We start from the raw sequence: 55969 nt of genomic DNA on the forward strand, positions 1-55969 counted from the left end.
CCGAAGCGACGGAGCCGGATCCGCCGTCGCCGCTCGCGATCGCCCTGCTCACGGGAAAACGTGACGGCGAGGGTGGGCTTTCCCCCTGACGCCCGAGGCGCCAGAAGTGGAGAAATACGCGACCGCTGACCCGCGGTGCGTTGCGCGGGCCGACGAGGAACGCCAGGAAACGCCGTCTCCATCCGGCCGCGGCCACCGCATGGACGACCGTCCGCGCAGCCCTTCCATCACGTGGTCGGCGCTCCCACCGCTCGCCTCGTCTCCTCGCCGGTCAAGGGCTCGCGCAGCGGCCTGCGGCCGGGCCTCGTGCAGGCGGAAGAATGCGTAGCGGCCAGGGAAGTCGAGTCGACCGAACTCGAACGCGGACAGACGGGCAAGCAGGTTGCCGGTGACGAGGAAGCCGTCAGCGGCGAGCTGCTTGACCTGAAGCCACCCTCGACCTGGTCCGGCAGCAGATCGTCATTGCCGAGCAAGTGGCCGCGCAGCAGCAGGCCATCCCTCGCCCACCGCCGGACTGGGTCGTGCAGCTCAGCATGGGCCCCGAGGTCAGCCGATAGCGGTACACGTTGGGAGCTGCCGCAGCGCAGGGAGACGAGGTCGTCCCCTCTCGCGGGATCAGGCGTTGCGGGCCCTCGCCGAGGCTGCGCGACAGCCGGCGCCCGGATGGCTGCCGGCCGGAGGCACGCCCCCACACGTCGGCCTACGGTCGGAGTATGCGGTCCATCTGGAAGGGCACCATCTTGTTTTCGACAGAGTGAATCAGAGTGAAGTAGGGCCAGTGGGGCGCGAGGAATAGGAGCCACTGTTCCGGCAATGGGGTCGGGGGCCACCTTGCATGACGGTGCGCGACACGCCGCGCTCGGCGTAATGGGCTGGTTGGGCTGTTCGGCCGCGTCACCCTGTGCGAGTTGATCACGGTCGGGTCAGGAGACTGTGGGTGCACAGATCGCGCGAGTGGCTGTATGAGCGGGCCCGCCGGTTCAAGCGGCTCGAGTTCGGCTACCCGAGCCTGGACAGGAAGGGCGCCAAGCTGCCGTCCCACATCCTCACCGAGCGGGAGCAACGCAAGGCGACGGCGATGGCTTCCAACGCTCCGTTCAGCGAATGGGACAAGACCTTCACCGATCCCCGGCTGTGCGCGGCGATCGCCGACCAGCTCACCTTCAAGGGAACCCTGATCCAGACCGGCACCGGCTCCTGTCGGCGGAGGGCCACCGAGAACGAATACCGGTCCACCGGGCGATCGTGATGGCGGGCGGCACGGAGGGCAAGGGAGCGAAGCGGCCGCACCGCCCTGACCTGCTGGCACGTCTGGATGACGAGCTGGGGCGGATCGACGAGCAGCTGCGCGCCCTGGCCGCCGCCAAGGACCGGATTCAGAGCCTGTTGGACGCGGTGGTGGCCATCACCCGGGAGCAGGAGTTGTCCGCGGTGTTGCACCGCATCGTGACCACCGCCATGGACCTGGTCGGCGCCCGCTACGGGGCGCTGGGAGTGCTCGACGAGTCCGGTGAGTATCTCGCCGAGTTCATGGCCGTCGGCTTGTCCGAGCAGGAACGCGCGGCCCTGGCCGAGGTGGGGTTCCCGCGCGGCCTGGGCGTGCTGGGACACCTGATCCACCACCCCGAACCCCTGCGGATCGACGACGTCTCCTCCCACCCGGCCTCGGCCGGATTTCCGCCCGGCCACCCGCGCCTGCGTACCCTGCTCGGCGTCGCCATCGGCGTCCGCGGCGAAATCTACGGCGACCTCTACCTCTCGGAGCGACGCGACGGGCGCCCCTTCGACGTGCACGACGAGAACATCGTCGTTGCCCTGGCCAGCGCCGCCGGCATCGCGATCGACAACGTCCGCCTCTTCGAACAGGTCCGTGCCGGATCCGAACTGTTCCAGCGGCGTTTGCTGCCGACGCTGCCCGACATGCGGCCCTTCGACGCCGCCGCCATCTACCGGCCCGCCGCCGCACCCCACCATGTGGGCGGCGACTGGTACGACGCCATCCTGCTTCCGGACGGCGCGGTGGCGGTCGTCATCGGCGACGTGGTCGGCCACGACCTGCATGCCGCCGCTGCCATGGCCTCCACCCGTCACATGCTGCGCGCTCTGCTGTTCGCCATGCGTACTCCGCCCAGCGCGGTCCTCGCCCAGCTCGATCGCACCTTGGAAGCCATCACCGACAACCCCGTAACCACCACCATCCTGGCGCGCATCGAACCCGCGGGGACTGCCTGGAGGCTGCGCTGGAGCACCGCTGGCCATATCCCGCCTTTGCTGATCACCCCCGACCGCCGGGCGGAATACCTGTTCACGGAGCCTGGACTACCACTGAACGTCGACAGCAGGCAGCTCCGCCCCGACCGCACCCACCCCCTGCCCCCGGACACCATCGTGGTCTTCTTCACCGACGGCCTTATCGAACATCCCGACCACCCCATCCACCAGAGCATGAACGAACTCGCCGAGCTCGCCGCCACGCACGCAGGCCTGCCCCTGCAGGACTTCGTGCAGACCCTGGCCGACCGCCACCCCAGCGACGGGCACGACGACATGGCCATCCTCGCCCTGCGCACCCCGAGCTGAGGGCGCGCAGGCCCACAGCGATACGGCTGGCGGCGGAACCAGCAGGGTGCGACACCGCCTCCGGGGCGGTCACCCGAAACAGTCCCGACAGAGCACATTGCGAAAGGTCATGCACATGAGCGGCAGTGTGATGGATCCGGCGAGGGCGGCGGACGATGGACGACTGCCCGAGACCAAGGGGACGACTTCCCGATGACTGTGGCGAACCGCGGCAGGCTCCGGCGCGGCGGCATGGTGGCTCTGCAGCTGGGTGCCGTCGCCGCGCTGTATTACGCCTCGGGCAAGCTGGGACTGCTCCAGCAACTCGTGCGCGGCCAGGTCACGCCGCTGTGGCCTCCGACCGGCATCGCCCTGGCCGGCCTTCTCCTGATCGGCCTGCGAGCCTGGCTCGGGATCGCTCTCGGTGCCTTCCTGGTCAACATCTCACTCGGGCCTTCGTTCCCCGCCGTGCTCGCGATCACGACAGGCAACACCCTCGCGCCCCTCTTTGCCTACGCGCTCCTTCGCCGCACCAGGTTCCGCACCCAGATGAACCGCTTCCAGGACGCGCTCGCGCTGGTCTTCCTCGGCGCATTCACCGGCATGCTCATCAGTGCGACGGTGGGCACCAGCACCCTGCTCCTCGCTCACGCTCTGCCCGCCGGCGGGTTCTGGCCCACATGGTGGGTCTGGTGGACCGGCGATGCGATGGGGGTTCTGGTGGTCGCGCCGGTACTGCTCGCCCTCCGCTCGGCACACCGACCCAAGGACACACCACCCTCCCGGTGGGCAGAAGCAACGCTGCTTGTGGCGGCCACCCTCGGCGTCGGCTTCCTCGAGAACGCTCCGGTCCCGCTGATCTTCCTTGCCTTCCCGCTACTGACCTGGGCCGCCTTCCGCTTCCAACTCGCCGGAGCCGCACCCTGCGCGCTAGCCGTATCCACCGGCGCAATCCTCGCCGCCCCCCGCAGAGCAGGCCCGTTCGCCGGTCACACCCTGCTCACCAACATGATCGCGCTGCAGGCGTTCAACGGCGCCGCCGCGATGACCGCGCTGCTACTCGCCGCGGCCATCACCGAGCGAAACCAGACCCAGGAGAAAATCGAACAAACCTGCAGGCAGCTCGCCGAGATGGCGGCAAGGATCGCACCGGACACCGGTGGCCCATCAGCACTTCCCGACGGCGACGAGCAGGAAGAAAACGGCGGACCGACTCGGCCGTCGTGATCAACCGACAGCACCTTGATGGACGGGCAACGCCCTATACGTCTTGCCCGGGGACCCTCGTCCGGAGCCGATACACACGGTCCCTTGGCCGGGGCTTCCACCGCGGCGCACCATGGAAGGGGCGGGAGAAGGGAGTGCTCCTGATGATCGAGATCAAGCCCATCGACAAGCCGGACGAACGGCGTGACTTCCCGCTGGGCCACCTCGAGGCTCTGCACCTGACCGGGCTGGACTTCGCGGTGGCTGTCTTCGAGCCGGGCTGGCGCTGGACGGATTCGGTGGGGCCGCTCGCCGGTACCGAGAGCTGCGAGATCCACCACAACGGCTTCATGGTCCAAGGCCGGATGCGGATCCGGATGAACGACGGCTCGGAGGCCGAGCTGGGGCCGGGCGATGTTTTCGTGGTGCCTGCCGGGCACGATGCCTGGGTGGTCGGGGACGAGCAGGCCGTGGTGTACGACTTCGCGGGCGGTATGGCTACGGAGTACGGCAGGTCGCAGGGCTGACGGACCGAGAGGCTGAAGGGCCGGGCGCCGGACGGACTCCACGGGCGGCAGGACCCATCGGACAGGCCGTCCACGGTGCGTCCCGGTCCGGCCACATGCCGTCGAGACGCACCGCGCAAGACGGCGCAGAAGGCCCGGGTCCGCCGCCCGCCCCCGCGCTGGAGATCCCGGAGGGAAGGCCCTGCGCCGCCCCCACGCCAGCGAGGCCGCGCGGAAGAACGGCGCCTGGACCTGGTTCGTGCTCGGCCCGGACGGGCGGACCGACAACTCTTCCCGGTCACATCTGTACGTGTTGCGGGAGCCTTGCCGATCCCCTTGTCCTCTCGGAGCCTTGGTGTCTCTGTGTGTCCGGGACGACCAGAGCAATCGCAAACGGCCGGCCACTCCCCAGGCACTTGCCGTCTGTGACGGTGAACCTGTCGAGAACTCTGTCTCTGTCAGCTCTTTAGGCGGGATGGATGAAATCCCCCACTGCAGTGCGCAGGTCCCGCCCCTCTCGATCGAGGTCAATCCATCCTCGAATGGACAGTAGACCTCGGGTCAAGTGCCCAGCCACGGCAATTTCCGCGTCAATCCAGATCCATCTGCCATCCGACCCTGAAGGAACTTATGGTGGTGTCGACGGTTTCCGTTCGCCGAGTGACTCGGATCAAGCCGGGTCGTAAGTTCGTCGGCCTTTCCGTGAGTGCTGGCTTGGCCTGTGCAACGCTGCTGGGAGCACCTGGTCAATCAGCCACGGCGGCATCTCACGCCATGACGGCTTGCTACAGGACGATCACCGTCACGAAGGGCGGCCTCGGCGCAGCGTCTGTCTCGTTTAAGGTGACGACAGACAACGACAAGGAGACGGGATCGGTACAAATCGGCGGGACCATCGACGTGTCGCAATTGGCCCTTGAGGACGACACGCATATGTGGCCGGACGTCCATGTGATCAACATGGCTAGCGGCAAGATTACATATGTGGATGGCCCGGCGGTAGCGTACTGCAAGGACGGCGAAAATGCACAGTATATCGCCAAGGTCCCAGCGCATGGGCACCCGTCCGTCAGCCTTAAGACTTGACGTCTATTGTTTCCTCCACCTCGGCATCGGACCAGTTCTTGTCTTGCTGCCACACGAAGTTGAAGAATAGGCCGCAGTCCCCGGCGTGGTTTCGCCGCGTCCCCCTGGCCGGTTGTGCGTACGGCGAACGCATCGTGCACAGCGTCAGCCTCGGGTCCACCCGGCAATTGCCAGGTCTTGTTCAACACGTTCCTCTCTGCTCGCAACGCGCAATGTCACAACACGCGAATTCAATAGAGAAGTGCGTGCAGGTAGTGACTCCAGAGTCGGTCAGCATCTCCAGGGCCTGTTGGTTGGTCAGGCCTTGGGAATACAGGCGCTGACCATCCAACAGATGGATTTCCGCGGGCGGGAGGCGGGGCGCGAGGTGTCGTCGTCGATCATTCGTCGGCGGGTGGAGTGTGGAGTTGCTTGAGCCACATGCGGGCTGTGACGAGGTAGGGGCCGGTGGGCGTTTCCCAATAGGGGTGCCCATGGACTTCGGCAACAAGGTCGTTGATGCATTTCCCGAGTTCGGCCTCGCGTTGCTTGTCGTCGTCCGTCCAGCCGGGTGAGAGATCTCGGCGGTGCTCGCGATCCAGTAGCCCTCGCCGGGTTTGTCGTGCCACCTGTCGACAGGCTCGGGTGAGTCGGAGTGCTCGTCGAAGAACCGTTTGACTACTCCCAAGGCCGAACAGGGGTGCGCTTTGGTGTAGGGGGGCGGTCGGAGCACAGGCGGCGCCGCTCATCGGGCGATGTGGCGTTAATACGTCTATGCGGAGGAACGCCTTCATCGATTCCACTCCGCTTCGGGGCGCTCTGATCACGACCTCGCGCGTGTCACATGTGCGCACCGACGCGGCCCGCAATCGGAAAGACAGGAAGGACCTGCCATGCAGCGCCATCTCCGCATCCTGACCGTCTCCACCACTCTCACCCTTGCTCACCTTCGGCCTGGCCGCGCCGGCACAGGCCCGGGGACTCGGGCAGTAAATCCCCGCTCGGGACTGTCGTCACCAGCGTTCCGGTCGTCGGCCACCTCTTTGACGGGCTTGACTGAGCGGCTGAGGGTGCCATCCGGCACGGTGGGTTCATCTGGCTGCTGGCGTCGGGTTGGTCGATCCAGAGTCGGTGTCCGTGGGGGCTGGCGGTGAGTCCGTGGCGTTCTGCGGGGACCTGCCCGTCCCGCAGGAGGTCGTCGCGTTCGAGTTCGACGTCGGGGCGCTGCCCGCGCTTCACCATGTAGGCGCCACAGGGGGCGAACGTGCCGGTGGCGGTGTCGTCGGAGCCGCGGTTGAGGGTGAGCGTGCCGTAGGTGGTCCACGCGGTGCTCCAGGGCGTGACGATGCGCGCTCCGGGCCGGCCTGGTGGATCCAGGCTGGTCATTGGCCGGCGGCGAGGACGGATTCCGCGACGGACGTGCGTGCGTACAGCACTGAGCGGCCGGCCCGGTGGGCGGTTACGAAGCCGGCATTGCGCAGTGCCGTGAGGTTCTGGGAGACCCCGGCCTTGGAGATCCCGGTGCGGTAGGCCAGTTCTGTCGTTGTGGCCGGACTCTCCAGTTCGGTGAGCAGGCGGGTCCGTGCACGGCCGAGCACGGCGACGATCGCCGCGGTACTGGTGACGGTGCGGCGTTCCCACAGCGTGCCGATACCGCGGGCTCGGTAGGCGAGTTGCGGCGGGTCCGGCGGAGCGACCCGGGTGGACAGGCCCGGCCCCTTGAAGGCCGAAGGAATCAGGAGCAGCCCTGCGCCCGCCGTCTCCCGGGACATGGTCCATGGCCAGCGAACCAGCCGCAGTACGTCGTCGTTCCAACTGACCTGCGGATGCAGCTCGTTGAAGAGGTGGCCGGCTCCGTACTGCGAGACCTGCCGGGCACGGTGGAAGACATCGGTTTCCAGCACCGTGCGGAGCCGCGCCCAGTAAGGAGCCAGTGCCAGCTCCCAGTAGGTCTCGATCTCCTCCGCGACCGGTGCCAGGCGGGAGTGCGGATCGGCATACAGGGACCGCAGCCGGGGGCCGATGCCGCCGTGGTGGAATCCGAGGTGGTCGAGGTCCTTGCGGATGCGGTCCGCAGGAGAGGCCACGACCGCGGCCAGCTCCTCCGCCAGCGTGGGGGCCGGTCCGGTGGGTGCCGGGTTGAGGAAGTCGGGGGCATAGCCCGAGGGCGGGATCAGTTCGGCGAGCCAAGCCTTGTCCAAGCCGGCAGCCGCGACCCGTGGCCGCACCTGCTCCAGCCAACGCCGGTGCACAGGATCCGCGGTACCCGAGGCCAGCAGCCGGAAGCTGCTCCCGACCTGCCACATCGGCGAGACGGCGAACCGCACCTGCGCCACATCGCTTGCCGAGAACGCAAGCTCCGCCAGGACGGCCACCCTCCCCAGGATTCACCTATACCTGAATCAATGGCGGCCACCATAGCGCGTGAAGATCATTCCGGCATGACCTCAGAGACGATCACCGCCGCCGCATCGGGAACCTGGAAGCTGGGAGACCTGACGGTCAACCGGATCGGCTTCGGGGCGATGCGCCTGCCACAGACCGGCAAGGCGCTCGTGCCCGACGCCGTCCCACGGGACCGCGACCAGGCCATCAGTGTGCTTCGCCGCGCCGTCGAACTCGGCGTGAACCACATCGACACCGCCGCGTTCTACTTCTCAGCGCTGCGCTCGGCCAACGAACTGATCAACCGAGCCCTGGCCCCCTACCCGGACGACCTCGTCATCGCCACCAAGGTCGGGGAATCACGCGACCCGTCGGGAGCATGGCTGCCCCACGCCAGGCCGGAGCAGTTGCGCGGACTGGTCGAGGAGAACCTGCGCCAGCTCGGCCGCGGCCACCTTGACGTGGTGAACCTCCGCATCGCCGGCACCGATTCGATCGCCGAGCGCTTCGGGGCGCTGGCCGAACTGCGCGAGGCCGGACTCATCCGCCACCTCGGCATCTCCAACGTCCACCCCCATCACCTCGCCGAGGCACAGGCCATCGCGCCCGTGGTCTGCGTGCAGAACATGTACGGCCTCGGAATGCGGCCCGACCAGGACGCGTTCGTCCGCGCCTGCGGCGAGCAAGGCGTCGCCTTCGTGCCGTTCTACGCGATTGCCGCCACCGGGCGCCAGGCCGGGGCGAGCGCCAGCGACCATCCGGAGATCCTGGCCGTCGCCCGGGCACATGGGGCCACCCCTGCCCAGGTCCGGATCGCCTGGACCCTGCACCGCGGCCCGCACGTGCTGGCCATCCCGGGCACCGGCGACCCGAGCCACCTGGCATCGAACGTGGCCGCAGGCGCCCTCCGGCTCTCCGAAGACGAAGTCGCCTTCCTCGACTCCCTGCACCGCCAGGGTCCGCCCAAGGGCGCACTGCCAATCGCCCCGTTCTCTGTGTGAGAGCTCCTTGCTCGCGCTGATGCAGCGAGCGTGAGGTTGAGCAGGTGGGCAATACCGCGCATGGCGTGGTGGACGCCATCGCCCCGGAGACGGCAGTCGCGCGGAATCTTCCAGGTCTTCATGCGGGCGAAGGCGTGCTCGACGCGGGCACGGACCTTGCGGTGGGAGGTGTTGTGCTCCTCTTTCCAAGCCTGCAGTTCGGCCTGGCCGCGTTCGCGGCGGTGCGGGACGACCAGGCCGGTGCCGCGGTAGCCGCCGTCCGCAATGACCGTGGTCTTGCCGACGGCCTCCTTCGCGCCGGACAACTGCCACGCCTTGCAGTCGTTGCGGTCGTTGCGGTTGCCAGGCACTGGCCGCCCCAACGCTACGACCTGCCGGGTGTTCGCGTCGATGACAACCTGGTGGTTCGTGGAGTACCTGTAGTTCTTCGACTTCTCAGCCACGCTGTGGTGGCGGGTGGGAACCAGCTTGCCGTCCACAATGAGCACGCTGTCCGCTGCGTGGCGCGGCGTTGCTTCATGGTGGCCAGTAGCGGTCCCGGCTCATCGACGATGCGGCCGACGGTGGACCTTGAGACGCCGAAAAGCATGGCGAGCTGCCGCATCGTCAGGTTGGTACGCCGGTAGGCAGCAACCAACAGGACCCGATCCTCCAGCGACAGGCGCCAAGGGCGCCCTGGCCGCACCGCATCCGCGCCCTCGCGCCGCAGCATGGTCACCAGTTTGCGGAGCGGCCGTGGGCTCACGCCGGTGAAGGAGCTATCCAGGACGACTCCGACGCCGAAATCACGCCACACGCGCCGAGATCATCTCGGCAGCGAGTAGCAGTTACGGCGCGCCCGAGCAAACCCGGCCGCCGTCACCCCGGTCCCCCGGTCCCCCGCTCCCGGCCACGCCCACTCGCCCCATCGCGCGTCGGGAGCGTCCGCGTCGACGGGTGACCATGGGGTAGCGAGACTTGTGCAGGGTCGGCGAGCGCGCGGTCAGAACCAGTGGAGGCAGTGCGGGGGCCGGTCGGTGCGGAAAAGGGCGTCAGCGAGGGTGGCCGCGCCCGGGCGGTGGGCCCGCATGTGTCCGGCACGCACGAGCGTGCTCGGGGCGGTGCCGCCGAGGTAGACCGAGCCCAGGTCGCTCACGTCCAGCGACAGGTCGGGCTCCCGGTCCGTCGGGACGCAGTCGGCCTTGCCCTCCCGGACGGTCAGCAGGTAGCGGCCGTGTTCGCCGAGGAACGGGTCCGCGACGTCGAGGACGAGTTCGCCGTCCATGAACCAGCCGCGCGCGGTCAGCGCACGCGGGACGTCCAGCAGCCGCACCCAGAGCCAGTCGGTGTCGCCGCTCACCTCGCCGGCGCGGAAGTCCGCGAACTGCCAGCGCAGCGGGTGCTCGGGCGGGACGTGCTTGAACACGCCCGTGGTGACCAGGTCGTGTCCGAGTACGAACCGGGCCAGGGCGGTGAAGACGGCGTTGTCGGTGGCGATGGTCTCGTCGACCGTCAGGGTGCCGGAGTCGATCGAGTAACTGGCGTACCCGTCCGGGACGCCGTCGGCGTCCCGGTGGACGGCGACGTAGCGCGGCGCCGGCGATATCGGGGGCTGCCCCGCGCGCAAGGCCCACCAGCGGTGCGGCCGGGACAGCGCGCCGGGCTGGGCGCGGCGGTACCGGTCGTAGACCTCTTCCAGGGTCTCGCCGCACTCGGCACGCCGCAGGACCGCGACCGAGCCGTTGTCCGAGCCGGTCGCTGGTGCGTCGGCCACTCCGCGCGCCCGGGGGACGGCGAGGGCGGCCTGGTGGCGCGGCACCGTCAGCCGCGCCGTGTAGGTCGCCGGTCCGTAGCCGAACCTGCCGTAGATCGGGGCCTCGGAGGCCAGCAGCACGGAGAGGAACTCCCCACGGGCCCGCAGCTCGGCGAGCTGATGCCGCATCATCGTGCTGAGCACGCCCTGGCGTCGGTGCGAGGGCAGGACGCCGACGGCGGTCACCCCTGCGGCTGGGACGGGTGTCTCACCGGGCAGGGTGAGCTCGAAGGAGTGTGCGGCGGCGGTGCCGACGGGCCGCCCGTCCGCCGTCAGGGCGAGCAGGCACCGGTCCATTTCGAGCGCCGACCACCAGAGCCCGCCGCCCTCGATCGGGGTTTCCGGGAAGCGTCCGAACGCGGCATGGACTGTGTCGACGAAGACGTCGAGATCCGTGTCGGTCGTGGGACGGATCTCCATTGCTGCCGCTGCCTCCTCGGGATACCGGCACCACGACCCGTGGTGTCCGGCCACAGTGCAGCGTTGCCCCGTGGCCCGGTCAAACGAATTACGGCTCAGGCCGCGGCCGGTCACAGCACAGCCCGGTCGCAGCCCGGCGCCCGGGGTGCGTGCGGAAAGCCACCCAGCGGTGTGCCGGACAGGGCACGGATCCCCGACGGGCCAAGTCAGGTGCCACTCCATTGCTTTTTTCGGCGAACTACAACCGAGGGCCTATACGCCGGGTATTCACCCATTGGAGAGTGGATCGGGCTCTGACCTGCTACCGAAGCCGGGCACGTCCATCTGCTGTGTGCCGACGACGGACAGCAGACGCAGTGCCGCCGCCGACGGCGAGCCGGGGGCGGCGGTGTAAATGACGAGTTGCTGGTCCCGGTCGGCGATGTCCAGGACGTCGCAGCTGACGGTGACTGGGCCTACGAGGGGGTGCTCGAAGGTCTTGCAGAGTGAGGGGCGGGCGGCCACGTCGTGGGCGGCCCAGAGCCGGTTGAACTCCTCGCTATTGGCGAGGAGTTCCTCGACCAGACCGGTCACCTCCGGGTCGTTGGGGTAGCGAGCCGCGGCGGCGCGCAGGTGCTGAGCCGAGGTCTGGGCGAACTCGTCCGCGTCCGAGACGCCGTAGAGCCGTCGACCGTGCTGGTACGGGCCGAGGAAGGCGCGTCGGATGAGGTTGCGGTCCCGGCGCGACAGGGCGGAGAAGTCCTCCAGCAGGGCGGCGGCCAGGTCGTTCCAGGCGATGACCTCGTACGTCGCCGACATCACGATCGCCGCGGCCTCCGGCAGTCGCTGCAGCAGGTCGACGATGCTCTGCCGTACCTCCCGCGAAGGCCCTGGCAGCGGTCCGGGCGGGGAACCGGCGAGGTGGTAGAGGTGATCGCGCTCGGCGTCCGACAGGCGTAGCGCGCGGGCGAGTTGGGCCAGCACCTCGCGGGAGGGGCGTGGGGCGCGGGCCTGCTCCAGTCGCGTGTAGTACTCGGTCGAGATGAATGCCAGCTGCGCCACCTCCTCACGACGCAGTCCCGGGGTGCGGCGGCGCGCCCCGGCGGGCAACCCCACGTCGGCGGGGGTGATGCGTTCACGCCTGCTGCGCAGGAAGTCACCAAGCTCTCGTCGTACTCGTCGATCCATCTCCCCAGTGTGCGCGGGCGCCGAGGCGCCCAGCCAGGTACTGCCGGTGCCTGGATGAGCGGGGCGGCCGGGCACAGGCTCGTCGGCATGAACAACACACCGATCACGTCCATCACGACCTCGGGCCTGCTCACCGGCAAGGTCGCCTTCATCACCGGTGCCGGTCGCGGCATCGGCGCCGCAGCAGCGCGGCTGTTCGCCCGGGAGGGTGCCCGGGTGCTCCTCGCGGCCCGCACGGAGGCCCAGCTCAAGGCGGTGACCGAGGAGATTCGGTCGGCCGGCGGCACCGCGGACTACGTGGTGTGCGACCTGGCCGACCCGGCAGGCGTCCGTGCCGCCGTCAACCGGTCCGTGGAGCTGTACGGCCGGCTCGACGTGGCCTTCAACAACGGCGCGACGGGTCAGCCGCCGGGCCCGATGGACCAGCTGTCGGAGGCCGATTTCGACCAGGTCTGCGCCGTCGATCTCAAGGGCCCGTGGCTGGCCATGACCGCCGAGATCGCTGCCATCCGCACCACCGCGAAGCGCGGAGCCATCGTCAACACCTCCAGCGTCGGCAGCCTGATGGGCAACCCCCAGCTGCCCGCGTACGGCGCGGCGAAACGGGCAGTCAACAGCCTCACCGCATCGGCAGCCGTCACATACGGCCCGGAGGGCATCCGCGTCAACGCCATCGCGCCCGGCACCACGCTCACCGAGATGCTGCACGAGTGGGAGGAGAGGTCACCCGGCACCATCGAACAGCTCAACGCCCAGACTCCGTTGGGCCGCGCCGCCGATCCGGACGAGATCGCCCAGGCCGCCGCCTGGCTCCTCAGCGACCGGTCCTCCTACGTCACCGGCACGGTCCTACGGGTCGACGGCGGCATGTGCGCCTGAGAGACCTCTGTCATCGGGCGGAGGATCGCGGTGCCGGGGGGGCGTGAATGCGCCCGGCACCTGGGCGAGTTGCCCCAGACCGTGGACCGAACCGATCAACGACCTCGGCATACCGACCACCGCCAGCCGGGGCCGCCGCGATCCGTCAGCAGGTCCTGGAGATGCCAGTCCTCGTCGTCGCCGACGCCCCCGGCTACCACCATGTCACCACAAGCCGCCTTGCGTCCGAGGCCGGAGGCACCTGGAGCACAGGCGGCCGTCCGCCGAGCTGGCGCCAAACGGATCGAGACGTGGTTGAAGTATTGCAAGGCCGGTGGCGCCGGCGCACTGGCCATGCGGGCGTCCGCCCCGCGCTCACCGCATCAACCGCATCGACCGCAGCATTGCCGGGGTCGCTGCAGGCGAGAACGTCCCGGTTGACGGTCTCCCATCGGCCCCACGCCGGCGCGGGATTTCGTACCGTGGTCGGCGATTCGGGACCAAAGTCCCTATGCGCTGCGGAAGATCGCCGATTGCATTGCTGCCCAAGACGTTTCCCCCGTTCCGCCCCTTTTGGATTGGGACCCTCCATGAGCCATGTCTCCAGACGGCGCGTTCTCGCCTTCGCTCCCGCAGCCGGCCTCGTCGCGGCCGTCCCCGTATCGCTCGCAACCTCAGCCGCAGCAGCGACACCCAGTCGGCTGAACGCGCCGCGCAACGCCTCGAAGCGCAAGGCAACCGTCCGCTCGCTCCAGGAGATCACGGACGAGTGGGGCAAGTGGATGGCCCGGGAGCGGTTCCCCGGCTCCAACGGATGCCGATTCACCGCCTCCACGGACTACGGCAAGCAGAGCGCGCTCGGCGACTACCACAAGTACCAGGTCAGCGCGAAGTACAGCGGCATCACCTACGACCCCAACGCCCCCTCCCCCATACCGGGTCAGGTCAGCTCCGTCACCACCAACTACCGCAACGGCTCGGCGGTCGAGCAAGTGGTCACGTACAAGCAGAGCAAGACGACCGAACAGGACCTGCGGATCTCCGTGACCGAGTCGCTGAAGATCGGCGTCTCCATGGAGGTCTCGGCCGAGATCCCGGCCGTGGCAAAGGTCAGCGAGACCACCTCGATCGAGACCAGCCTCTCCTCGACCCAGGAGTTCGCCCACAAGGAGGTCCAGAACTGGAGTGTCGACCTCCCCCTCAAGATCCCGGCCAAGTCGGTCATCGAGGCGTCCCTCGTGATCGGCACTCAGAAGTACGACATCGACTGGACGGCCACCGTCAACATGGCGGGATCCGTGGCGATCTGGTTCAACGACAAGGTCGATCTCAACCATGACGGTGACTACCACTGGCTCTGGTTCGTCCCCATCGAGGAGGTGTTCCGTGACTGCCGCACCCACGCGATCGTGGACACGACCGGTTACGAGATCACCGCAGACGGCGTGGATGCCTTCGCGAGCGGGAAGTTCGGCGGGGGCCAGGGCGTGTCCGTCAACGTGAACGTCGTCCAGAAGGATCTCAACGGCGGCCAGCAGCGCGGCGTCCCGCAGCCGATCCCGGTCCCGCTCAGCCAGGACGGCAAGAAAGTCATCCGCGCAGGCCGCTGATCGGCGCGTGCGTTGTGGGGGCTTGGCGACGTTGTCGATTGAGGTGCTGTAGGCGCCGAATACGATGAATCGCGCAGCGTCTTGACTCGACGGCGAGGGGCGAGCGGCGAGCGGCGAGCTCATCCACCGACGGCCGACGAACCGCACATCGTCGAGTGAAGCCGGCTTTGGGGCCGGCTGAGGATCACCATCACGCCGCCCGCCATCGCGGCCCGCGGCGCGACCCTGGCCAGGTCGACCCCGGAGATCTCGCCGCCGCTCATGCCTGTCTCCAGGTGGTGTGGCCGAGGTCCGGGTGCGCGACCGGTCAGGTGGGAATCCGCCGCACAGCCCTGTCGAGCCGATTGAGCGCGTTGATCGAGGCGATAGTGGAGAGAAGGTGGGGCAGTTCTCCTGCGCTGAACTGTTCGGTCGCCTCATGCCAGGTCTCGTCATCCACCTGTCCCTCGGCGATCAGCGTCATCGATTCGGTGAGAGCCAACGCGGCCCGTTCCTTGGCGGTGAAGAACGGTGCGTCCCGCCAGAGCGCCACGGCGTGCAGCCGGCGGTCGCTCTCCCCGCCCCTCCGGGCATTCGTGGTGTCGGTGTCCACATCGTGGGCACAACCGTTCAGTTGCGAGGCCCGCAGCACCACCAGCTCGGCCAGTCGCGGGTCCAGGAAGCCGATCGCCTTGTCATGCAGGGCAGCCTGCGCTCTGGAGAGCTGCGGTGCCGCCTCGTTGAGATTCAGCCGGATGTATTCACCCATGTACAGGAGGTTAGCCCGCTACGTCGAACCCAGACAGAGACCGTTCGGAACGGACGGCAGCGCCCCGCGGGGCAAAGACCGCGACCTCATGGTCGTCCCGATTGTCGGCCGATGGTCGCTCCCCGAGGGTGCGCATCCCGAAGCGCGCCTGGCCTGCGGCCAGTTCGTCGGGTCGGCTCGATACCGGGCGGGCGTCCGGTCCACGTGTCAGCGGTCGAGCTCGGCCTCACTGTGGAGCAGGAGGGGTTTCGGTTCGGCCCGCCGTGTGGCCGCCAAAGGCTGCTACCTGTTCTCCGGCACTTCTTGCCACCACCACCCGATGTGGGGAAGGGTCCGCGGATCGATGCTTCCCTCCCTCGGCGCCGACGAGAGGCCCGTACTGGCCGGGGGCCTTCCCACCTCGGTGTTGTAACGCTCCGTCGTCAGGCACCAGTTGAGGTTTCCACTCACGAATACGCCCAACTGCTCCAGTAGAGCTGTTCCTCGACGCCTGACAGCCGTCGGCGCAACTGAAGGAACAGCACCATGACGGCGTCACGCAGCGCCACGGCCTCAGCCAGCGCTCGTTGCCTGTCGCAACCGAGATGACTCATCAGACCGCTGACGAGGTTGACCTGCTCGCTTCCCTGTGCGACCTCGCGATCGAAGGAGAAAATCGCGGCGTCGGCAGAGACCAGGAAGTGCGCTGCCTGGGTGGCAACTTGGAGACACCGGGCGGTGAACAGCGCCGTGTCGGCCAGTGCGGTGCGGTTGGCGATCTCGACCAGGGAGAAGCAGATCTTGATGCCGGCGTCGCGGTGCCCCATGTTGAGGCAGTCGCCGAGCGTGAAGTGACGGCCGGCGGCACGGTAGCTGAGGCCGCTCAAAGCTCCGAGGAACCACTCCGAGTGCCCGTCGATCCACCTGCGTACCGCGACGGCCCCGGCCGCCTTGCGCAGTCACCTGGACAGATCGCGGTACGCGGCCGGGTACGGGCTGGTGGAGGTGTCGGTGGACTCAGGCGAATCCAGCGCACGCAGCACCTCCCCGATGATGGGCACGGATGCATCGGGCCGGACTCCCGTCGCATCCAGGTGGTCGTCGTCGAAGAGGAAACTGGCATAGGTCCACTCCGAGGCGAGTTCCAAGAGTTCGGGATCTCCGTCCGGGGCCAGGCGACAGCACCACGCCGCCGAATTGCTGCCGACGAGCCGCCGATGGCCCAGCTCATTGGTACCCAGTGCGAACTCTTCAGCCCATGCGAGCGCGCGACGTTCGATCTCGGCGACTCGGGGGTGGCAGGCGGAAGGAAGAGGACAGGACAGCGGCGGAATATCCATGCGCTGCTCCACTCGCTGCGCCCCTTCCCGTGGCTGGGCGACACTCGGCGCGGGCGGTGCTGGACCCAGCGTCACCGCCCTGAAGCCCCGAGATGCCAACGCCAGTAGAGCCTCCAAGAGCCCTGGCCGGGCGTCGTCCAGCAGCCGTTACCAACGCGCCGTTGCTCGAAGCTCAGTTGCTCTGCCTCTCCGGATGCTGTGGCCGACCACGTCGCGATCAATACCCGCACGCGGCTCGGGCCATGTCTGGCCGCAGAGACCTGCACTGCCCACGCGACTCTGCCCTTCTCCAGATCCGCGGCTACCACCCCGCCTACCCCGATCCGGCTCGTCCCTACCCACGCAGTTCACGGGCCGACAAGCCCCAGCGATCCGTTCAGCCACCGATGCCCAAGACCGCGTTGCGATCCCGACCAACGCGGGAACCATCCGAGAGCCCGACCCGTTCGACGGATGTCGGACGACGAATCTCAACTCGCAGATACAGCAGACGTGTTGTGGAGGAACGTGTGGTCAAGCATCTGAAGGTATCCCGCCGGTTGAAGTACGGTCCCTCCCGTTCCGAACTCCGCCCAGAAGACGTCACCGACGAAGGCAACGATGACGGCGGCCAGGCCGGAGTACGCGAACCACGATCACCGCTTCCCGACGGTCCGAGCCCGGTGGCTCTCGAACCTCCCAGAGACTGAGTGGTGGTCTTCGCCTGCAGCCGCAAGAGCGACCACGCCGCCTGCACGAGCCGGGGCGGGGGCGGCGTGATCGCCCGTCCCGCAGGGCTGCGGTCCTCTCCCGGACCGTGGCTCGGTCGCTCATTCAGCGGCGGCGACCAGGACAAGCACACATCCCTCGTCACCTCGCGCAATCCGAAGAGCGGCAGCACCGGTAAGCCGACCAAGCCCGCGACTACCTCGGCCCGGGCCGGGCCGGGCCGAGGAGCCGTAGCCCGACGCCAACCAACCGGCACGCAGCGGCACTCCGAGGGACCGGACGATCATCCGGGCCCTCACCTTACGCGGACAGGCCCCGCACGGTGCAGAGCGCCGGCGCTCTGCGCTCTGCGGAGAGTCGCTGGTCGCCAGGGTCGCACGGCTGGCGTTTCGCGCTGGTACCTGTTGGCGATCCCGGGCGCTCGGTAAGCCGAAGTCGTAGCCGGGCGAAAACCGAAGATGCCGACCAGGGCGGTTCGGCAATGACTGGCCCGATAGGGTGCTCGTATGTCCGAGCCGACCTCGCCGCGCTCGGTGTTTGCGCGGCTGATCCACGGTGTCGCGCACCGCGAGTTCACCAAGCTGCCCGAGCTGTACGCCGAAGACGCCGTCGTGGAGCACCCCTTGGCTCCCATGGACTCACCGGAGCGGTTTCTGCGCGGCCGCGACGAGCTGAGGGAACACTTCAGTCGGACCTTCACCCGCGAATTCGACTTGCGCACAGAGGACGTGCTGATCCACGAGACGGCCGACCCCGAGGTGATCATTGCTGAGTTCACCTACCGGGGCCGGGTAGTGGCGACAGATGAACCGATCAACATCGCCTGTGTCTTCGTGATGCGCGTCCGCGACGGACAGATCATCTCCTCCCGCGACTACGCTCACCGCTCCGCACCGCCCCCAGGGCGCACCTGACGCTGCGGGCGAGCGGGACCGCAGGCGAAGTCCGAGCTTGGGTGGGTCGCGTCTGAGGTTCAACTCACGGGCAGCTGAATGGTTTTACGGCGCGACAGTGGCGGGGGATCGTGAAGGTATCGGTGTCGGAGTAGGACGGCCCGAAGACCGATGTGCAAGTCAGGCAGTTTGCGCGAGCAGGTCATGCCGGGTCATCGGCAGCTTGGTCCGACGGGTCGGCGCGGGTGAGGCGTCTGGTCGGACGGCGAGCGGTGGGCCCGTCTGCGGCCGAAAGGGCGCACGTCCCTCCCGGCCGCAGAACTCTCCCGGCGACGGGCGCTGCCTACCGCCGTCTTTCACCAGCCGCTCAGCACACCGGCTCAGGGGCGGCCTGGCCGAAGGCGCCGCGGGCGGCGCGACGCCAGCGGTTGGCCGGCAGCGCGGGACGTAGTGCGGCGAAGGCACCGCAGTACTTGGTGAAGACAGCGGGTCGTATCCCATGGGCGTGCAACAGGCGGTCCGCCTCGGTGAGATGCCCGGTGGTCTTGGTCTCGACGAGCACGAGGGCGTCCGCGCACCGCACGGTGCGTCGGGTGCGCAGGTCGTCGCAGACCAGCGCCGCATCGCAGGTGATGCGCTCACCGTCCGCCACGAAGGTGGCGCGAAGGTAGTCGGTGCTCAAGGACGGTTCGAGGGCGGACGGGGCGCCGATGCCGTACGCGGTGTGCAGGGTCTCGGCCAGGAATCCTCGGCAGTCGGGGTCGAGCGGGGTACCGGCCCCGGTCAGCGGACGTCGACGTTTGACGGTGTCGCCGCGCGGCCCCTTGAGTTTGATCTCGAACTGCCGCTCCCCCGTGTCCGCATAGACCCGTTCGCGGATCTTGAAACGGAGCCGACGGCCCTGCCGGTGATCGTGAAAGGAGCGCAGGTCGGGGGTGTCGTAGTAGACGGAGTGGTATCGGAAGGCACGCCGACCGTCGATGGCCAGGGCTCGGAAGGGCCCCTGAGGCCGGCGCGGGTCAGTCAGCCGGCCAACGATGCGCAGGAAGGTGTCCGCGGGCACGAGATAGCTGTGATCGAAACGTGCCAGGAGAGCAGCCCGTTCATTGAGCTCCTCGAGCGAGACGGAACCGGCACCATGTGCGGCATCGCTGATGGCGCGGACCGCGGCGGTGTCCGGCGGCGCCGTAGCCGGTGCGGCAGAGCGGGACAGCCCGGCCGAGCAGAGCGGTCCGGTGGAAGGGACCGGTCCGGCGGAGCGGAGTGGTGCGGTGGTCATACGGCCTCCCCAGCGGGCGTGGTCCGGGCGGCGGATCCGGCAGCAGGCACAGCGGAGCGAACCAGCGTGACGGAACAGAGCGGCACGGCGGTCATACAGCCTCCCAGGCAGGCGTGGTCCGGGGGACGGATCCGGCGGCAGGCACAGCGCCCCGGTCGGCCGAGGTCGCTCCAGGCTCGCGGTAGCGGACGTCGACGACGGTGAGATCCCGCACGAAGTCGACTTCCATGACCGTCCAGTGCAAGGGCTCGCCCAGGCGACGGACGAGGTCAGCCCGCAGGGCGGCAGGGTCTTCATGGACGGTGTCGAGGGTGACGACGGCACGCCGGGTACCGGCCAGGAGGCGGGGGCTGTCGGCTGCCCAGACGATGAGGAGCAGGGTGGCGCACAGCCCGGCCGTGAGCGCGAACGGCAATCTCGGCAGCCCGCAGAGCAGCCCCAGGACCAGGGTGGTGAAGTAGTAGGCGACTTCCTCGTGCTGCACAGCATCGGAGCGAAGTCTGACGATCGACAGCACACCGAAGAGACCGAAGCCCAAGGCCGCTCCCCCGGCACCGCGCACCTCGGCGAGAGCGGTCACGACGGTGAACAGGCCGGTGTTCAGGGCCAGATACGCCGGCACCAGGTCACGCCGACGATGCCGCGGAAAGTAGATCGCGAAGGTCAGCACGCCGACGGCGGCGACATCGAGCCCGAGGTGGGCGGCAAGATGCCGAAACGACTCCATGACTGCACTCCCTATCAATACGAAGGCCGAAGATCCTGAGGAACGGGAAGCAGAGACAGACGATAGGCAAACACAAGGCGAACATGCTTCCGCTTGTGGAGAAACGATGCGCCTCCTTGATACCTCTCAACCCCAACTGACCGAAACCACACACCCCCTGACGCGTTCGCCCCCCTTGCCAACCACCCCCGGCCCCGGCACGAAAGGCCAACGGGCCGACGATCGCCCGGCGTGCGAGACCAACGCGGCGGACCTTGTCCACAAAGCCCAGGCCGGACCCAGCCACCCCCTCGGTGTATGCACCACTGCCACGCACGAATCGGACAACCCGCGAACCAACAGGCCGGCACCCGAGACCCATCAGGCACAGCCCCGCCCATCGACACGACCGAAGCAACACCACCGAACCCCATCACCAAACGACCGACCACCATCACGGCACACAAAAACCGGGAGACCCCGCCCCACAAGCGGCCGGAGCTGATGCGTCGGCGGCAGACGAGCCCGGCCAGCCATCGCGCCCCGCTGCCCCGTCCCCATGCGCGTCACGCAACCAACAACCAGTTGCCGGTTGAAAGGGACGGACGCACCGGCGATGCCTGCCGGCAATCCGCCCACAGAGCAACGACAGTGCACTTCCGGCCCACTTGAAGTGCGGACGCCGGGCAGCATGCGGCGCGTTCTGCTCCGCCCACAATGTGGCCAGTCCCAACATTGACTGCAACTGACCCAAGCGGCCGACGGCTCCTGCCACATACTCATGACAAGCGGATCCCACACCGCTGCACGGCCTCCCGGAATTCCAGGACTTCACCGCGGCAGTCATGGACAGAACCGCCGACCGGAGCCGACGGACCGAAGAGATCCTTCGAGTGACCGAAACCAACCACCACCCAACCACGCAAAGATCAGGTGGTGACCGGGCGGCGAGGTGGGCAGCACCACGTTCCGGAAGCAACACCACGGCTCGGGTGGCTCATTCTGCACTCTCCCCAGTGATCCCTACCAACAAGTACTGTGCCCCGGCACAAGGTTCACCAGTCACGGGGGCATGGAGAAAGGATCGCTGCCATGGTCTACCGGCTTGTCAGAGTCGTACTGGTAGTGCCGTTGTTCCGGTGGCTCTTACGACTGCGGGTCGAAGGGATGGAACACCTCCCGAAAACCGGCCCCGCGGTCATCGCAGGAAACCATCTGTCCTTCTGCGACCAGTTCCTGACGGTGGCCGTGACCAAGCGCAAACTCACCTACCTGTGCAAGCAGGAGTACTTCACCGGACGAGGCATCAAGGGCGCCCTCACCCGCGGCTTCTTCCGCAGCTGCGGGCAGATCCCGGTGGATCGCTCGGGGAAGGACGCAGGCCAAGCAGGAGTCGAAGCGGGCCTGAAGGTCCTGCGCTCAGGCGAGTTGCTCGGCATCTTCCCCGAAGGGACTCGTTCGCACGACGGACGGATGTACAAGGGCAAGGTCGGTGTGGCCGCAATGGCCCTGCGAGCAGGGGCACCCGTAATTCCCTGCGCCGTGATCGGCACCTTCGAAGCCCAACCGGCCGGACGGCGGCTACCCCGTCCCACACCACTGACCATCCGCTTCGGGGCACCGCTGAACTTCTCCCGGTACGCCGGGATGGAGGAATCCCGCGAGATCCTGCGGGCAGTCACGGACGAGATCATGTACGCGATCATGAAGCTGTCGGAACAGGAGTACATCGACCGGTACGCGGCCGAAGTCAAAGCCGAAGCGAAGACACAGACACCATCGGCAGGACACAACAGGCCGAATGCAACTCTCCCGAATCAACAGCCTGTCACGGTCGACGCACCCAACTGACCAGGAATCCCGTGACACCGCACCAGCCCAAATGCCTGCAGCCGCCCCGGCGCAGCACACACCCCACTCCATGCGCCACCCAATCGGCCACAACCACACTCCCCAACCGGCCCCCCCCCCCCCCCCCCCGCAGCCCGAACCCCCGCGGCAGCCGAAGCCGACACCGACACCCTCCCCACTCCCACGACGACAGTCGGGCACTCAGCGCCGGCCCCACCCACCAACACGCGGCCGGAGGCCGGCACCCACCTCCGGTCAACCACCCCCGAACACGAACGGGCCCGCGCCGTCCGCACGGTCTTCGCCTGCGACTACCTCGCCGGCCCCGGACTGCACCGCGAGATCCACTGCGGGCTCCAGGTCGTCGAGAACTGGAACAGCGCTAACACCATGCTCCAGTACGGCAAAGACGGTGCCCTGACCGGCCCGGACAAGAAGCATGCCGAGACTTCGATGCTCGCGCTGCACTGGCTCCAGTCGGCGCTCGTCCACTCAACACCCAGCTGGTGCAACAGGTCCTGACCGAACCGGCGTGAGCGAAGAGGCTGAGCGACGAGGACCGGCGCGGCCTGACCGCCCTGTTCTGGTCCAACGTAAACCCGTACGGCACACCCCGCCTGGACGGGAACAAACGCCTCGATCTGGGGCTTACAGTGCCCGCCCCGCCCCCGGCGGACGCCGCCGGGGGCGGGGGTCAGCGGCGCGCCTGCCCCTCCACCAACGAAGCGGGAAAACGCATGGCCTTCCGGGCCTGCGCTACCTCGGCGGAGCAATCCGCCGACGCTCCCAACCCCAACCACGAACAGGCGAAGCTGTTCTGAAACGGCAGGTCACAAAGTGTCCAGCCCACGGGTGCAGGGAGCGAGCACCGCTCTCACCGGCGCCGCGGGCCTGGGTCGCGTCCCGCCCACGGGTGCAGGGAGCGATCAGAGTCGCGGCATGGGAACAGGCGCAAGTCACCGTCCAGCCCACCGGTTCAGGGAGTGATCGAGCGGCCTGGGATCGCCGAGCCTTGACGAGAACGGCGGTTGCCACTCTGTCCGCCGCGTGGCGTGCGTCGTGAATGTCACCGACTGACCTCATTTGCCCGGCGCGTCGAGGGCCGAATTTGACGATATGAGGCACTCGCCCTGGATACGCTCTTCGAGTTGCTCGGCGAGGGAGGTCGCAACGCTGTCGTGGCGTGTGGCGGCTCCGTAATCGACGCGCTCTTCGTAGCAGTTCGGCCGGGTAACGATCGCCCAGTGTCTTACGAGTTGTACGAGGAGTGCAGAAATGGCTGAGGTGAAGCTCGCCGCCGGGTTGCGGACCGATTTCGGCAAGGGGGCGGCCCGCCGTCTTCGTCGGGACGGCATGGTCCCGGGTGTCGTCTACGGTCACGGAGCCGAGCCGAAGCACGTGGCGATCGACAGCCACGCGCTGATGATGGCCTTGAAGACCCCCAACGCGCTGATCCGTCTGGACATCGACGGCAAGAGCGAGCTGGTGATCCCGAAGGCGGTGCAGCGTGAGGCGATCCGCAGGTTCCTGGTGCACGTGGACTTCCTGACCGTGAAGAAGGGCGAGAAAGTCCAGGTCGAGCTGCCGATCCACACCGAGGGCGAGCTGGCCCCGGGCGGCAACCTGCTGGAGCACCTGCTGAACACGCTGCCGGTCGAGGCCGAAGCCACCAACATCCCGGAGTCCGTGACCGTTTCGATCGCGGGTCTGGAGGCCGGAAGCACCATCTACGCCCAGGGCATCGAGCTGCCGGCCGGTGTCTCACTGGCGGTCGACGAGGACACGGCGGTGCTGCAGGTCGTCGCCGCCCAGGCGGAGGCGCTGCCCGCTGAGGAAGAGGGCGAAGGCGAGGGCGGCGAAGCTGCGGAAGCATAGGTCCTCTCCGGCCATCGTTCCCCTTCCGCGTCCGCGGGCTGGTCGACTGGCTGTGGAGGCGAGAACAGCGGTCGCTTGTTGACGACTTCGGGAGTCGTCACGTGTGCCGCCGCCATGATCAATGGCGATGAGTTCGGGAGTCACTCATGGCGGTCGGACACGCCCCGCGATTTGTCATGCTTCTGCATGGACATGCAAGCCGTGGAGGACGCGCGGCGTTGGCTCGCCGAGCGAGGCGTTGTCGAGGCCGGTGACGGGTGAGCCGACGTCGAGGGGCCGGGCCGACCGCTCACTGATAACGAGATTCGGACTCGTAGGCTGGCGAGGTGTTGGCCGACGAGTCCCTGGACGTGACCGAGCAGGTGCGGCTGGCCTTCAAGCTGCTGGATCTCCTCCACGACTACTGGGTGACATGCGAGATCCGGTTCGCGGACCGAGGTCCGGAAGGTCCCCTGCCGGTCGACGTGTTGTGGGAAGGCCATCGCCGGCGGCTGGAGGCGGGGCGGGACGCCGAGGCTGTCACCTACTCACTGTGGACCGACTGGTTCGAGGATCGCGACACCGCCGCAGCGCCCCCGCCACACCCGGCACGCGCCCCGCCCCGCACCCACAAACCAGGACCACACGGCAGGAAGAGAAGAAGGAAGAAGGGATGCACTGATCCGGTCGGGAGAGCGGCGACTCGTGTCGGGAAAGCTACCGTCACGGGTCGCGAGCCGAAGGTATCCCGTGCCCTGTCGAGACCCGCCTGCATGCCCTCCCATCTCGCCCCCACCTCCCGTCGACGAGCCGTCAAACCCCTCAGCCCAGGCCAGGACCCGTCATCAAAGAAGCCGCTCATGCCGAAGCGACCGGCATGCGGCAGTCCCAGGCAAGAGGGTGCTCCCCGCCATCAACCTCCGCCCCGGCAGAAGCACATGAGCCCCTTACCGGGCGGCCGGGGCTCGCTTCACCTCCATCACACACAGCAAATCTTCGTCGTGTTCGCGGAACATGCGCAATGACCGTGGCGGGTCAGGGGTGCCGCTGTGATCTGCACCTGTAGCGGTGCCCCCGCCTCCTCGAAACCGGCGCACCGAGGCGGGACGATTCCGGGCATGGGCCTTGCTTTGACGCCTCACACCGGCCTTCTCCTCGCCGAGATCGCCGGCCTGCTGCTGGTGTTCGGCGGAATCTGGCTGGTGGGGGCGCAGACCCCAGGCTGCGGTGTCCGACTGCCCGAACAATCGTCGCCGGAATCGCGTTCTCTGCTGCTGGTGTACTGCTGATCATCGCGATGCGCTGGGGGCACTTCGGGTAGATCGCGAAGGGAGCCGGGGCTTTGCATGCGGACGCCTCGTCGAGCACCCAAGGCTCCCGCAACCCGAACTCACGGGAAGCTGCGATCAGCACCCATCAGCACCTGAATAAATGCACGCCCGCCGGGCCCCAGCCGGGCCCCGGGACGCCTCACTTCCGGCTCCCGCCCCCACCACCGCTGCAACGCCCGTGCTCCGCCGTGCCGCCGTCCCGGCTATGGGCACACTCGCCGCGGACGCCGCACACCGCGCCGGATTACTCCTGGACGACAACGAGCGGTCTGCCCGTCCCAACGTCGGCAGCGACCTCGCACGGCTCGTCGCCCTCCTGCACGCCGCACCGCTGCGGCAGCCGACCATGGGCTGCCTCGGCCTGGACGTCGCGGCATGGGGCACCTCTCCCTCGCCTACGCCTACCGCTGCCCTGTGTGCCAACACAGGGCAGCGTCCTCGTGCTGGCGACGCAGGCAAGATCAGCCTCAGCGCGGCGGCTGAGGTCCATCGAACCGCCCGACTAGCGGTGTCCCTCCCCCGCGACGACAGGGGCGCGCGCACTGCTGCGGACCAGTCGCACGCGGCCGGGGATCGGGGGGCGTCAGAGCCGTCTTCCACCTTGCCTCATGGGTGTGCCTGCTGCCCGGCAGGCGATCGCGGCAGCCCAGGCCGCGCACGGTCGCAGTCGCACCTCCGTGAGGGTTCGGCACCGCGACATGTGGCCGGGAGCGTTGGCTGAGCATGCCCCACGCAGCGCAGGGCGGAGAGGCTTTGGGCTGGAACTGACACCGGGCGATGTCACCGTGATGGCCCGCGCCGACCGGCAGAACCGTCCGGCGGCGGTGAGGATGAACGGGACAAGAGGGGGGAAGCGAAAGGATCTGATCATGTTCCGCTCGATTGCCACGGTACTGGCCGCTACCGCCGTCACGGGCCTCCTGAGCGCCGGTATAGCCAGTGCCGCGCCCGACCAATCCCAGGCCCATGCGGCCGTCACCCAGCAAGCGCAAGGCGGCGGCCACGACCACGGCTGCGGCCACGGCGTCGGGGTCGGCGTCGGCGGCATCGGCGACGGCGGCCGTGACGTCGGCGTCGGCGTCGGCGGCATCGATGCCTGCGCCACCGTCGGTGTCGGCGGCATCGGCCGCAACGGCAACGAAGGCGTCGGCGTCGGCGGCCTGTGAGTTCTCGCTGCTGTTCCCTCCCGGCACCCGCCTCGTGCGGGGGCCGGGATGTTGCGGCCGACGGCAGTCACACAGTGACTTCCCGTGGTTCCCCGCCTCACCAGGCACGTGCGGAGATCTGTCGCGCCCGCCCGGAGAGCGGTGGTGCCAGTCGATGGCCCAGCTGAGGTCGGAGCGCCCAGGGGACGTACCCCCGGGCGACCCAAGGTGAGTGCCTTGCCTGAACCGCCGGAACCTGGATTCGGGCGGCTCGAACCCGCAGGACTGAGCCCGCCCGGCCCGGGGGTTGCACCGGGCGGCGGCTGAACCGTTGTACCCGGGGGTGCTGGAGAGACGGGCCGGCGATTGCACCGGGGCCACTGCCGGAGGGCAGAGTCCGGTCGACTCCGAAAACCCCCGGGGACCGTGTCGGCTTGCGTAAGTTGATTGACTGGTGCCCATGACCTCAACTCTCTTCGAGTCTGTCGCCCCCGATGCGCATGTCTACCTCGATCGGCTCGCTGCGACCGACCTGGGCCGTTCCTATAAGGGACGCATGCTCAACGCGCTTGAAATCCGCCCGGGACAAACGGTCCTCGATCTCGGCTGCGGCCCGGGCACCGATCTCGGCAGGCTTGCCGAGGCTGTCACCGCGACAGGCAGGGTGATCGGTGTCGACCACGACCAGGCTGCGGTCGATGCTGCCGGCGAGCGCACGGCCGAGCAGCGCACCGTCACCGTTCAGCTCGGCGACATCCACGATCTGCCGCTGTCCGACCGCATGGCCGACCGTGCTCGCACCGACCGGGTTCTGCAGCACGTGGCCGATCCTGTCAGGGCGCTCTACGAGATCCGCCGCGTTCTACGGTCCGGCGGACGGGTCGTCATGGGCGAGCCCGACTGGGGCACCCTGACCGTCGATCACCCGGACGGTGACCTGTCGCGCGCCTATACCCGGTACGTCACCGACAGAGTCATCCGTAATGCTCGCATCGGCATGCAGCTTCCTCGTCTGGCAGCAGAGGCCGGATTCGCGGTGCCTACGGTCATCCCGGTGACTCCTGTGCTTCGTGACGTCCAGGAGGCTGACAAGATCCTTGGATTGGAGCGCACTACACAGCGCGCCCTGGCCGCCGGATACCTCACCGAGGAGGCGGCACACAGGTGGCTGGAGCACCTTGCCAGCGGCCCCTTCCTCGCGACGGTAACGTTCTACATCGTCGTAGCTGAGTCACAGCCCGCCACATAGGTACCGGCAGCAGGCCCGAGCTTTGGCCTCGGCGAGCACGGAGAGAGCCCAATCCCGCCTTCCCCCACCCCGAACTCGCGACGGTTGGATAAGCGACCCCACGAGTACCGCGATTCCCGCGAGTACCGTGATTCCCCGTCGCCTTTGATGATACGTCGCCGATCGAACCGGGGTGCGATTTGACGTGGCGGAGTCGACCTCGTCGAGGTCAGATGAGGGTCGGTGCCGGGTTGTCGGGTTGGCCGATCCAGTGCTGGTGTCCGTGTGGTCGGGCGGTGAGTCCGTGGCGTTCGGCCGCGGGCCGGTCGGCGTGGTCCCATTGCTGGTGGGCGGTTTCGGTTTCGTCCCAGAGGAGTCGTGGCCCGTGCTGGAGACGCGGACCTGTGCATTTCTGCCGGCCGTCGTAGTCGATGGCGGCCCATGAGGTGGCTTGGCCATCGGCGAGCCAGAGCCGTTGTGGGCTGCGTCGGTGTCGGCATCCCAGGAGTGCCAGATGTCGGGGACGCGGGGACGCGGATGCCGATGGCGAACTGGGCGTCGAAGTCGGTGGATCCAGGATGGGGGGATGGCCCGGACGGAGCAGGTAGACCGGACAGAGCAGGTCGAGATGGTCGTTCGCCCCGGTGGATTCGGGGGCGCCGACCTGGGGCACTTTTGGTCGGGCTTCGGCTGCGGGTCGGGCTGGGGCGGCGGGATCCGCTGGCGCGGTTGGGATCCGGCGTCTCCGATCGGCGATCGGTGCTTCAAGTCCACTGTGTGATCCTTGTGTTGGCGCGTCCGTGAGAGTGCCGCTATCGAAGTGCGGGCGGGAGCTGAGAAGGGAGCCCCACCCTTCATGGGTAGGGCTCAGTCTGGCTGCGGCCACCTGGGCACTGTCGGGTGACGAGGTCAAATGCCAGTACGGCGATGGACTTCTTGCTGTAGCTGATGAAGTGGAGAGCTCGCAGCCCACCGACTTCGACTTCGATCAGGCGGTTGCGGTCTCAACTTCGCCCCAGGGCTGTATGACGAGGAGAGGGTCGCGGCAGGCGTAGGCGAGGGCGAATGTGAGGGGTTCGCTGGTGGCGGGAGAGAGAAGTCGGGCACTGCCTCGACTCCAGGCTCATATGCGAGCTGCGGGGCACATACGGCAAAGGCATGTGTCATTACGGGTGTCCGTAACCGTGCAGGCCAGCGCACCGACCTCACGATCACGCGTGACCTGGATGAGCGCCTCCTCACCCTCGTGGACTGTGGTCGATGTCGACGAGCCACGCCTACCGCTACCGACCCCGCGAAAGGCACACGCCACGGTCCAGCTCCTGCAACCGCTGGACGCGGAACCAGGCAAGGGCGCCTTCGCGGCCCGGCGAACACACGGTGTGATGCCGCACGACCAACAAGGCCACGACGCCCCTGAGCCGGACTTGCCCACGTAGCACCGGCGCAGCGTTGGAGTGACATGGCCGCCTGCTGGAGGCGGTTCGGGTAGGAGGAGGGAAGGATGGCGAATGATCCTGCCGATAAGTCGCCTTGACGAGTGGAGGTCCCTCATGAAGCGCCTGACCGCTCTCGCTGCAGCAGTAGCGACCTCAGTACTGATCATCCTTGGAACTGGCACCGCCAACGCCGACGACGGCTACAGGCCCGATTCCGGATCCGCTCGGATCGGAACTGCCCCGATCACCGAAGGCCTTCAAAAAGTCTTCAGCGGCTCCTTGCTTCTGGACAGCTGAGCTTCCCCAGGAATAGATCCAGGCGGATGCAGGTACGCCGAGCGCCAGGCAAGTCGGCCGCAATCCGTGGTTCGATGCCCCGGGTCGACTCGGTGCCGTCCGCCTTCACGTAGCGGATCCGCGTCGCGGCGCCGGAGTCGATCGCCCGGAACAGAGCCGTCAGCAGACGGACATCCGGGAGAGGGCGCTACGGGCGATGGGCTCGGTAGCGGCGAACGCGGCGCGGATGATGCGTGGATCGTGGTGCGCATATGGGTCCTCACATATGGGTCCTCCTCCAAGCTCACTGATCGAGATTCAGTGAGAACGCTCGGTCGCCACTGTCACAGGACATACGCACTGTGGCTGAGCGTTGTTGTTGGCCGTTGCGCGTCGGTCGGGCCGGGGCCCTGGGCCCGGCGACACACGTGCTACACGCTGGTGGTCACGCAGGCCAGCGCTTGGGAGAAGGTGAGGGCCCCGGAGTACAGGGCGCGGCCGATGAGGGCGCCTTCGACTCCGTGCGGGGCCAGCGCGGCCACCGTACGCAGGTCGTCCAGGGTGGCGATGCCACCCGCGGCCAGCACGGCAGCGGCGGTCCGGTCGCACACGTCCCTGAAGAGGCGCAGGTTGGGGCTGTAGAGGCTGCCTTCCCTGCTGACGTCGGTGACCACGTAGCGGGTGCAGCCGGCACCGTCGAGCACGTTGAGTGCTTTCCACAGGTCTCCGGCGTCCGTGCCTCGCCCCGGCCCGGCCAGTCGCGGGCCGCGGTCGGTCACGCGGACGGGCAAGCTGATGCCGATCCGCTCGCCGTACCGGGCGACCACCTCGGCGCACCAGTGGAGGTCAGTCAGGGCGCTGCGGCCGAGATTGAAGCGAGCGCATCCGGTGGCCAACGCCCGTTCCAGGGTGGCTTCGTCGTTGACGCCGGCCCGGCACATCAGCTGGACGTCGATGCCGACGGCCTCGATGACGCGCCGGGCCTGCCCGAGATCGAGCCCCCCGTCCTCCTCTTCGGCCATCACCAGGTGCAGCCACCTGGCACCCTGCTCCTGGAAGGCCAGCGCGGCCTCGACCGGATCGCTCCGGTCGCGCTCCGGTACCTGACCGTCCCCGACCAAGTGCACCACCCTGCCATCGGCTACATGCACCGACGGAAAGAGCGCGAACCGGGCTCTGACGGCGGCCTCCTGCGCACAGACCGCATCCTGCGAAACTCGCGGCATCCCCGCCACCGTCCCTCCCATGCATACACCGACGAACCCACACGCTCGGACTGCACGGTAGAAACGCTCCACCCCAGCCGTATACAGCGCGAATCCGCCACCCCGTTACCACGGCCACTGGCCGACAGAACGCTCAGTCAGGCGGTGGAACTGAGCCTTCTCATCGGCCAGTTGAGCCCGGCGTGGCATCGGCTGACCGCTCCCGGTACGCCGAGTTCCAGGAGACGTCGAGACGGCGAACGAGGTGACAGCCCGTCAGGGCTCGGGCGCTGCTTCCAGGGCAGGGAGATAGCCCCTGAGCTGACCCCGTGCGGTGGGGTGGTACGCCACGTCTGCGGTGAGCAGCGACGGGGGATTGATCCATGAGTCGTCGGAGCAGATCCCGTGTCCGGCAAATGCCGGCCGCACGTCGGCGAAGGCGACCCCCGTATGCGCACGCGCGCGGTCAGCGATGACGTGGTCGAGGTGGTCGGCCGCCGCATTGAGCGCTGACTGTTTCCTCTGTGTCACCAGTCCGGTGAGGCAGGCACGGTCGGCATACAGATGTGGATAGCCGAGTACGACCACACGGGCACGAGGCGCCGCCTTCTGGACGCTTCGCAGGAGGACGTCGTAATCCCCCGGCAGTGTGTCGTCCATGGCTTGTTCGGCGCGGGCAACGCTCTCCAGGCAGGAACTCTCGCTGCTCATGACGCAGGTCTTCATGACGTCGCTGAAACCGACGTCAATGCCACCCACGGTGATGCTCACCAGTGTCGTGCGAGGGCTGAGGCCGGGGAGCTGTGAGGTGATGACATCGTCGATATTCGCGCCCGAACAGGCGGCGAAGTCGAACGGTCCGCGGGGGTGGGCGTCGGCCCACAGAGCGGGGTACGCGTCCGGGCTCCGGCGGCAGTCGCCGCTGGACTCACCGGCGCCCACTCCCGAGGCGAACGAATCGCCCAGGGCGGCGTAGCCACCTTCGCGGGTGCCGCCCGGTGGTTTGCTGCCGGCGTAGGCGGAGGTGGTGGCCGCAACCGCCAAGAGAAGGGACAACGGACACGCGAGCGCTGCCGCAAGGCGACGGCGCAACGTTGCTCTCGTCACGACCGGACCAACGACGGAGTCACCGGGAAGTCACAGTCCATGAGGATTGTCGGAACCGAGCCGAGCGGCGGGGTGAGGCTGCGGCCCCACTTGCCGTTGGCTGCCTTGGTGCACCTCGCTTTCAGCGGGCAGGCGATGCCGTCGGCGAGCGCGAAGTGCACCCGGACGACGGGGGTGCCGCCGGCCTTGCGTTGTTGGGACCAGTCGGCACTGGACATGCCCTGGGGCAGATGACTTTCCTTGCCTCCCAGTCCGTCGTGGAAGCGGCCTGGGTCAGGTCCGGCGCCTGTGCGTCCGTGTGGTGGGTGTCGGTGCCGACGGGGCCGACCAGGTCAATGCCGTTGGCCATCGCGGGCGGGCAGGACGTGGGCGGTAGTGACATATCCGGCGTCGACCACATGCTCACGCGGCTTCGGCCCAGGCGCATGGCAGGACACGGACTGCGGGGACTTCACGCAGCCCGGCCTACGACAGCCGGGCCAGCGCCTCCTCCAGGAACCGCTCATCCAGCCCGTGCGTGATCAGTTGGAATCGGAAGTCACGCAGGACACGGTGGGCCGAGTTCCTTCCTCGCAGACTGGTCAACGAGCTCTTCCGGGCTGGGGAATGGGAACGAACGACCTTTCCGATGTCTCCTCCTGGCCGGTGGAACGGGATCCTCGCACGGGGTACGCCGGGCCGGCGGGCCGGATGTCGCGCCGGCGTGCCGGGGGGGGAGGGCTGCCGGTCGTCGTGCATCGGCTTGGGCGGCGCGTTGCGCCTCGTGCAGGGCTTGTCTGTCCAGAGCGGACGATCAGAGCGGAAGAGAAGTACTCACTCCTTGCCACTTTCAACGTATAGCGCACTGGGGGGCTTGCGGCAAGGCCCCGGTCGTGCCGCACAATCGCTGACCTCGGCCAGAACCTTCAGCAATGGGAGCTTTGCGAAGTGCATGTGTTTTGCCGGCCTGTGGGTCGTGCGGTGATGTCGAGCCGGTGGTGGGACTTCCTCCGCGACGGGGGACGCTCGGCGCGGAGGTGGGTGGGTGCGCGCCGTTGGACCTCGCGGGCGCGGCCTTCGGATCGGAGCTGGTGAGGTGAATCCCGTGACCACCAGCGCGTTCGACCTTCCCGACCGCCTCTCCCCCAAGGCCGACCCGACGCTGATCGCCGGCGACGAGCGGCACTTCGCGGCCATAGCGGAGAGCCTTGAGCAGTCGATCGCCGAACTGTCCGACCGTCTCGACGCCGAGCTGAGGGCGCCCGGTGGCATCGGCCGGCAGGCGATGGATCGGGACGCGGAGGTCCGGCGACTGACCGGGCGCCTGCGGGCCCTGCGTCGCTTCGGATGGGATCTGTGCCTCGGGCGCATCGTCGGCGCGGACGATCCCGAGCCCGTGTACATCGGACGGCTTGGCCTGACCGACAGCGCGGGGCGTCGGCTGCTGGTCGACTGGCGCTCCCCGGCGGCCGCATCGTTCTTCGCGGCGACCCACGCCAACCCGATGGGGTTGGCGAGCCGCCGTAGGTATCGCTGGGCGGGTGGCCGGGTCAGCGATTACTGGGACGAGGTGTTCACCGCTGACGGGCTGGACGGGCACGCCGCGCTGGATGACCAGTCCGCCTTCGTCGCCAGCCTGGGCAGCACCCGGTCGTCCCGGATGCGTGATGTGCTCGCCACCATCCAGGCCGACCAGGATGCCATCATCCGGGCGGGATCCCGGGGCGCTCTCGTTGTCGACGGCGGTCCGGGTACGGGCAAGACTGTGGTCGCTCTGCATCGCACCGCCCACCTCCTCTACTCCGACCCGCGTCTCGGCCACCGTCGCGGTGGCGTGCTGTTCGTCGGTCCGCACCAGCCCTATCTGGCCTATGTCGAGGACGTCCTGCCCAGTCTCGGGGAGGAGGGCGTGCAGACGTGCACCGTGCGGGACCTCGTCGCCGAGGGGGCCGGAGCCGCGGTCGAGGCCGACCCGGATGTCGCCCGCCTGAAGTCGTCCGCGGACATGGTCAAGGCGATCGAGGCTGCCGTCGGGGTCTACGAGGAGCCGCCGGCCGAGGGGATGACGGTCGCGACCGACTGGGCCGATATCCGGCTGAGTGCCGACGACTGGGCCGAGGCGTTCGACACGCCGGATCCCGGCACTCCGCACAACGAGGCGCGTGAGCAGATCTGGGAAGAGCTGGTCACGATCCTGTTGGGCAAGCTCGACGGCGATGTTCCGCCCGACCTGTTCCAAAGGTCGCTCAGGCAGGACGAGGAGCTGGTCACCGCCCTCCACCGCGCGTGGCCGCTGCTCGAAGCGGCCGACCTCGTCGGAGACCTGTGGTCGGTCCCCGCGTATCTGCGGATGTGCGCTCCCTGGCTGAGCCGCGATGAGGTGCGCACGCTGCAGCGCAAGGAGGCGCCCCAGGCATGGACGGTGTCCGACCTGCCGCTCCTGGACGCGGCGCGGCAGCGGCTCCGCGGTCCGGAGGCGGCACGGCGGAAGCGCCGGCAGGAGGCCGCCGTCGCCGCCGAACGAGCTCGTATGTCCGACGTCATCGACAACGTGCTGGCGGCCGATGACGACGGTGAGGGTGCGGTGACGATGCTGCGCGGACAGGACCTGCGGGACAGGCTGATCGACCGGACCGCTGTGGCCGGCGCCGATCCGGACCGGCTCGCCGGTCCGTTCGCGCACATCGTCGTGGACGAGGCGCAGGAACTGACCGACGCGGAGTGGCAGATGCTGCTGCTGCGCTGCCCGTCCCGGAGCTTCACCATTGTCGGGGACCGCGCCCAGGCCAGGCACGGGTTCGCCGATTCGTGGCAGGAGCGGCTGGCACGGATCGGGCTCGACCGGGTCGAGGTGGCCTCCCTGAGCATCAACTACCGGACGCCGCAAGAGGTCATGGCGGAGGCCGAGTCGGTCATCCGGGGTGAGCTCCCGGACGCCAATGTACCGACGTCCGTCCGCAGTAGCGGGGTTCCCGTCACGTACGGATCCGTCGCGGACCGGGACTCGGTCCTCGATGCCTGGCTCGCCGCGCATGCCGACGGGATCGCCTGCGTCATCGGCGATCCCACGTTCCGGGCGACATCCCGCGTGCGGTCGCTGACCCCGGAGCTGTCGAAGGGGCTGGAGTTCGACCTGGTCGTCCTCGTCGATCCGGAGGAGTTCGGCAAGGGCATCGAAGGAGCGGTCGATCGCTATGTCGCGATGACCCGTGCGACCCAGCAACTCGTCATCCTGCGGAGCTCCTGACGTCGGCCACGCGGTGCCGCGAGCCCCCGCGCCCCGGTGGGCCCGGACGGGGCCGCCGTGGGGGCGCGGAGTACGAATCCGCGGTCGTCATCGGGCGAATTGATCACCGCTCTTCAACGGGGCCGCGCTCGTCGAGGAAGCGCAGGAGCGCGTCGGCGGTGTCCTGTGGGTTGTCCTCGGGCAGGAAGTGCCCGGCTGCGCTGATTGTCTGCCGGCGGGCACCGGGGATCGCCGCGGCCAGGCGGTCCGCAGTGTCCGGCGGCAGCCATTGGTCCTGTTCACCCCACAGGACCAGGGTAGGAGCCACGATGTGCTTCAGGCGGGCGACGACATCGCGGGTGTCCTCGGAGCTGACGGCGACGACTTGGTCCATCCAACGTTGCCGACCGTCGTCTCCGGTCCACGGAGCAAGGTAGGCGTTCGCGGTGGAGACCGGCATCGGATGATGAGTGGCGGTGCGGAGACGCGTGGCGATGAGGTCGCCGAAGACGTCTGTGGGCATCGTGCGGTAGGCGGTTGCGTGGCGCTGCTGGTGGTCGGTGAACGGCGTGTTCCACGGGCCGAGGACGGCGGCGTCCAGGAGGGCGATACGTCGCACCGGCACGTGCTCGATCAGGTGTGCGCGCAGTACGATCCCTCCCCCGATGTCGTGCCCGACCAGGCTCGGCGTCTCCAGCCCCCAGTACTCGGTGAGTTCGGCCAGTACCCGGGCCTGCCGGGCGATCGTAGGGGCGGCCCCGGGACGAGGGCGGGAGTCGCCGAATCCGAGTAGGTCCCACACATGAACGGTGTGGCTGCGAGCCAGCACGGGGACGATCTCGCGCCACAGATAGGACCAGGCGGGGGTGCCGTGGACCAGGATCACGGGTGGCCCTTCGCCGAAGACGCCGGTGGCGACCTGTCCGTCGGATACCCGGACCCGGTGGGGGAGGCTCCACGTCTCGGACTGGGCGTGCGTAGGCATGCCAACCACTCACCCGCGGACGAGCGCCGCGCCCTTGAGGGGCGGTGACCGCTTCGTACAACGGCGACCGCGGATTCGTGCTCCGCGCCCCCAAGGCGGTCCCCTCGACCAGGGCGCAGTCCCGTCCAACCACGTAGCAGTACGGCTGTGGCAACCTCATCTCGGTCACGGAGCAGGCCCCCTCGAAACGAGCCGCATTCAGGAGCGGTTCGCCGCCGATACGGTGGGCGGCAAGCTGACCGTGCACCAGGACGACGGCCCGCGCCGGCACCGGGAGGTCAAGCTGCCGAAGTCCAGCGCGTACTGGTTCGAAGTGATTGCCTGGCCCGGTGCCCTGGCGATCAGCTGGCACAGCAGCACTCACGTCTTTCGCCACACGGACGACCTGTTCGCCACACGGACGACCTGATCGAGACACGGACGACCTGATCGAGACACGGACGACCTGATCGAGTCCTTCCGCAACTGTGAAGCGACCGGGAGCGGTTGACAGGTCGACACCCCTGCATCCCCGTCGGGCGCCTCGGCCGACCGTCTGCCCCTGCGCCCCGAACGGCGACAGTACACCGCAACTCCCCATCATCCGGCTGTGCCGGACGAACCCCTCCTCAAGATTGCTAGCAGCGGATAGTGTGATCAACCGGTGGATTGCACCACCGACACTCCCATTACACAAGAGGGGCTTGTTCTGACATGAAACCGCACAGACCCGCGGTCTCCCACAGAGCGTTAACCGTCCTGATAGCCACGCTCGGCATCGCCCTGGGCCTCACCACCCAGGCCGGCATCGCACAGGCCGCAGACAACTGCTCCGGTCTGTCCTGCTTGACGATCACCTCGGCCAACAGCGGCCGGAACCTGGACGTGCAGAACGGCAACAGCGGTGACGGCGTCTTCATCGTCACCAACTCCGCACCGGGCTACCACCAGCAGTGGCAGGCCCGACTCCAGGGATCCGACTCGTCCTTCACCATCGCCAACAACGACACGGGCAAGTGCATCGAGGCCGGACTCCCACTCAAGCAGCAGTCCTGCTCCGGCTCGTCCGCGCAGCGTTGGTACTTCCAGCCCGTCAACGGCACTTCGGACACCTTCATGATCCGTAACGCCGGGGACAACCGGTGCATCGACGTGGTGCTCGCCGCGCAGTACGACGACGCCTGGACCCAGACCTACAACTGCAACGGCACCAAGGCCCAGCAGTGGAAGCTCCCGAGCAGCGCCGTCGACACCGCGCTCAGGGCCGCGGTCGACTACGCGTCCAAGCGCTGCCAGAAGGACGGCTCCACCTGCTTCTGGACCAAGGGCTCCCAGGCCCCGGCCGAGCCGCTTGCGAAGCAGTGCGTCTCCCCCGTCTGGTACAACGGCACCGAAGCGCCGGTGCCATGGACGTTCTCGCTGAACACCTCCTCCGGCTGGGCGAGCCAACTCGGCGTCAGCTTCACCTCGGGAATCGGCGCGGGCCCCACGAGCCCCGTCCAGGCCAGTGTCAGCCTGACCATCTCCGGCCAGGTCACCCACGATCTGCGACAGGACCTCGGCAACAGCCTGACCATCAACGTTCCGTCGCACCAGTACGGCTGGGTGGCGCTGTCGGAGCTGGCGACCAAGGTGACCGGCGAGTGGACCTTCGACGCGAACGGGTTCCCCTGGACGGCGAAGGACACCGTCACCGTTCCGCTGAAGAGTGACGACCAGGGCCGGTCCAGCATCTACCTGGCCCGGACGAGCCCCAACTTCACCACCTGCAACAGCTAGCGCCAACAACGCCGGGCATCAGGCCGAGACGCCGTGACAGAGCCTGCCTGCCCGCCTGGTGGCGGTGCTCCGGGGGGGGTGAGGGACTGGCCGCTGTCGCGGCGGACTCACCAGCGAGATCCACTGGATCCAGCTGAGCGCGGATGGCCGCTGCCGCCCGCTGTCCTTGGTCATCACCGGCGGACAGCGGGCGGACTGCACCCCGTGCGAAGCGGTTCCGAAGAAGATCCGCGGCCCCGAAGAAGATCCGCTGCCCTCGGCCCCCCCCGCGACGTCATCACGTAGCTCCTCGGCGGGCTCACGGCGTCCGGAGACGAGCACGAGGGCGTCGTCCGCTCCCCCGCGGATGGGCAGTGGGAGCAGTCCAGGCGTCAGTGCTCGGTTCCGGTTGTCTCTTCGCCCTGGCCCTGTGCGACAAATCGGGCCAGCAGGTCGTGCAGTTGGTGTTGTTCCCGCGGGTCGAGAACCTCCAGTAGTGCGAGCATCGCGCCGCGGAACAGCTCGTCGGCCTCCTGGAGCCGCCGCTCGCCCTCTTCGGTGATCACGACCTCGTACGCCCGACGGTCGTTCGCTGCCCGCCGGCGCTGCACCAGATGCCGGCGCTCCAAGTCATCCACGATCCGCACCAGGGTGGACTTGTCGATGCCGAGCGCCGTACCCAGTTCGCGCTGACTGCGGATCTGGCCTGCCTGGACCGTGGCCAACACACCGGCATGTTGCAGTTCGATGCCGGTCGGCCGGGCCGCTTGGTTGGCCTTCGCGCGGGCGAGCTGGTGGGCGCGGAACATCAGCAGGCCGAGGGCGGTCGGATCGACCGGTGGAGCTCCCATGGACACGATGCTAGCATCCAAGATAGTCTCAGATGAGATGATCTCAATTCGGACGGGGTGAAGTATGCGTGTTCTGATCAGCGGCGCCGGCCTGGCCGGCCCGTGTCTCGCTCACGGCCTGCGCCAACACGGCCACGACGTACGGCTCTTCGAGCGCGATGCCGCCATCGACGCCCGCGCGCAGGGGTACCGGATTCACATCAACGGCGACGGGGATGCGGCGCTGCGCGAGTGGCTGCCCGCCGAGGCCTACGAGCAGGCCGTCGCCACTTCCTGCATGGCCGGTGGTGGCGTCCGCATGGCCGGCCCCGACCTGCGGGAATTCATCGAGATCGAGCTCCCTCCGGATGCCGCGGGCATCACGGTTGACCGGCTCACACTGCGCCGGATCATGCTGCGGGACCTGATGGACTCGACCCGGTTCGGCGCCGGGTTCTCCCGTTACGAACTGCTGGACGACGGCACCGTACGGGTCTTCCTCACCGACGGTTCCACCGCCGAGGGCGACCTGCTGGTCGCCGCCGACGGAGTCAACTCCGGCGTCCGGCGCCAGCTGCTGCCCGACTTCCCCGTCACCGTGCTGGACAGCCAACTGATCTACGGCCGTACGCCGTTGACCGATCAGGCACGGAAGCTGACGCCGCCGCCGGCGCTCGAAGGTTTCCTGGGCGTGGGCAGTACGGACGGCCGCCGCCTCGCGCTGGCCGCACAGCGGTTCCGCCGCAACCCGGCCGATTTCGGGCTGCCGCCGGCCGACGACTACGTCATGTGGGGTGTGACTGCCCCGGCCGACGTCTGCGGTCCCGGATTCTTCGAGCTCGGTGCCGCGGAGCTGTTGGAGTTGGCGGCACAGACCATTGCGGACTGGGCCCCCTCACTGAGCGAGTTGGTCCGACTGGGAGACCTGGACCACCTCATGCCCGCGAGTGTCCAGACCTCCGAACGCCCCGAATCGTGGTCGCCGGTACCGGTGACCCTGCTCGGTGACGCGGCGCATCCCATGGCCCCGGCCGGAATCAGTGCCGGCGTCGCGATCCACGACGCCGGCCTGCTCGCCTCCCGCCTGGTTTCGGGCGCACCCCTGCTCGACGCCGTCCGGTCGTACGAGACGGACATGCTCGACTACGGTTTCGCCGCAGTCGCCACCGCCACCCGGAACCACGCAGGCAACTTCCAGTAGTCCAGCCGCAGATCGTGATCTTCACACGTCGCAGGACCACGCTGTGCCCTGCGACCACCGCCTGAACCTGCTGCCTGCACACGCTGATGATCAGGCGGTGACCGCACTCGTTCCGCCCGCCGGAGACGATCACGATCAGCGGGCGGAGTGCGGCTCGGCCCAACCGGTGGCGGTCACCACCTCCCGCGCGATGTCCGCGACAGGCCGTCCGTCCGTCGCCACCCGTACGGTCTCCGCGGTGGCCCGCCGATCCAGAAGTCTCGCCTTGCGGACGCTGCCTTGCAGCTCCTGCTCCAGCTCGGAGCCGAGTTCCCGGCCCATCAGCCGCTCGCGCGCGGTGGCATCGGAGGCGGTGAGCAGGACTCGCGTGATCCGCACATCGGCGCCCATGGCACGCTCGAACATTCCCGCCTCCTCCGGCAGCACACTCACAGTGTTGGTGTAGATGAGACGTCGGTAGCCGCGCTGGGCGAAGTTCGCCCACACCGCAGTCAGGTTGCTCTCGGCGATCTCTGTGCGGTGAGGATCTCCCTCTGGTGCCGGATGTACCTGCCCCATGAAGTCACCCTCGATGACAGCGTGAGCGACCGCCGCGTTGCGCAGCAACGCCGAAACCTCCCACCCCACCGTCGTTTTGCCGACACCAGCCCGCCCACCGATCAGCAGCGCTTCTGCATGTTCCATGGGGGCAGCGTGCCAGCCGGCGACCGCGTCACGCGATCCGATATCGATCCCCTCCCCTGTCCTGTCAGTTGTGTCTCCATGGGAGTGGCCGGCTTCGCCAACCCGTTTCTGCCATCCGCGCGGACGGCATGCTCGCCAGACAGCCGGTCTTGTCGCCCGGCCATGGAGCCTCTACGGCCCGATCGAGGGCGGGTGTAGGCCCGACCGAGGTCGCGACGGTCTGTTCGGGGCGGAGCCTCGGTGGCGTTGCGGTATGCGGCCGAAAGCATCTGGCGCCAGCCGAAGGGGAGCGGCCAGGAACCGGATCGTAGGTCAGGACGTCACAGTGGCGTGCGGTGGTGGAAGGGGGGCAGCAGTGGCGGTGGGGCGCAGTGAACTCAGCTCGTGGCACGGGTCGGCCCGGTGTTGGTTCGGGGTTGTCCTGGTTGGTGTTGCGTGCGTGGTGACCGCCTGTGGAGGCGGAGATGGCGGTAGCGAATCGCGGGCTCGCTCCGCGCCGTCGGGCCCTACCGTCGGTCCGAGCACCACGACGCCGGCGCCGTCTTCCCCGGCCCCCGGGGCGGCCTCCGCGTCGCCGGGCTGTGTCGCGGGGGCCGCTACCGTCACCCATCGGCCTGGTGACGCCTCCGTCCGGGACCTGTGTGTGCGGCCCGGCGCGACGGTGACCGCGGTTCTGGGGCCTCGCTCGGAGGGTGCCTGGCCGCAGCCGCGCAGCGGTAATCCGATGCTGGCGGTGGTGACTTCGACCGCCACCGGCCGGGACGGGGCGGCCCGCGTCACCGTGCGGGCCGCGCGTACCGGCCTGGGGAGGGGGACCTGGGGGCCGGATGCGGCGCCTGTCTTCACCCTCCGGCTGAGTGTGGCGGCGTATCCCGTGCGGTGAGCCGGATGCGGGCGGCCGGTGCGCCTCCCACAGGTGGGGTGCGCACCGGCCGCCGGGTGAGGGGGATGCGTTGTGGTCAGTCGTTACGGGTGGCCTTGAGGTGCCGTATGTCGAGGGACCAGATGCCGCGACCGTGGGTGGCGGCGTACAGCTTGCCGTCGGGGCCGAGGCGCAGCTGCATCACGGCCGCGGTGGGGAGGTTGTGCCCTGCCACCTGCCACTTGGTGGCGCCCGTGGGCCGGTAGAAGGTGGCCAGGTCGGTGCCGAGGGCGAGGCCGCCGTTGGGGAGCAGTTTCACCGTGTTGGCGGGGACGTCGGGCAGGTTCGCCGAGATGTCAGTCCAGTCGGTGCCGCCGTTCCTGGTCTCGAAGATGTGGCCGACGCCCGCGCCGGGTCCTTCGGTCCACTTGCGGGAGAAGCCGTTGACGGCCACGTAGACGTGCTGGGCGTCGGCCGGGTCGACGTCGAAGCCGGAGATGTAGCGGTTGGGGAGGGTACCGTCGACCGGGAGGGTGAGCTGGTGCCAGCCGGTGCCGTCGGCGCTGCCGACCGCGATGCCCCGGGTGAAGCCCTTGCTGTCGCAGGGTCCGCACCAGCCGGCGTACACGGTGCCGCCCGAGGACGCCACGGCGGTGGCCACATGGCCGTCGCCGAGGTCGTAGGCGTTCTTCCACTCCGCCCCGGACCGGATCGCGAAGCCCTTGTTCTGGACCCAGACATGCCGGCCGCCGGCCACCCAGGTGTTGTGGTCCTTGGTGTCGGAGGTGATGGGGGCGATGAAGCGGGCACCGGCACCGCCCTGGTCCTTGTCCGGCGGGGCGATCTCGTACTCGGTGGCCTTGGACGGGTCGGTGGACCACGAGCCGTTGTTGACGCCGCAGTTCTGGGTGACCCACATGTCGAGGTAGACGTACTCTGCCGCGATGTTGCAGCCGTTGGCGGGGTCGGCGATGGTGTCGGCGCCGTCGCCGCCGAAGTCGGAACCCATGACCTTGTCCCGGCCGCGCAGGATCGACTGGCCGTTGTCCTGGAGGCCCCCGGTCACCGAGACGCCGCCGTGGGCGAGGTCCTTGCCGATACCCACCGAGTAGTACTGGAGGGTGTCGAGGGTGCCGTCGTTGAGGGACTGCCAGTCCTTCGCGTGGCCGCCCGAGTCGACCGCGCCGTTGAGCGGACGGCGGTAGATGCCGCCGTCGTTGCCGACGTAGGCCCAGGTCTTGCCGTGGTAGCTGCCGATCGCGACCGCGTGCTGGTCGGAGTGGACGGTCGGCGAGCAGTCACCGGTCTGCTTGGCGGGGTCGATGCTCCAGCAGGGGAAGGGGAAGTTCCAGTACGGGCCCGGGGTGGTCCAGCTGGTACCGCCGTTCTTGGTCTCGAAGACCTCTTCCAGGCCGAGGTACAGGTGGTCGGCGTTGGCGGGGTCGACCTGGAGGAACTGGTTGTACCAGGACTGGATTCCGGGCTGGTAGCCCGCGCTCTGGAGGGCGGACCCGGATGCCTTGAGCTTGGGGTAGTCGGCGATCTGCGTCCACGGCCCGAACGGCGAGCCGTTCTTCGACACGTACACGCCCTTGAGGCCGCTGTCGGGGTTGGCGGTGGTCTGCGCCGGCGACTGGTCGATGGCGTACAGCCGCGAGCCGTCGGCAGCCGCGGCGAACGTCATGTTGCCGACGTCGGCGCTGGAAGTCGGAAGGTCACCGAGCCCGCTGGCCGGCTTCCAGTCGCCGCCGTCCTGCCTGGCGTACAGCCCGTTGTAGGTGTCACCGCCGCGCCAGCCGACGGCGAGCAGGACCTTGGAGGGGTCCTTCGGGTCGCTGGCGATGTCATTGGCGATGTTCTTGTACGGGGCGCTGGGGTCGGATGCCTTGGAACCGCCCGGCAGATAGTCGGGGTTGGGGGCGAATTCCAGCTTCCACGGGCCGGACAGGGTGGTCGTGGAGTGCGACCACACGCCGCGGCTGGTCGCCGCCCAGACCTTGTCGCCCGCGAACCGCAGTGCGTGGATGACGGTGCTCTCCAGTTCGGCGCCGCCCACCCGGTTGCCGGGCTGGAACTTCCCGTGCCGTGGGTCGCCCAGAACGTAGACTCCCGTGCCGACGAAGGCGGTTGCTCCGGTGTTGGACTCGCCGGTGGCGTACCAGAGTCGTTTCTTGCCGTCCAGGGCCAGGGTGCCCGTGGACAGCGAGGGGAGTTTGTCGGCGATCGGCTCCCAGTGTCCGCCGCCGGTCTTCGACCGGAAGACGCCGCCGTTGGCGCCGCCCGCGTACACATACCCGTGGTCGTCGGCGGCGATCCCGGTGATCCGGCCGGTCACTTTGCCGAAGCCGCCGCTGGAGTTGGAGTTCACGTCGCGGTAACGCGGATCGTCGGCGTTGTACGCCTTCTTGGTGACGTGATCCCAGTTGCCCCGTGTATGTCGCATCGACTGGAGCTGCTGCCAGGCCGCGCCGTAGGCGCCGGGCGCGATGACGCCGGGAGCGGTGCGTGCCTCGGTGAACTGCGCAGTGGCTTCGGCGGAGTTCTCCTCCTCACCGGAGTCGCCGTCCCGGCTGCCGAGGATGGCGGCAGCGGACTTTCCCCGGCCGGCGTGTACTGCCTTGAGGTGCTGGCGACCGATGTCGGCCTGGTGGCGCACGTTCCAGGGCCGGGGTCTGGAGTTTCCGGATGCCGCGAACGACTGGGTGGTGGCCAGTCCGAGCGCGGCGGCTATGGCGGCGCAGGTGATGATTCGCCGACGATGCCGTTGGGGCACCATGCCCTCTCCTCCCTGCGCCGAGGATGGGGGTGGCTCGGCGCGCAGGAGATCTTGGCGTGTCCGCGACAGCGCTGCGAAGGGGGTCGCAGGAAAAATGGTAGGGAGTTTACGTTTGCGGTCCGCATGGACCTAACTACCCCCAACTTCCCGTAACTTCCGCTTCACAACTGTTATTTGAGGTTGTCGGCGGGATCGCGGAGATCAGCGGGACCGGTTGCCGGCAACAACCCGAGCCGGTCCGGCACCGCGGCCGACGAGCGGGACGGCGGCGAGGGTGGGGCTCCGGTGCCGCTTCGGACGAATCCGAGTCCGGTGTTGAGGCGGTCGCATTGGCGGCAGCGACGTGGTCGAGGAGTCCGGCCAGGGCGCGGGCGCCCGGGAGGTGACCTGGCGGCGCATCATCTTCCGCTACCGAGCGAGCCAGTTCTCACCCCACCAGCGCGCCGGTGGTCACCACAGGGCACGATGGGCCGGGATAGCGCCACCAGTCACGCAGCCACCCCACCACCGCTCAACCGGCCAGCTCCCCGAGCAGCTCCCAGGTACGGCGCCGGTCGGAGTCTCCGGCGATTTCCGTATCACAGAACACCACCTCCGTCGCGCCGGCATCCCGGTAGCGCCGCACCTCGGCGGCGACCGTCTTCTCGTCGCCGATCACCGCAACATCGGCGGCCCGTCGGCCGCCGGAGAGTTCGATGACCCGTGCATAGGACGGGATCTGCTCATAGAACGCGAGCCGTTCGGCGATCTTTTCCCGTACGGACTCGACATCGTCGGTGACCACGCCGTGCACCAGTGCGACGATCCGGGGCGCGGGCCGGCCGGCGGCCGATGCGGCCTCCGTGACAGCCGGAACGATGTGCTCGCTCAGGACGCGCGGCCCGGCCAGATTGGGCAGAATCCCGTCCGCCAACTCACCGCTGACACGCAGCGCCTGGGGCCCCATCGCAGCCACGAGCAACGGCACGCCCGCCTCGGCACCCGGCACACGGGCGGGGATCGGTGTCCTCGCGGTGAGCAGTTCGCCGTGGAAGTCGGCGGTGCCGGACTCCGTCAACTGCCGTAGTGCGGTGAGGAATTCCCGCAGGCGCGCGATGGGCCGCTCGAAGGGGATACCGAAGCCCGTCTCGGTCAGGAGCTTGGTGCCGAGCGCCAGTCCGAGGTGGTAGCGGCCATGGGTGGCCGCCTGGGCCGTCTGGGCCTGACTGGAGACCAGCAGCGGGTGGCGGCCGAAGACAGGAATGGCGGACGTACCCACGTGCAGGCCGGGCACTTCCCGCCCGACGACCGCCGCGAGTTGGGGTGAGTCCACGCCGAAGGTCTGCCCGAACCAGGCCGACCGCAGCCCGGCTGCCGCGGCCTCGTACGCGAGGCGCACGGTGGCATCGATCTGGTTGTCGGCATCGATCGCGCTGAGCGCTACTCCTATAGCCATGACGCTGCAAACCCACGGCACCCGCCGCGTATTCCGGATCTTCGGCGTGCTCATCGTCGAACAGCACCACCTCGACCGCGCAGCCCCGCTGTGTCATCGCCGTCGCCGAGTCCCTCGGTCCGGCCGTCGCCGAGGGCGACGTACCGCGCATCGCGGATCAGCGCCGGGCACGGGCCTCCCGCCTTTCCCGCAGGATGGTGATGGTGCGCTCGCACCAGTCGCGGTTGCCCTGCTCGAAGGCAAGCCCACGAAGGCAGGTCAGGTAGGGGCCGATGCGCTCGCCGTGGCGCAGGAACTCCTCTTCGCTGCGGTCGCCGCGCATGGTGTGCAGCAGCTTGCCGAACAGGTCGACCTTGGCCCCGGCGAACGCGGCGCGCTCGGTGAGCTGCGCCAGCAGCTTCCCGGTGTCGACGTGGTCGGCGGCCTGGACCTTGACGAGCAGGTCGTCGCGGATGAAGGAGGGCTTGGTGGCGGTGGCCGTGAAGCGCTCCAGTTCGGCCAGGCCGGCGTCGGTGACTTGGAACAGGCGCTTGTTGGGCCGGGTCTCCTGGACCACTTCCCGGCCCGTGATCAGCCCGTCCTTCTCCAGCCGGGTCAGCTCGGCGTACAGCTGCTGCGGCTGTGCGTGCCAGAAGTTCGCCACCCCGAGGTCGAACGCCTTGGTCAGCTGGTATCCGCTCAGCTCCTCGTCGAGCAGCGCCGCCAGCACGGCATGACGCAAGGCCACCGGATCGCCTCCCCTTCTTCGTCTTCTTCGTCCTGCTCGGCCCTGTCGTGGCCCTGTCCATGGTTTCACCATCCATGATACTCATGAATCTGATCAGTCCTATTCATGAGTAAGAGAGGAAGTCATGAACGCAGCAGAGCGCTTCCGCGCCGCCGTCGACCACCGCGACCTCGCAACGATGAAAGACCTGTTCACCGACGACATTCGGCTGTACAGCCCGGTGAAGTTCCAGCCCTTCGAGGGCAAGGCCATGGTGCTGGGCCTCTTCGGGGTCCTGCTGCGTACCTTCGAGAACTTCCGCTACATCGGCCAGTTCGCCGGCACCGCCGAGACGAGCTCTGACGGCACCGCCGCTCCCTCGACGGTCCTGCTCTTCCGCGCCACCGTGGGCGGCAAGCAGATCCACGGCATCGACCTGCTGCACTTCGACGACAACGGCCGGATCAAGGAGTTCACCGTCATGGTGCGGCCACAGTCCGCCGTCCAGGCGCTGGGCGAGGCGGTCATGGCCGGACTGATCGCCGACGGTCTGGTCCCGGCGCCCGGCGAACAGTCATGAGGGTGCCCTGATTCGCCGTCCCCTGATTCGCCGTCGGAGAGCGGTCATCACTGCGTCAGGGCAACGGGCTCGACCGGGCAACTGGCCATCGGCAAAGGAGGCTTGAGGGAGGCTGCTCGGGCGGTTCACACGCAGGCCGCGGGGCGGGGCCGGCGGCGCATATCGCGTCCGATCCGCTTCCGCAACGGCCCTGGCCGCCAGCCACCGCTTGGCCTGGCGGAGGCCCCGGCCGAGGTCGGCAGCTTCGGCCGGGGCCGTCGCGGAAGCGGTGTCCAGCGAGGCGATCCGGCGGTGCGCGGGATCGCGGCGCGCATCAGGCGCTGCCGGCCCCGCCCCATGGCGACATCGAACTGCCCCAAAGGTCGCCCCGGCGGCTCTGTGCAACCACCGCCGGCAGACCGAACCTGTGGTGAGCCGGCTGCCCGCCTCGCTCGACAGCAGCCGCGCGGTCAACCGCATCCTTCGCGGGCCTGGCTCACCGCGGTGGGCCCGACGGACGTCGTCCTGCGCGCGCATGACACGGCGCCCACCGGGCAGCCGCGCCTGGTAGCGCCGCACCACGCCTCACATCAGGAGAGAACGTATGCCCCGAAGGTCCAGAAGAACCCTCGCTGCCCTGGCGTCCGTGGTGACCGTGCTGATCCTGGCCCTTGCCGGAGCCGTCCACGCGACAACCGCCACGACGCCCGCAGGTCCCCACGCGCGCACCCTGGGCACCGACTCCTATCGGTCAAGTCCAGGTCCGGTCGCGGGGAGTTCGGCCTACGACTACGCCCCGAGCATCATGGTGGACGGCGTGTACAAGATGTGGTGGTGCGGCCAGGCCCCCGGAGGGAAGGTTCCGGGTGATGACATCCTCTACGCGGAGTCGGCCGGCCCCGACGGCCCGTTCCACGCACGGGGCAGCTCGGCACCGCACCAGATCGCGTTCCAGGGAACCGGCACCGGCAGCTTCGACAACGAGCACACCTGCGACCCGTCGGTCGTACGGGCCAACGGCACGTACTACCTCTACTACGGCGCCGAGCGGCACGATGGTGAGCCCACCACGATCGGCGTCGCCTCCAGCCCTGACGGGATCCGCTGGACCCGACTCAACAACGACCGGCCGATCGTCACCCCCGCCCGTCAGCAGCAGACGCAGAACACCTACGGCGCGGGGCAGCCGAGCGTGGTCTACCGCGACGGCGAGTTCTACCTGATGTTCGTCGACACCACAGGTGCCGGGGCGTTGGCCAACGGGGCCGGACAGTTCGTCTGGCGCTCGCCGGATCCGACCTTCCAGTCACATGTCCAGGTCGCCACCGCCTCCGGCTGGCAGGCCAAGTCCGACGCCAACTCTCGGGCCTTCTCCGTCGTCAACGCGTTCTCGGCGGACTGGCAGTACTCGGATGCCCTGGGCGCGTTCGTCATCGCCCATGACGACAAGCAGGAACAAACCACGCTGACCTTCCTCGATTCCAACAACCTGGCGCTGCACCCGTACTCCGACGTGGCGATCCAGGGTCACTGGACGGAGGGACCAGGCATCGTCTCCCGCCCGGACAAGCACTCCGTGGTCTCACGGAACAACGACTGCGGGCGGATCCCCATCGAGGTGATCCGCTCCACCGACAGAAACCCGCTGGGGCAGCCAACGCAGTTGGCCCGCATAGGTCTTGACCTGCTCACCCACAACAACTGCGCTGCGATGCCGCGCAGCCGGATCGCCGCGATGTACGAAGGCTACGGGCTGCAGTCCGGCGGCCTGCCCGCCGCCGTCGTGATGGGCGGCCGGCGGCTGCAGATCCACAACGCGTCCGTCTACACCGACCTGACACACAACCCGGTCTCCGTGCCACAGTCGATCTACTTCACGGTCCCCTTCGGCGCGTCGTTGCCCGATCACGGGAAGGTGCTCGGAGCCCCCGGCCTTCCGGCAGCGTTCCAGCTGGACCATGGCGCACTGTGGCCGGTCGACGCCCCACAACTGGCGCTGGACAACCACTCGTCGATCACCATGGTGGACCGCGCCGGCTGGCTGTCGCACCCACGCGGCCCCGACCTGAACTACCTCCGATAACAGCGTCATGCGGCGGGAGTGGCCGGAAGACCAAGGGGTCTTCCGGCCACTCCCGCCGCATTGCGCCGTCGCACACATGGTCGTTCTCCTCACGGGTCGTTCTCCTCACGGGTCGTTCTCCCCGCGCCCGGGGTTCGGTGGCCCCGGCGGGCCGAGTGCCATCGGGTGATGCTTGCCGCGAGGTCAGGAGCGGTCGTCCGCGAAACCTCGCTCAAGAGCATCGAGCGCCGCGCCCACGGTGGCATTGAGTCGCCGCCGGACGCTGACCGGCGAGCGTCCCGCGACGAGCCCGTCCTGGACGACCGAGTGCCGCAGGACGAGTACGCCGGTCGCCGCCGCGGCCCACGGCGTCGATCCGCTTGCCTCCGCCAGCGGTGTGAGCCAGGACTGGAGGATGAAGGCTCGTCGGGCGGCCAGCGTCGGTGAGTCCCGTTCGCACTGTGCGAAGGCGCGCATGGCGGCCCACATCGCTTCGTCGGCCGCTCTCCATGGGCACGGACCGGCGAGGATGGGGCCACTGACCACCAGGGGGCGGATCGCCGCGGTGGCGGAGGCGTTGCCGCGGTCGGCGACCGTCGCCACCAGATGCTCCAGAACGGCCGGCTCGGCATCGAAGAACAGATCCTCCTTCGCACCGAAGTAGTTGACGACCGTCTTGACCGACACATCAGCGGCGGCGGCAACGTCGGCAAGCGTCACCGACTCGAACCCTCGCTGCTCGAACAGTCGGGTCGCGCGGTCGGAGATCCGCTGCCGTGTTTCTGCTCGCTTGCGCTCACGAATACCTACCATGGTAGAAAGTTTACCATCGTGGTAAAAAACTTGAGAGGTGGAGCCATGGAAGAACAACTGCGTTGGCTGGTGACCGGTGCCAGTTCGGGGCTGGGCGCCGCAGTAGCCGAAGCGGCGATCGCGCGCGGGGACGAGGTCATCGCCACCGCTCGCGATACGGCACGGCTGGACGGTCTTGTCGGCCGATCCGCCGGCCGGGTGCGTGCGGTCGAGCTGGACCTGTCCGACCGAGCGGGAACGCGGGCGAAGATCGCCGACATCGCACAGGCCGATATCGACGTCCTGGTGAACAACGCGGGCTACGGACTCATGGGCGCCTTCGAAGAGGCCACCGATGAGCAGCTGCGCGAGGCATTCGAAGTCAATCTGTTCGGCAGCCTTGAGCTGACCCGCGCGCTCCTGCCCGGCATGCGCGAGCGAAGCTGGGGACGCATCGTGCAGATGTCGTCGATCATCGGCGTCACCTCGGGACTCGGCGGTGCCGGATACGCCGCCCCCAAGGCTGCCCTCGAAGCGGTGTCCGACTCGATCGCAGCCGAGGTCGCGCCGTTCGGTATCCACCTCACGATCGTCCAACCCGGCGCGTTCCGCACCGACTTCGGCGGACGGTCGCTGCGCCTGACCGACCAACTGCCGGTGTATCGGTCGATCGTGGGGCCGCCCCGTGACGCGTTCGTCGCCCACCACGGCACCCAGCGGGGCAATCCCGAGCGCGCCGCCCAGGCCATCCTCGATGCCGTCCTGTCGCCGCAGCCGCCACGACGGCTGCCAATTGGCCCCGACGCTTTCGGCGTACTCCGTGCCCACTACACGGCGCGGCTGTCCGAACTCGATGCTCTGGAGCCAACTGCCACGGCTACCGACTACCCGAGTTCCTGACCCAGCGGGGCCAACCAGTCCTGACGGAATCGGTCCGGGACGCGTGCACGGAAGCGGGGTCTGCGCCATCACAGTGCGCCGCCCCCGCCACACGGTCCTGCACCCCCTCAATACTCCCGTCCGGTATGCCGTCCGAGGCGTTCGGGCCTTGCTCCACCCCTGCCATCGCTTCCGCTCCCCCTGGAAGCGGCAGAGCCCGCGCCACATCGTCCGCGTCCGCACACCTTCTTGCTCGGGTGAGCAAATCACGCTACCGTCTTGCTCATGCAAGCAAGCAATGGCTCGTCCAAGCAAAAGTCGGGACGCGGAACCAAGCGCTCCTTCACGGAGACGGGCCGCCGCGCCCAGATCGTCGCCTCGGCGATCGACGTGATCGCCGAAGTCGGGTACCACCGGGCCTCGTTCGCGAAGATCGCGGAGCGCGCGGGGCTGAGCAGTACGGGGATGATCTCCTACCACTTCGACGGGCGGGACGACCTGATGCGCGAGGTCGTCGCCGAGGTGCTGCGGATCGCGGAGGGATACCTCCGTCCCCGTATCGAGGCTCACGAGAGCTACGCGGCCCGCCTGCGCGCCTCCATCGAGGGCAACCTCGATCTGTGCGCCGAGTACCCGAACCACCTCGCGGCGATCACCGAGATCCTCACCAACCTGTCCGGCGGCTCCCCCGGCATGGTCGCCTTCCTCGACACCACGGAGGCGAACCTCGCCGTCCAGGCGGAGCAGATCCGCAAGGGACAGCGTGCGGGCGAGTTCTGCGACTTCGACCCGTGGGTGATGCTGCGCGCGATCCGCGCCGCCATCGACGACGTGGTCCGCCGCGCCACCCACGATCCCGATCTCGATGTACGTGCCGCCGGCCGGGAGTTGGCCGACCTTTTCGACCGGGCCACCAGAAGCACGTCATGACCACAGCGAAAAAAGGGGGAACACACCATGGCGACACAGCAGGCACCGCAGACCGACACCGACGGGGCCGCCGCAGCGTCCGCCCGACGACGCACCACGGCACTGCGCCGACGGCTCGCCGCGCAGCTGCTCTTCGAGCTCGTGCTCCCGCTCGGCTCCTACTACGGGCTACGCGCGGTCGGCGCCGGCCAGTGGCTCTCGATGGCCGCCGGCGGGCTGCTGTCGCTGCCGTGGATCGTTTACGGCATCGTGCGGCAGCGGCGCGTGGAGGCGGTGGCGGCGTTCTCGCTGAGTCTGGTGGTGGTCGGCGCGCTGCTGTCCCTGGTCACCGGCAGCCCGCGGGTGCTGATGATCCGGGACAGCTGGCTGACCGCCGCGATGGGACTTTGGATACTCGGCACGCTGCTGACCCGGCGCCCGTTCATCATGACGGCCTCGCGCGGCATCGTCATCGCCAAGGTGGGCGAGGCCGGACTGGTCGAATGGGAAGCGCGGTGGGATGCGGAGCCGATGTTCCGTCACCACCTGCGGCTGGTCTCGGCGGTGTGGGGCGCGGTCTTCCTGCTCGACGCGGTGTTGCGGGTGGTGCTGGCGTACACGATCCCCGTGGACGCCTTCGCGCTCACCAGTACCGTGCTCTGGCTGGCGCTGCTCGGCGGACTGCTCGTGTTCCACAACTGGTACATCACGCGGCACGGCTTGAAGCTGTAGGGCCGCGGGTGCCGGCGTCGCGGTGCCCATCGCGCGGAGGTCGGCCGCTGCCTGTCCGTGGCTCGCAGGTAGGGCCCGTCGTCAGGCGGAACCGCTCCGTTGTCGACTACGGCGATGTGCTCAGCGGGCAACTTCGCCGCGAGGATCGGACTGGGCAAGGATGCGCCGCAGCCAGCGGGTACGGGCGTTGCGGGCGTCCTGGCTGAGGACTGCCCGTGGGGCGAAGGTGTCGAAGCCGTGGAACGCTCCGGGCCATACGTGCAGTTCGGCTTGGCCACCGGCCTGCCAGATCGCCTGGGCACAGGCCACACCCTCGTCCCTGAAGGTCTCGGCCGACCCGACCTCGATGTAGGCCGGGGGGAGCCTGGACAGATCCGTGGCACGGGCGGGAGCAGCGTAGGGCGGCAGATCCGCAGCGCCGTACCGGTCACCCAACAGTGCCTGCCACGCAGTCGTGTTGGAGCGTCGGTCCCAGGTGTCGATGCCGGCCATCTGGTGACTGGAGAAGGTGTTGTTGCGGTCGTCGAGCATCGGGGACAGGAGGAGCTGCCCGATCGGTACGGGTCCGCCTCGGTCACGGGTGAGCAGGGCGAGTGCCGCGGCGAGCCCGCCGCCGGCACTCTTTCCTCCGACGATGATGCGGTCCGCGTCAACGCCCAGTCGGGCCGCATGCTCGGCCACCCAGACGAATCCGCCGTAACAGTCCTCCACCGGTGCCGGATACTGCGCCTGCGGCGCCAACCGGTACTCGACGGAGACGACGGCCAACTCCAGTGTGCGAGCCCACTCGCGCAGCAGTCGCGGAAGGACCGACCACGCATTGCCGGCGATCATCCCGCCGCCGTGCATGTAGTACAGCAGGGGCAACGGCCCGGCGATCCCGGCGGGCCGGGCGCTCACGAGTGTGACCTCGTGCCCACCCGACGCTCCCGGTACGCGCAGCTCAGCCACCTCGAAACGGCCGTCGGCGCGGAGGTCTTGGGCCGTCGGCCTGGGCCGGGCCGCGGCATCCCGCTCCTGCCGGGCCGCGAGGTTCTCCGGGGTGATCGGCTCCCGCGCCTCGTCCCCCAAAGCCGCCAGCGCCACCTGTAGTTCGGGGTCGAACGGGGGCGCTTCCCGAGCCGTCGAGACAGGGCCGGGCTCCGACGGTACGCCAGCGTTACTCATGACAGGCCCTCCTGTCGGGCGTGGGGATGCCGGCCGGCGTCCCGCCCGCAGCAGTTCGTCAGCGCGTGCGGGCGTGCGGGCGGGCGTGCGGGCGGGGAACGCTCACGTGCGTGAGGTCCATGAGTCGTATTGAATCCTCCCCTCCGTTCACTTCGTTCAGCAAGGGGATTCCTGGCTCACGCTGCCTGGCGGTCCTGCGGACTGTCGGGTCTTCTGCGACCAGCACCAGCCGGGTTGAGACCTGCCCGGACGAGCATCACGCGTGCGGAGTTCTTGCCCCGAGGACTCACGGTTCCGCAATTTCGCGCTCAGCACCCATGGCTGGGCGGTCAGGTCGGCTCTTGCAGGGCGGGGGTGGTCCGGCGGGATGCGACCAGGGCGAGGAGGCCGAAGGCCAGTATCGCGGCGAGGGTGGCGAAGCCGTAGGCGAGGTTGGTGGCGGTGGCGACGGTTGCGACGAGGAGGGGGCCTCCGGCATCGCCGAGTTCGCGGCCCAGTTCGGCGGCTCCCATGGTCTGGCCGAGTCGTTCTTGCGGGGTGGCTGCGGCGAGGGTGGCGAAGCCGAGCGGGGTGATCAGCCCGGTACCGGAACCGATCAGCACGGCTCCGGTCAGGACGCCGGGCAGGCCCGGGAGCATCGCGCCGAGGAATCCGGCGGCGGTGAGGGCCAGGCCGACCGCGATGCCGGTGCGGGTGGTCAGCCGTCCGGCGTCCAGGGCGCGTCCGGCGTACGGCTGGATGGCGGCGGCGCTGGCGGCGAGGACGGAGACGGCGGTGCCGGTGGCCACGGTGCCGAGGCCGGCCGCAGCGCCGGAGACGGGCAGGAAGCCGACGCCGACGGACAGGGCGGCGGTGGCGGCAGCGAGCGCGGCGGTCGGGGTCAGGAAGGAGCGGTCGGCCAGGCGGCGGGCCAGGGCGAGGAGGGTCTGCCGGCTCTTGGGCAGCGGCGGCACCGCGGGTACGGCCGGCACGGTCCAGACGGCGACGGCCGCGGCGAGGAGGGTAAGGACGAGGAACAGCAGGCGCAGCCCGCCGGACCAGACCAGTACGCCGCCCAGGAGAGGGCCGAGGGTGTAGCCGATGGACTTGTAGAAGCCGTAACTGCCGAACACGCGCCCGTGCTTGGCCGTCGGGTTGAGGCGGGCCACCAGGGCGGACGCGGACGGGGAGAAGGCGGAGGCGGCGGCGCCCTGGCCCAGGCGGGCGGACCAAAGCCAGCCGGGGCTGTCGGCGACGGCGTACACGGCTGAGGCGGCGGCGAAGGCGATCAGGCCGCCGAGCAGCACGGGTTTGGCGCCGATCCGGTCGGCGAGGGTGCCGAAGACGGGCTTGAGGACGACCTCGGCGCCGTCGTACAGGGCGAGCAGTCCGCCGAGGACGAGCAGGGAGCTGACGGCGTCGTGGGAGAAGCTGCCGAGGTTGGCGGCGATGCCGTGCGCGCCGAAGGCGGTGGTGAACCCTGCCGCGTACAGCGGCCACATGGCGGGCGCCGGCGCGCGGGAAGCCTGGCTCATGTGCCGTCCTCCGCACTGTGGGGCAGGGCCGTGAAGACGCGTTCGGCGTAGTCCTCGCAGATCTCGGTGCAGTGGGCGAGGCGGGCGGCGGCCTCGGCGGTCTCGGGGGCTCCGAAGACGTCGCGCGTGCTCAGGTCCTGGTGCCAGCGGCGCAGCCGCTCCAGACTCTGCTCTTCCTCCTCCAGTTCGGCGGGGGTGAACTTGGCCTGGCGGATCTCCTTGGCGATCTCCTGCTCGAACTTTCCGCAGTCGGCCAGGAATTCGGCCCAGTCCGCCGAACGGGCGGCGGTGAACATCGCCTCGAACCGGGCGGCGTCCTCGACGGAGCGCCCGGCGGCCCGAAGGGTCACCGCCCGGCCCCCGGCGGCGTCGGTGAGCTCGACCGCGCGGCGCGCCCCGTCGGCGAAGGTCGGCACGTCCGGAACGGCCCAGACGCCCTGCCCGAGGGAGAGCGCGCCGACTTTGCGCAGCTCGCGCCAGACCGCCACCCGGTGCCGGGAAGGCTCCGCGGGCAGTTTGATCACCAGCACCAGCCACCGTGTCTGCGGTTCAGCAGTCGCCATGGATGAGAATGTAGCAGGCGTTACATCCCACTGGTCGACTGTGGGGTCAAGGAAGGTCTCGGCTGGGGCGTCGGCGAGGTTCGAGCAGGCGGATCAGGAACGGGGCGAGGAGTACCCTGGCGAACCGGCGCAGGCTCTGCATGCTGGACGCGTCGTGGATCGTTTACGGACGTCCCCACGTCAGGAGTGCTGGCGCTGCTTCTTGTTCCGTCCCTCGATCGTGATCGAGGATGCAGCGCCGCGGCGGATCCCCTGTACGGGGGCCGGCGCTCCAGGGTCATCGGCGCCGACCGCATCGTGCGGTGCCATCGGCTGCCTGGTCTCCACCCGTGGGTGGAGCCCTCCAGATCAACCCCTGGGTGGTCGCCAGCCGCGACGCACGAGGAGCAACCTTGACGCATGGACTCCCTCCACTCCTCACTTGTTGCCCTCACCGGTGTCTGTGTACTGATCTTTCTCGTGGCCTGGGCCGTGGGTGCTGTCTATTTCGGTGTGAAGAACCACGCCGGCCTGGGCGGCTGGCTGCGCGGTATGCGCCGCACCATGCCGCGCAGGGTCCTGCTGATCGCGGGCGCCTACGCGTTCTCCGTGCTGGTGAGGCACACCCCGCAGGTGTGGCACCACCTCCAGTACTGGCAGCCCGAGCTCGCTCTCCTGGGTGCCGCGCTCGTCGTCGCCTCCACCGCGTTGCTGCTGTGGGCCCGATGGGTTCT

Annotated in this window: 49 protein-coding genes and 4 pseudogenes (1 of these 53 running past the window's edge); 27 read left to right on the top strand and 26 right to left on the bottom strand. The window is 68.7% G+C overall.

The window, feature by feature from the left end:
* The first annotated feature begins 937 nt into the window (after positions 1-937).
* From RZ84_RS01250 to RZ84_RS01270, 5 genes are all read left to right on the top strand, one after another.
* Positions 938-1249 carry an ATP-binding protein gene (locus RZ84_RS01250; RefSeq protein WP_043262751.1) on the top strand — a complete coding sequence of 104 codons (312 nt, stop codon included), beginning with the start codon at positions 938-940 and terminating at the stop codon, positions 1247-1249.
* A complete protein-coding gene (locus tag RZ84_RS01255) occupies positions 1249-2580 on the top strand; it encodes a PP2C family protein-serine/threonine phosphatase (protein WP_052229671.1) in 1332 nt (443 codons plus the stop codon). The genes RZ84_RS01250 and RZ84_RS01255 overlap by 1 nt, the downstream gene beginning before the upstream one ends.
* Positions 2581-2811: 231 nt before the next feature.
* Positions 2812-3786 (top strand): MASE1 domain-containing protein, encoded by a 975-nt coding sequence (locus RZ84_RS01260; protein WP_241777492.1) that lies wholly within the window; start codon positions 2812-2814, stop codon positions 3784-3786.
* Positions 3787-3929: 143 nt separating this feature from the next.
* The gene (locus RZ84_RS01265) at positions 3930-4292 is read left to right on the top strand and encodes a cupin domain-containing protein (RefSeq protein ID WP_043268771.1); all 363 of its coding nucleotides are present in this window, start codon (positions 3930-3932) and stop codon (positions 4290-4292) included.
* 639 nt (positions 4293-4931) lie between these two features.
* Positions 4932-5357, top strand: a complete 426-nt coding sequence (locus RZ84_RS01270; RefSeq protein WP_157878733.1) for a hypothetical protein — start codon at positions 4932-4934, stop codon at positions 5355-5357.
* Positions 5358-6269: 912 nt separating this feature from the next.
* Here RZ84_RS01270 and RZ84_RS01275 read toward each other — a convergent pair.
* Positions 6270-6722 carry a hypothetical protein gene (locus RZ84_RS01275; RefSeq protein WP_043262754.1) on the bottom strand — a complete coding sequence of 151 codons (453 nt, stop codon included), beginning with the start codon at positions 6720-6722 and terminating at the stop codon, positions 6270-6272.
* Positions 6719-7711, bottom strand: coding sequence for an ArsR/SmtB family transcription factor (locus tag RZ84_RS01280; RefSeq protein ID WP_043262755.1), 993 nt, complete (start codon positions 7709-7711; stop codon positions 6719-6721). Before RZ84_RS01280 ends, RZ84_RS01275 begins: the two co-directional genes overlap by 4 nt.
* Positions 7712-7777: 66 nt before the next feature.
* Here RZ84_RS01280 and RZ84_RS01285 point away from each other — a divergent pair, with 66 nt between their 5' ends.
* Entirely contained in the window at positions 7778-8722 is a 945-nt protein-coding gene (locus tag RZ84_RS01285) for an oxidoreductase (protein WP_052229672.1), read from the top strand.
* 23 nt (positions 8723-8745) lie between these two features.
* Here the strand turns inward: RZ84_RS01285 and RZ84_RS35910 are convergent.
* From RZ84_RS35910 to RZ84_RS01295, 3 genes and pseudogenes are all read right to left on the bottom strand, one after another.
* Positions 8746-9511 (bottom strand): annotated as a pseudogene (locus RZ84_RS35910) (transposase); the annotation flags it as partial.
* A 193-nt stretch (positions 9512-9704) separates the two neighbouring features.
* Positions 9705-10934, bottom strand: coding sequence for a GNAT family N-acetyltransferase (locus RZ84_RS01290; protein ID WP_043262756.1), 1230 nt, complete (start codon positions 10932-10934; stop codon positions 9705-9707).
* Between the two features lie 267 nt (positions 10935-11201).
* Positions 11202-12101 carry a helix-turn-helix transcriptional regulator gene (locus RZ84_RS01295; RefSeq protein WP_052230384.1) on the bottom strand — a complete coding sequence of 300 codons (900 nt, stop codon included), beginning with the start codon at positions 12099-12101 and terminating at the stop codon, positions 11202-11204.
* A gap of 87 nt (positions 12102-12188) precedes the next feature.
* On the opposite strand from RZ84_RS01295, the gene RZ84_RS01300 reads away from it, so the two are divergent.
* Both RZ84_RS01300 and RZ84_RS01305 read left to right on the top strand, forming a co-directional pair.
* The gene (locus RZ84_RS01300; RefSeq protein WP_043268777.1) at positions 12189-12980 is read left to right on the top strand and encodes an SDR family NAD(P)-dependent oxidoreductase; all 792 of its coding nucleotides are present in this window, start codon (positions 12189-12191) and stop codon (positions 12978-12980) included.
* Positions 12981-13549: 569 nt separating this feature from the next.
* Positions 13550-14569 carry a cytotoxin leucocidin gene (locus tag RZ84_RS01305; protein ID WP_043262757.1) on the top strand — a complete coding sequence of 340 codons (1020 nt, stop codon included), beginning with the start codon at positions 13550-13552 and terminating at the stop codon, positions 14567-14569.
* A 119-nt stretch (positions 14570-14688) separates the two neighbouring features.
* Here RZ84_RS01305 and RZ84_RS38685 read toward each other — a convergent pair whose 3' ends face one another.
* The 4 genes from RZ84_RS38685 to RZ84_RS38690 form a co-directional block, all read right to left on the bottom strand.
* On the bottom strand, positions 14689-14832 hold the full coding sequence (locus tag RZ84_RS38685) for a hypothetical protein (RefSeq protein ID WP_157878735.1): 144 nt from the start codon (positions 14830-14832) through the stop codon (positions 14689-14691).
* 44 nt (positions 14833-14876) lie between these two features.
* On the bottom strand, positions 14877-15317 hold the full coding sequence (locus tag RZ84_RS01310; protein WP_043262758.1) for a carboxymuconolactone decarboxylase family protein: 441 nt from the start codon (positions 15315-15317) through the stop codon (positions 14877-14879).
* A gap of 446 nt (positions 15318-15763) precedes the next feature.
* Positions 15764-16255: a terpene synthase family protein gene (locus tag RZ84_RS01315; RefSeq protein ID WP_277816893.1), complete on the bottom strand. Its 492-nt coding sequence runs from the start codon at positions 16253-16255 to the stop codon at positions 15764-15766.
* Positions 16256-16648, bottom strand: a complete 393-nt coding sequence (locus RZ84_RS38690) for an isoprenoid biosynthesis enzyme family protein (protein WP_157878736.1) — start codon at positions 16646-16648, stop codon at positions 16256-16258.
* 1202 nt (positions 16649-17850) lie between these two features.
* Between RZ84_RS38690 and RZ84_RS01325 the strand changes: the two genes are divergently transcribed.
* Positions 17851-18258 carry a nuclear transport factor 2 family protein gene (locus RZ84_RS01325; RefSeq protein ID WP_052229673.1) on the top strand — a complete coding sequence of 136 codons (408 nt, stop codon included), beginning with the start codon at positions 17851-17853 and terminating at the stop codon, positions 18256-18258.
* A 346-nt stretch (positions 18259-18604) separates the two neighbouring features.
* Here the strand turns inward: RZ84_RS01325 and RZ84_RS01330 are convergent, their stop codons facing one another.
* Together RZ84_RS01330 and RZ84_RS01335 are read right to left on the bottom strand one after the other, a co-directional pair.
* On the bottom strand, positions 18605-19516 hold the full coding sequence (locus tag RZ84_RS01330) for a polyphosphate polymerase domain-containing protein (RefSeq protein ID WP_078893484.1): 912 nt from the start codon (positions 19514-19516) through the stop codon (positions 18605-18607).
* Positions 19517-19607: 91 nt separating this feature from the next.
* Entirely contained in the window at positions 19608-20243 is a 636-nt protein-coding gene (locus RZ84_RS01335; RefSeq protein ID WP_043262761.1) for a DUF4956 domain-containing protein, read from the bottom strand.
* Positions 20244-21314: 1071 nt separating this feature from the next.
* Here RZ84_RS01335 and RZ84_RS01345 point away from each other — a divergent pair.
* From RZ84_RS01345 to RZ84_RS01375, 7 genes are all read left to right on the top strand, one after another.
* The gene (locus RZ84_RS01345; RefSeq protein ID WP_078893485.1) at positions 21315-22073 is read left to right on the top strand and encodes a lysophospholipid acyltransferase family protein; all 759 of its coding nucleotides are present in this window, start codon (positions 21315-21317) and stop codon (positions 22071-22073) included.
* 330 nt (positions 22074-22403) lie between these two features.
* Positions 22404-22595 carry a Tn3 family transposase gene (locus RZ84_RS01350; protein ID WP_241777998.1) on the top strand — a complete coding sequence of 64 codons (192 nt, stop codon included), beginning with the start codon at positions 22404-22406 and terminating at the stop codon, positions 22593-22595.
* 753 nt (positions 22596-23348) lie between these two features.
* Positions 23349-23948, top strand: coding sequence for a 50S ribosomal protein L25/general stress protein Ctc (locus tag RZ84_RS01355; RefSeq protein ID WP_043262763.1), 600 nt, complete (start codon positions 23349-23351; stop codon positions 23946-23948).
* A gap of 1097 nt (positions 23949-25045) precedes the next feature.
* The gene (locus tag RZ84_RS38695) at positions 25046-25216 is read left to right on the top strand and encodes a hypothetical protein (protein WP_157878737.1); all 171 of its coding nucleotides are present in this window, start codon (positions 25046-25048) and stop codon (positions 25214-25216) included.
* Positions 25217-25971: 755 nt separating this feature from the next.
* Positions 25972-26424 (top strand): hypothetical protein, encoded by a 453-nt coding sequence (locus RZ84_RS38700; protein WP_157878738.1) that lies wholly within the window; start codon positions 25972-25974, stop codon positions 26422-26424.
* Positions 26425-26863: 439 nt separating this feature from the next.
* Positions 26864-27652, top strand: coding sequence for a methyltransferase domain-containing protein (locus tag RZ84_RS01365; RefSeq protein ID WP_043262765.1), 789 nt, complete (start codon positions 26864-26866; stop codon positions 27650-27652).
* Between the two features lie 1532 nt (positions 27653-29184).
* Positions 29185-29367, top strand: coding sequence for a hypothetical protein (locus tag RZ84_RS01375; protein WP_157878739.1), 183 nt, complete (start codon positions 29185-29187; stop codon positions 29365-29367).
* Positions 29368-29777: 410 nt separating this feature from the next.
* Here RZ84_RS01375 and RZ84_RS01380 read toward each other — a convergent pair whose 3' ends face one another.
* From RZ84_RS01380 to RZ84_RS01390, 3 genes are all read right to left on the bottom strand, one after another.
* Positions 29778-30593 carry a HisA/HisF-related TIM barrel protein gene (locus RZ84_RS01380; RefSeq protein ID WP_347232719.1) on the bottom strand — a complete coding sequence of 272 codons (816 nt, stop codon included), beginning with the start codon at positions 30591-30593 and terminating at the stop codon, positions 29778-29780.
* 234 nt (positions 30594-30827) lie between these two features.
* Positions 30828-31658, bottom strand: coding sequence for an SGNH/GDSL hydrolase family protein (locus RZ84_RS01385; protein WP_277816860.1), 831 nt, complete (start codon positions 31656-31658; stop codon positions 30828-30830).
* A complete protein-coding gene (locus tag RZ84_RS01390; RefSeq protein WP_043262769.1) occupies positions 31655-31876 on the bottom strand; it encodes a hypothetical protein in 222 nt (73 codons plus the stop codon). The genes RZ84_RS01385 and RZ84_RS01390 overlap by 4 nt, the downstream gene beginning before the upstream one ends.
* Before the next feature lie 857 nt (positions 31877-32733).
* On the opposite strand from RZ84_RS01390, the gene helR reads away from it, so the two are divergent.
* Positions 32734-34884, top strand: coding sequence for an RNA polymerase recycling motor ATPase HelR (helR, locus tag RZ84_RS01395; RefSeq protein WP_043262770.1), 2151 nt, complete (start codon positions 32734-32736; stop codon positions 34882-34884).
* A 103-nt stretch (positions 34885-34987) separates the two neighbouring features.
* Here the strand turns inward: helR and RZ84_RS01400 are convergent, their stop codons facing one another.
* Positions 34988-35848 (bottom strand): alpha/beta fold hydrolase, encoded by an 861-nt coding sequence (locus tag RZ84_RS01400; protein WP_043262771.1) that lies wholly within the window; start codon positions 35846-35848, stop codon positions 34988-34990.
* A 223-nt stretch (positions 35849-36071) separates the two neighbouring features.
* Here RZ84_RS01400 and RZ84_RS01405 point away from each other — a divergent pair, with 223 nt between their 5' ends.
* The 3 genes and pseudogenes from RZ84_RS01405 to RZ84_RS40355 form a co-directional block, all read left to right on the top strand.
* Positions 36072-36257: a hypothetical protein gene (locus tag RZ84_RS01405; protein ID WP_052229675.1), complete on the top strand. Its 186-nt coding sequence runs from the start codon at positions 36072-36074 to the stop codon at positions 36255-36257.
* Positions 36258-36541: 284 nt separating this feature from the next.
* Positions 36542-37606: an RICIN domain-containing protein gene (locus tag RZ84_RS01410; RefSeq protein ID WP_043262772.1), complete on the top strand. Its 1065-nt coding sequence runs from the start codon at positions 36542-36544 to the stop codon at positions 37604-37606.
* Between the two features lie 88 nt (positions 37607-37694).
* Positions 37695-37793: pseudogene (locus RZ84_RS40355) on the top strand (IS5/IS1182 family transposase); the annotation flags it as partial.
* Between the two features lie 184 nt (positions 37794-37977).
* Here the strand turns inward: RZ84_RS40355 and RZ84_RS01415 are convergent.
* A complete protein-coding gene (locus tag RZ84_RS01415) occupies positions 37978-38436 on the bottom strand; it encodes a MarR family winged helix-turn-helix transcriptional regulator (RefSeq protein ID WP_052229676.1) in 459 nt (152 codons plus the stop codon).
* 64 nt (positions 38437-38500) lie between these two features.
* Between RZ84_RS01415 and RZ84_RS01420 the strand changes: the two genes are divergently transcribed.
* Positions 38501-39616 carry an FAD-dependent oxidoreductase gene (locus RZ84_RS01420; RefSeq protein WP_043262773.1) on the top strand — a complete coding sequence of 372 codons (1116 nt, stop codon included), beginning with the start codon at positions 38501-38503 and terminating at the stop codon, positions 39614-39616.
* Between the two features lie 135 nt (positions 39617-39751).
* Here the strand turns inward: RZ84_RS01420 and RZ84_RS01425 are convergent, their stop codons facing one another.
* From RZ84_RS01425 to RZ84_RS01440, 5 genes and pseudogenes are all read right to left on the bottom strand, one after another.
* Positions 39752-40300 carry a hypothetical protein gene (locus RZ84_RS01425; RefSeq protein WP_043262774.1) on the bottom strand — a complete coding sequence of 183 codons (549 nt, stop codon included), beginning with the start codon at positions 40298-40300 and terminating at the stop codon, positions 39752-39754.
* A gap of 959 nt (positions 40301-41259) precedes the next feature.
* The gene (locus RZ84_RS01430; RefSeq protein ID WP_043262775.1) at positions 41260-43938 is read right to left on the bottom strand and encodes a hypothetical protein; all 2679 of its coding nucleotides are present in this window, start codon (positions 43936-43938) and stop codon (positions 41260-41262) included.
* Between the two features lie 511 nt (positions 43939-44449).
* Positions 44450-45373 carry an LLM class F420-dependent oxidoreductase gene (locus tag RZ84_RS01435; protein WP_043262776.1) on the bottom strand — a complete coding sequence of 308 codons (924 nt, stop codon included), beginning with the start codon at positions 45371-45373 and terminating at the stop codon, positions 44450-44452.
* A gap of 77 nt (positions 45374-45450) precedes the next feature.
* Positions 45451-45534, bottom strand: a pseudogene (locus tag RZ84_RS40360) (SGNH/GDSL hydrolase family protein); the annotation flags it as partial.
* Positions 45531-46100 (bottom strand): PadR family transcriptional regulator, encoded by a 570-nt coding sequence (locus tag RZ84_RS01440; protein WP_043262777.1) that lies wholly within the window; start codon positions 46098-46100, stop codon positions 45531-45533. The pseudogene RZ84_RS40360 and the gene RZ84_RS01440, both read right to left, overlap by 4 nt.
* Positions 46101-46224: 124 nt before the next feature.
* Between RZ84_RS01440 and RZ84_RS01445 the strand changes: the two genes are divergently transcribed.
* The gene (locus RZ84_RS01445; RefSeq protein ID WP_043262778.1) at positions 46225-46659 is read left to right on the top strand and encodes a nuclear transport factor 2 family protein; all 435 of its coding nucleotides are present in this window, start codon (positions 46225-46227) and stop codon (positions 46657-46659) included.
* A gap of 583 nt (positions 46660-47242) precedes the next feature.
* Positions 47243-48721, top strand: a complete 1479-nt coding sequence (locus RZ84_RS01450; protein ID WP_043262779.1) for a glycoside hydrolase family protein — start codon at positions 47243-47245, stop codon at positions 48719-48721.
* Positions 48722-48904: 183 nt separating this feature from the next.
* On the opposite strand, the gene RZ84_RS01455 is transcribed toward RZ84_RS01450, so the two are convergent.
* A complete protein-coding gene (locus tag RZ84_RS01455; protein WP_043262780.1) occupies positions 48905-49513 on the bottom strand; it encodes a TetR/AcrR family transcriptional regulator in 609 nt (202 codons plus the stop codon).
* Between the two features lie 45 nt (positions 49514-49558).
* Here RZ84_RS01455 and RZ84_RS01460 point away from each other — a divergent pair, with 45 nt between their 5' ends.
* The 3 genes from RZ84_RS01460 (at position 49559) to RZ84_RS01470 (ending at position 52012) form a co-directional block, all read left to right on the top strand.
* On the top strand, positions 49559-50392 hold the full coding sequence (locus tag RZ84_RS01460; RefSeq protein WP_043262781.1) for an SDR family NAD(P)-dependent oxidoreductase: 834 nt from the start codon (positions 49559-49561) through the stop codon (positions 50390-50392).
* A gap of 264 nt (positions 50393-50656) precedes the next feature.
* The gene (locus tag RZ84_RS01465; protein WP_043262782.1) at positions 50657-51301 is read left to right on the top strand and encodes a TetR/AcrR family transcriptional regulator; all 645 of its coding nucleotides are present in this window, start codon (positions 50657-50659) and stop codon (positions 51299-51301) included.
* A 27-nt stretch (positions 51302-51328) separates the two neighbouring features.
* On the top strand, positions 51329-52012 hold the full coding sequence (locus tag RZ84_RS01470; protein ID WP_078893486.1) for a VC0807 family protein: 684 nt from the start codon (positions 51329-51331) through the stop codon (positions 52010-52012).
* Positions 52013-52132: 120 nt separating this feature from the next.
* Here RZ84_RS01470 and RZ84_RS01475 read toward each other — a convergent pair whose 3' ends face one another.
* The 4 genes and pseudogenes from RZ84_RS01475 to RZ84_RS01485 form a co-directional block, all read right to left on the bottom strand.
* Positions 52133-53179: an alpha/beta hydrolase gene (locus RZ84_RS01475; protein ID WP_052229678.1), complete on the bottom strand. Its 1047-nt coding sequence runs from the start codon at positions 53177-53179 to the stop codon at positions 52133-52135.
* 58 nt (positions 53180-53237) lie between these two features.
* Positions 53238-53502: pseudogene (locus RZ84_RS40365) on the bottom strand (hypothetical protein); the annotation flags it as partial.
* A 6-nt stretch (positions 53503-53508) separates the two neighbouring features.
* Positions 53509-54693 (bottom strand): MFS transporter, encoded by a 1185-nt coding sequence (locus RZ84_RS01480; protein WP_241777495.1) that lies wholly within the window; start codon positions 54691-54693, stop codon positions 53509-53511.
* Entirely contained in the window at positions 54690-55256 is a 567-nt protein-coding gene (locus RZ84_RS01485; protein ID WP_043262783.1) for a Chromate resistance protein ChrB, read from the bottom strand. Before RZ84_RS01485 ends, RZ84_RS01480 begins: the two co-directional genes overlap by 4 nt.
* Positions 55257-55655: 399 nt before the next feature.
* Between RZ84_RS01485 and RZ84_RS01490 the strand changes: the two genes are divergently transcribed.
* Positions 55656-55969, top strand: partial view of a methyltransferase family protein gene (locus RZ84_RS01490; RefSeq protein WP_043262784.1) — the 5' end (the start) only. 322 nt of this gene lie beyond the right edge of the window; 314 of the gene's 636 nt are visible here — the first part of the coding sequence; it begins with the start codon at positions 55656-55658; its stop codon lies beyond the right edge, outside the window.

The organism is Streptomyces sp. CT34, assembly GCF_000805335.1.
GTDB lineage: Bacteria > Actinomycetota > Actinomycetes > Streptomycetales > Streptomycetaceae > Streptomyces.

What these genes read in the sequence shown, in the direction of transcription:
- RZ84_RS01255 (WP_052229671.1), top strand. Translation starts at nt 1,249, where the DNA reads ATGGCGGGCGGCACGGAGGGCAAGGGAGCGAAGCGGCCGCACCGCCCT.
- RZ84_RS01260 (WP_241777492.1), top strand. Translation starts at nt 2,812, where the DNA reads ATGGTGGCTCTGCAGCTGGGTGCCGTCGCCGCGCTGTATTACGCCTCG.
- RZ84_RS01265 (WP_043268771.1), top strand. Translation starts at nt 3,930, where the DNA reads ATGATCGAGATCAAGCCCATCGACAAGCCGGACGAACGGCGTGACTTC.
- RZ84_RS01275 (WP_043262754.1), bottom strand. Translation starts at nt 6,722, where the DNA reads ATGACCAGCCTGGATCCACCAGGCCGGCCCGGAGCGCGCATCGTCACG.
- RZ84_RS01285 (WP_052229672.1), top strand. Translation starts at nt 7,778, where the DNA reads ATGACCTCAGAGACGATCACCGCCGCCGCATCGGGAACCTGGAAGCTG.
- RZ84_RS01290 (WP_043262756.1), bottom strand. Translation starts at nt 10,934, where the DNA reads ATGGAGATCCGTCCCACGACCGACACGGATCTCGACGTCTTCGTCGAC.
- RZ84_RS01295 (WP_052230384.1), bottom strand. Translation starts at nt 12,101, where the DNA reads ATGGATCGACGAGTACGACGAGAGCTTGGTGACTTCCTGCGCAGCAGG.
- RZ84_RS01300 (WP_043268777.1), top strand. Translation starts at nt 12,189, where the DNA reads ATGAACAACACACCGATCACGTCCATCACGACCTCGGGCCTGCTCACC.
- RZ84_RS01305 (WP_043262757.1), top strand. Translation starts at nt 13,550, where the DNA reads ATGAGCCATGTCTCCAGACGGCGCGTTCTCGCCTTCGCTCCCGCAGCC.
- RZ84_RS38685 (WP_157878735.1), bottom strand. Translation starts at nt 14,832, where the DNA reads ATGAGCGGCGGCGAGATCTCCGGGGTCGACCTGGCCAGGGTCGCGCCG.
- RZ84_RS01310 (WP_043262758.1), bottom strand. Translation starts at nt 15,317, where the DNA reads ATGGGTGAATACATCCGGCTGAATCTCAACGAGGCGGCACCGCAGCTC.
- RZ84_RS01325 (WP_052229673.1), top strand. Translation starts at nt 17,851, where the DNA reads ATGTCCGAGCCGACCTCGCCGCGCTCGGTGTTTGCGCGGCTGATCCAC.
- RZ84_RS01330 (WP_078893484.1), bottom strand. Translation starts at nt 19,516, where the DNA reads ATGACCACCGCACCACTCCGCTCCGCCGGACCGGTCCCTTCCACCGGA.
- RZ84_RS01335 (WP_043262761.1), bottom strand. Translation starts at nt 20,243, where the DNA reads ATGGAGTCGTTTCGGCATCTTGCCGCCCACCTCGGGCTCGATGTCGCC.
- RZ84_RS01345 (WP_078893485.1), top strand. Translation starts at nt 21,315, where the DNA reads ATGGTCTACCGGCTTGTCAGAGTCGTACTGGTAGTGCCGTTGTTCCGG.
- RZ84_RS01355 (WP_043262763.1), top strand. Translation starts at nt 23,349, where the DNA reads ATGGCTGAGGTGAAGCTCGCCGCCGGGTTGCGGACCGATTTCGGCAAG.
- RZ84_RS38695 (WP_157878737.1), top strand. Translation starts at nt 25,046, where the DNA reads ATGGGCCTTGCTTTGACGCCTCACACCGGCCTTCTCCTCGCCGAGATC.
- RZ84_RS01365 (WP_043262765.1), top strand. Translation starts at nt 26,864, where the DNA reads ATGACCTCAACTCTCTTCGAGTCTGTCGCCCCCGATGCGCATGTCTAC.
- RZ84_RS01375 (WP_157878739.1), top strand. Translation starts at nt 29,185, where the DNA reads ATGAAGCGCCTGACCGCTCTCGCTGCAGCAGTAGCGACCTCAGTACTG.
- RZ84_RS01380 (WP_347232719.1), bottom strand. Translation starts at nt 30,593, where the DNA reads ATGGGAGGGACGGTGGCGGGGATGCCGCGAGTTTCGCAGGATGCGGTC.
- RZ84_RS01390 (WP_043262769.1), bottom strand. Translation starts at nt 31,876, where the DNA reads ATGTCCAGTGCCGACTGGTCCCAACAACGCAAGGCCGGCGGCACCCCC.
- RZ84_RS01400 (WP_043262771.1), bottom strand. Translation starts at nt 35,848, where the DNA reads ATGCCTACGCACGCCCAGTCCGAGACGTGGAGCCTCCCCCACCGGGTC.
- RZ84_RS01410 (WP_043262772.1), top strand. Translation starts at nt 36,542, where the DNA reads ATGAAACCGCACAGACCCGCGGTCTCCCACAGAGCGTTAACCGTCCTG.
- RZ84_RS01415 (WP_052229676.1), bottom strand. Translation starts at nt 38,436, where the DNA reads ATGGGAGCTCCACCGGTCGATCCGACCGCCCTCGGCCTGCTGATGTTC.
- RZ84_RS01420 (WP_043262773.1), top strand. Translation starts at nt 38,501, where the DNA reads ATGCGTGTTCTGATCAGCGGCGCCGGCCTGGCCGGCCCGTGTCTCGCT.
- RZ84_RS01425 (WP_043262774.1), bottom strand. Translation starts at nt 40,300, where the DNA reads ATGGAACATGCAGAAGCGCTGCTGATCGGTGGGCGGGCTGGTGTCGGC.
- RZ84_RS01430 (WP_043262775.1), bottom strand. Translation starts at nt 43,938, where the DNA reads ATGGTGCCCCAACGGCATCGTCGGCGAATCATCACCTGCGCCGCCATA.
- RZ84_RS01435 (WP_043262776.1), bottom strand. Translation starts at nt 45,373, where the DNA reads ATGGCTATAGGAGTAGCGCTCAGCGCGATCGATGCCGACAACCAGATC.
- RZ84_RS01445 (WP_043262778.1), top strand. Translation starts at nt 46,225, where the DNA reads ATGAACGCAGCAGAGCGCTTCCGCGCCGCCGTCGACCACCGCGACCTC.
- RZ84_RS01450 (WP_043262779.1), top strand. Translation starts at nt 47,243, where the DNA reads ATGCCCCGAAGGTCCAGAAGAACCCTCGCTGCCCTGGCGTCCGTGGTG.
- RZ84_RS01455 (WP_043262780.1), bottom strand. Translation starts at nt 49,513, where the DNA reads ATGGTAGGTATTCGTGAGCGCAAGCGAGCAGAAACACGGCAGCGGATC.
- RZ84_RS01460 (WP_043262781.1), top strand. Translation starts at nt 49,559, where the DNA reads ATGGAAGAACAACTGCGTTGGCTGGTGACCGGTGCCAGTTCGGGGCTG.
- RZ84_RS01465 (WP_043262782.1), top strand. Translation starts at nt 50,657, where the DNA reads ATGCAAGCAAGCAATGGCTCGTCCAAGCAAAAGTCGGGACGCGGAACC.
- RZ84_RS01470 (WP_078893486.1), top strand. Translation starts at nt 51,329, where the DNA reads ATGGCGACACAGCAGGCACCGCAGACCGACACCGACGGGGCCGCCGCA.
- RZ84_RS01475 (WP_052229678.1), bottom strand. Translation starts at nt 53,179, where the DNA reads ATGAGTAACGCTGGCGTACCGTCGGAGCCCGGCCCTGTCTCGACGGCT.
- RZ84_RS01480 (WP_241777495.1), bottom strand. Translation starts at nt 54,693, where the DNA reads ATGAGCCAGGCTTCCCGCGCGCCGGCGCCCGCCATGTGGCCGCTGTAC.
- RZ84_RS01485 (WP_043262783.1), bottom strand. Translation starts at nt 55,256, where the DNA reads ATGGCGACTGCTGAACCGCAGACACGGTGGCTGGTGCTGGTGATCAAA.